Origin of the sequence: Streptomyces sp. NPDC048196, from assembly GCF_040652715.1 — a bacterium.
Taxonomy (GTDB): Bacteria; Actinomycetota; Actinomycetes; order Streptomycetales; family Streptomycetaceae; genus Streptomyces; species Streptomyces siderophoricus.
Window position 1 is genome coordinate 1 of sequence record NZ_JBEZMM010000034.1, and the last position, 56,045, is coordinate 56,045.

Below are 56,045 nucleotides of genomic sequence, written 5' to 3' on the forward strand. Positions count from 1 at the left end.
GTGGGGGTGGCGTCTGTGGGGGTGGCGTCTGTGGGGGTGGCGTCTGTGGGGGTGGGGGGCGGGGTTTCGTCGGGTCTGGTTCGGGGGCCCCTCCCCCTCCCCCTCCCCTCCCCCTCCCCCTGCGTTTCGGTCTCTTCGCTCTCCGTCCGCGTGCCGTCGGCGGAAGACACCCGTTGACCCCTCTCGTCGCCTCACCTCGACGCCCTGAGCGCGCACTCCGCGCCGACGCTAGTGGATCGGGACCGGCAGGCCGTAACGGTTTCCGGTCATCCGGATGTCGTCACGGCGTCGAACAAGATCAGTCGGGGCCGGGGGTCGGGCCCCGCGGCTCGGCCCCCGGGGCTCAGCCCGCGGCCCGGCGGTCGTCCGCGTACTCGCCGAGGACGACGACGCTGAAGGCCGCGGTGGCGAAGACCTTTATCGCGCGGAGGGCGTTGCCCAGCGGGTGTCGGTGCCCGGCCGCCGGGGCGGCGCCGGCGGCCGGGGCCGCGCCGAGGGCCGTGGCGCCCTTGGCCGGGTGGGGAGAGGCGGAGGCGAGGGAGGGGAGGGACGGGATGGATGCGGGGGGAATCGATGCGCTGCTCATGGGTCCATGATGAATTTCACGCGATTGCCGCACATCGGTCCACGGGTCGATCCTTGGCGGGCCTGACGTCAGTCTCCAGACCCACTCCAACCCCTACGGGAGACCCACGGTTGTAGGGGTCGTCAACCCGCGGTACGGCGTTGACGGCCCGGCGCGCGCCCCGTCGGACCGCGTGGACGCCCCGCCCCGGCCTCGCCTTCACCCCGGCCTCGTCCTTCGGCCCCCGCCCCGCCCTCGCCGGCCTCACCCTTCGGCCCCGCGGCCGCTCGGCCCCCGGCCCCTCGGCCCCTGGCCCCCGACCCGCCCCGCCCGCCCGCCTTTCCGCCTTTCCGCCCGTCCTCCCGCCCGCCCGCCCACCCGCCAATAATTCGTTGGCGCCCCCATCCACCCCTGACTACAATCGCGCGTCTGCCTGCCTCCCGCCGAGGAGTGCCGCCGCCCGGTCGGAAACCGGCCGGCCTTCGCTTCACGCCGCTGACCCGCGCATCGCATGACCTGCGCTACGCACCGACACCGGCCCGCCGCGCCCGCGACCATGGCGCGCCCGCCGCAGTACCGCCACCGGAGGCAACGCCGTGCCCTCGCACGCCCACGACCTGTCCGACGACGAGCCGCTCCAGCGCGAACGCGCCCATCTCGCCGCTTCCCGCGCCGCGCTCCGCGCCATGCGCGCCGACGCCGAATCGCTGAACATCGCGGACGTCACCGCGAACTGGGTCAACGCCGAGGTGCTCCAGGGCGAGATCGAGGCCCGGATCAAGGCGCTCGCCGACCTCTCCCACACCCCGCTGTTCTTCGGCCGCCTCGACTACCTCCACGCCCCCGGCCTCGACCTCACCGAGGGGGCGGACGGGGAGAACTTCTACATCGGCCGGCGGCACGTCCACGACGCCGACGGCGATCCGATGGTCATCGACTGGCGCGCGCCCGTCTCCCAGCCGTTCTACCGGGCCTCCAAGAAGGACCCGATGGACCTCAGGCTGCGCCGCCGCTTCGGTTACACCGGCGGCGAGTTGACCGCCTACGAGGACGAGCACCTCACCGACCCCGCAGAACTGGAGCGGACCAGCCGGCTCCTGCAGTCGGAGATCGAGCGGCCGCGTGTCGGCCCGATGCGGGACATCGTCGCGACGATCCAGCCCGAGCAGGACGAGATCGTGCGCGCCGGCATCACCGGTTCGGTGTGTGTGCAGGGGGCGCCGGGCACCGGAAAGACGGCGGTCGGTCTGCACCGTGTGGCGTATCTGCTGTACGCGCACCGCGAGCGGCTGGCGCGGGCGGGCACCCTCGTCATCGGGCCGAACCGCTCCTTCCTGCAGTACATCGAGCAGGTGCTGCCGGCGCTGGGCGAGCTGGAGGTCAAGCAGGCCACGGTCGACGACCTGGTGGGACATGTCGAGGTGCGCGGTACGGACGAGGCGGCCGCGGCGACGGTCAAAGGGGACGCGCGGATGGCGGAGGTCCTGCGGCGGGCCGTCCGCTCGCACATCACGCTGCCGCAGGAGCCCTGCGTGGTGGTCCGCGGCTCCCGCCGCTGGCGCGTACCGGCGTACGAACTGCAGGAGATCGTGGAGGAGTTGATGGCGCGCGACATCCGTTACGGCGCGGCCCGGGAGGCGCTGCCGCAGCGGACCGCGCATGCCGTGCTGGTGCGGATGGAGCAGGCCGGGGAGGCGCCGGACGACCGGGTGCAGAACGCTGTGGCTCGGAACGCCGCCGTGAAGGCCGTGGTCAAGGAGGTCTGGCCGCCGGTCGAGCCGGCGAAGCTGGTGCTGCGGCTGCTGGGCGACGCCGAGTTCCTCGCCGAGCAGGCTGAGGGGATCCTCTCCCCCGAGGAGCAGAAGACGATCCTGTGGACCAAACCGGCGCGCAGTGTGAAGAGCGCCAAGTGGTCCGCGGCGGACGCGGTGTTGATCGACGAGGCGACGGACCTGGTGGAGCGCACGCACTCGCTCGGCCATGTGGTGCTGGACGAGGCGCAGGACCTCTCGCCGATGCAGTACCGGGCGGTCGGCCGGCGTTGCACGACGGGTTCGGTGACGATCCTCGGGGACATCGCCCAGGGGACGACGCCGTGGGCGACCGACACCTGGGAGGAGGCGCTGGCCCACCTGGGCAAGCCGGGGGCGGCGGTCGAGGAACTCACGCAGGGTTTTCGGGTGCCGCGCGAGGTGATCGCGTACGCGTCCCGGCTGCTGCCGGCCATCGCGCCGGATCTGTCGGAGGCCACCTCGATCCGTGAGTCGGCGGGCGATTTCGCGATCCGCCGGGTCGAGGCCCCGGAGCTGACCGCGGCGACCCTGGCGGCCTGCGACGATGCGCTGACGAAGGACGGCTCGATCGGCCTGATCGCGGCGGAGGCGCGCATTCCGGAGCTGCGCGCGGCACTGGAGGCGGCCGGGGTGACCGTGCTGGCCCCGGGTGAGGAGACCTCGGCCGCATCCCGGCTGACGCTGGTGCCGGCCACGCTCGCCAAGGGTCTGGAGTACGACTACGTGGTGCTGGACGAGCCGGCCGCGATCGTCGACGGCGAACCGGACGAGCGGACCGGGCTGCGCCGCCTGTACGTCTGCCTGACCCGCCCGGTCTCCGGCCTGACGGTGGTCCATGCGGCGCCGCTGCCGGAGCAGCTGGCGGACGGGCCTGCCTAGAGCCCTCCCCCGACGGCCGGCCCGGAGGCGATCCACGGGTCGGCCGCCGCTGCGCCGACCGGCGCCAGGCCCTCGGGCCGGACCCCGGCACAGTCCGCGGGGCGAGCCGCCGCCCTCAGGCCCCCGGGCCCCGGTTCAGGCCCCGCCGCCACCCGCCCCCAACAGGTCCTCCTCCTCGACGGAGTGGAGCAGCGCGTCCAGGAGGCCGGGGAAGCGCGCGTCGAGGTCGGCGCGGCGTAGTTGCACATAGCGGTTACGGCCGACGACCCGGGTGGAGGTGATGCCGGCCTCGCGCATGGTCCGCATGTGGTGCGAAACGGTCGACTTGTGCAGATGGCCGAGGCCCAGCCGTTCCGACGAGCAGTCGTACTGCTGCCCGCTCGCGTAGATCCGCAGCAGATGCAGCCGGGCCGGGTCCCCGAGCGCGTGCAGCACCTTCACCAGCTGGATGTCCTCGGTCTCCGGCTGCGCCAGCAGCGCGCCGTCACCGTCGTCCGTACCGACGCCACTCACCACGGCCGTCCGGCCTCCTTCCGTCGCTCGTTCACGCCCCACTGTATTTCCCCATTTCTCCGGCAAGCTGTTTGACATCCATCCAACAATCAATATTGTTTGACGCACATCAAACACACGCCGCGCCCACATGACCACGTCTCCTCACGTGTGGCTGCTGCGTAGTTGCGCATCACTTCGTCCCCGTTCGTACCGGGAAGGACACCCGTGCGTCTCCGCCTGCTCCTGCTCGCCCTCGGCACCTTCGCCATGGGCACCGATTCCATGGTGATGGCCGGCATCCTCGGACTGATCGCCCATGACCTGGGCGTTTCCGTGCCGGCCGCCGGCCAGATGGTCACCGTTTTCGCGCTCTCCTACGCCGTGCTCGCCCCCGTGCTCGCCACCGCCGCCGCCCGGTGGCCGCGCCGCCGCGTCCTGCTGACCGCGCTCACCGTCTTCACGGCCGCCAACGCACTGAGCGCCCTCGCGCCCAACTACCCCCTCCTGCTGGCCACTCGGGTGCTGGCCGCGGCCGGTGCCGCCCTGTACACCCCGACCGCCAACGCCGTGGCCACCACGCTCGTACCCGCCGAACGGCGCGGCCGGGCGCTGGCGACCGTGCTCGGCGGCATGACGGTGGCCACCGCGCTCGGCGTCCCCCTCGGCACCTATATAGGGCGGACGGACTGGCGGCTGACCATGTGGCTGGTGGTCGCACTGGGCGCCGCGGCCTTCCTGGGCCTCGCCCTGCTGCTGCGCGACCTGCCGGCGCCGGCCACCGCACCCGGCCTGCGCGCCCGCCTCGCACCGCTGCGCAACGGGAAAGTGCTGGCCGCCGCGGCCACCACGCTGGTGTTCTTCCTGGCCTTCAACACGGTCTACATCTACCTCGGCACGGTGGTGCGCCCCGCCACCGGAGGCGATGCGGGCCGGCTCAGCCTGATCATGCTGGTGTCCGGCATCGCCTCGATCGCCGGCAACTGGCTGGGCGGCCGGGCGGTCGACCGGCTGGGCGTCCGGACCGTCCTGCTCACCGGCGGCTCACTGGCCGCCCTCGCCTTCCTCGCGCTGCCCTGGGTCTCGGCGACGATGCCCGGCGCGCTGGTGTACGCGGCGCTCGCACCGCTCGCCGGCTGGGCGGTCTCGGTGGCGCTGCCGCACCGTCTCGCCTCTCTGGACCCGCCCAACGCGCCGCTGCTGATCTCCCTCAACAGCAGTGCGCTCTATCTGGGCATGGCGGCCGCGGGCGGCGTCGGCAGTCTCGCCCTCACCGTGCTCGGCGACCGGTGGTTCCCGCTCGCCTCGACCGCACTGAGCCTGGTGTCGGTCGTCCTCGCTGCGGTCACGACCCGCCGGCGGACGGCCAGGGCGAGTGGGGTGGCAGGGGCGGCCGCGTCCGCCTCATCCCCCGGTTCCGCCCCCGTATCAGGGGCCGAGGCTCCGGCGGCACATCTGTAAGAAGCACGCCCGCGAGAGGCGCGTCCGGGAAGGCACGCCGCAGGGGGCTGCCCCGTAAGGCGCGCATCCGCTCCCCCGGGACCCGCCCCCTCCGGCCATCCCCGTCCCCTCCGTCACCCCAGCGGAACCGGCCGCTCCGCCTCCTGGTCCAGGGCCTCGCGCCACCGCCGTACCGCGGCCGCGTCCACCGGTGCGGACCAGCCGTCGGGGCGGGCGGCGCCGCCGATGTGAAAGGCGTCGAGGCCGGCCGCGCGCAGCGCCGGGACGTGGTCGAGGCCCAGGCCGCCGCCCACCAGGATGCGCGGCGCGTACCCGGGCTCACCCGCGGCCGTACGGGCCTGCTCGGCCATCAGGACCGCCCGCCCGGCCGCCACACCCCGGGGATCACCGGCGGTCAGATAGGTGTCGGGCCCGGCGCCCGCCAGGCCGGCCAGCTCCTTGCGGAGCGCGTCCCGGTCGGCGGCCCGGTCGATGGCCCGGTGGAAGGTCCAGGGGCAGCCGTCGATCACGTCGGCCAGCGCCGTCACCGCGGCGAGGTCCGGCCGCCCGTCCGGCGTCAGGAAGCCGAGGACGAACTCCTCGGCCCCCGCCTCCCGGAGGGCCGCCGCCCGGCCGCAGAGCGCCGGGAGATCGCCGGCCGCGAACCCGTCGGCCAACCGCAGCATCACCCGCAACGGCAGATCGACCGCCGCCCGGATCGCCGCGAAGGTGGCCGCCGGGGGCGTGAGCCCGTCGGCCGCCATGTCGGTGACGAGTTCCAGGCGGTCGGCACCGCCTTCCTGGGCGGCGACCGCGTCCTGCGGGCCGAGCGCGATCACCTCAAGGAGTGCGCGCTTGCTCATATGACCCCAATCCTTCGGCGACAAGTGGCGCGGAAGCCCTGCGTCCGCACACCACCCAACAGGTCTAGTCCAATATTCCCAGCCTACGGGGTCGCCAGCCGCAAGGCACAATGATTCGCATGACGTCCGTGTCCCGTACGGCAGGCAGCACCATCGACCCGGTACCGGAGCTGCGCACGCGCTGGGCCACCACGGTTGCCGCGGCCCGCGGCACGAGGAGGTCCGCCGCGCCCGGAGGCGCCCCGGCGCCCGACCCCACCCTCTACGCGGACAACCTGCTCTCCCGTTGGAGCGAGCCGCAGCGGCGGTACCACAACGTCGCGCACTTGGCCGCGGTCCTCGACCGGATCGACGAACTCGCCGAGCACGCCGATGACCTGCCCGTCGTCCAGTTGGCGGCGTGGTTCCACGACGCGGTCTACCGGCCGGACCGCTCGGAGAACGAGGAGCGCAGCGCGGCCCTGGCCGAGCGCGCCCTGCCCGAACTGGGCGTCGGCGCGGCCCGTACCGCCGAGGTGGCCCGGCTGGTGCGGCTCACCGTCACCCACGACCCGGCGCCCGACGACCCGGACGGCGAGGTGCTGTGTGACGCCGATCTCGCGGTGCTCGCCGGTTCACCCGACGCGTACGCCGCGTATGCCGCCTCGGTCCGCGACGAGTACGCCTTCGTTCCCGATGCGGACTTCGCGGCCGGCCGCTCCGCCGTACTGCGCCAACTCCTGGCTCTGCCACGCCTGTTCAGGACCCCACAGGGCTACGACCGGTGGGAACACCTGGCCCGCCGCAACCTGGCGACGGAGCTGGACCTGCTGGCCGGCGGCGGCTGACCGGAAGGGCGGCGTCGGCGGACTGCCGGACAATCGATCACCGGCGGCGGGAATGTAAGGCGTCCTACCGGTGTTAGTAGCTGACATGCCAGCTCCCGCACCGTCCGACCGTGCCCGACTGCCCATCGCCGTCTACATCCTCGGCCTCTCCGTCTTCGCCCTCGGTACGTCCGAGTTCATGCTGTCCGGGATCCTCCAGCCCCTGGCCCGTGATCTGAGGGTCTCCATTCCGCAGGCCGGGCTCCTGGTGTCCGCCTTCGCGATCGGCATGGTGGTGGGCGCGCCGGTGCTCGCCGCGGCCACCCTCCGCCTGCCGCGCCGTACGACGCTGATCGCGCTGCTCGCGGTCTTCGGTCTGGGCCAGGTGGCGGGCGCGCTGGCCCCGACGTACGGCGTGCTGTTCGCCTCCCGGGTGGTCAGCGCGCTCGCCTGCGCGGGCTTCTGGGCGGTCGGTGCGGCGGTGGCGGTCTCGCTGGTGCCGGTGACCGCGCGGGCCCGGGCGATGGCCGTGATGGTCGGCGGACTGAGCATCGCCAACATCGCGGGCGTCCCGGCCGGCGCTCTCCTCGGTCAGCACGCCGGGTGGCGCGCGGCCTTCTGGGCCGTGGCCGGTCTGGCCGCGGTGGGGCTGCTGGGCGTCGTCGCGCTGGTGCCGCGGACGAGCGTGCCGACGGGCGCGGACCGCCCGCAGCTGCGCCGCGAGCTGACCATCTACAAGGACAAGCAGGTGTGGCTGGCGCTGACCGCCACCGCCATGAACGGCGCCGCGGTCTTCGCGCTGTTCTCCTACCTCTCGCCGCTGCTGACCGACACCGCCGGGCTCGCCGAGAGCTGGGTGCCGACGGTGCTCGCGCTGTTCGGTGTGGGCGCGCTGATCGGCACGTTCATCGGCGGTCGGGTCGCCGATGCGCATCTCTTCGGGACGCTCTTCGCCGGCATCTCCGCGTCCACGGTGGTGCTGGCCGTACTGGCGCTGACCGCCCACAGCCCGGGGGCCGCGATCGCGCTGTCGCTGATGCTCGGGGTGACCGCGTTCGCCACCGCCCCGGCCCTGAACGCCCGGATGTTCAACGTGGCGAACGCCGCGCCCACGCTGGCCGGCGCGACCACCACCGCCGCCTTCAACATCGGCAACACCGTCGGCCCCTGGCTCGGCGGTCTGGCCATCGGCGCGGGCTGGGGCTACCCGTCCGTGGCCTGGACGGGTGCGGCACTGGCCGCGATCGCGGTCCTCACCACCGCCGTCGCCTTCCGGCTGCACCGCACGACGAACCGCTCACGGCTGGTCGCTTCGTCGGGGGCGGCGGACACGCCGGGGACCACGGGCACGACTCCCGCCACGACGGCCGTGCCGGAGACGGCGAAGCAGCTCTAGGAAAGGCGAAGCAGCTCCGGAGAACGCGAAACAGCTCCAGGGAACCCGTTCCGCAGACCGCGAGGCACCTCCGGACCTCTGCGACAGCGGTCCGGCGGCCCGGCGCACCGACAGGCGCGCCGGGCCGCTTCCGTACGGGCGCGTCCGTATGGCTCGCGCCCGTACGGCTCATGTCCGCATGTCTCTCGCGTCCCTACGGCATGCGCGATGCCTCTCGCGTCCCTACGGCATGCGCGCCGGCCGGTGCTTGGGCCGGCGCAGGCCGGCGGCCGTCAGCCGTCGGAGCAGTTCCTTGCTGCCGACCTCCACGGCCCCGGCGCGCACCGCATCGCCGTACCGCTCGGCCGGCAGGTCGTAGTGATCGCGCTCGAAGGCGCCCCGGGGCACGCCGATGCGGGCGGCGAAGGCGTGCAGCTCGGTGAAGGACACATCGCTGACCAGGTGCGACCACATCCGGCCGTGCCCCGGCCATATCGGCGGGTCTATGTAGATCGCCAACGGCCACCTCAGCCTTCCGCCGGGGTGCGGAGCCGGCCGACGGGGGCGACCGCGACCGCCGTCTTGGGGCAGACCCAGTGCGGGTCGGGCCCCAACTCCGGCTCCACATCGAGGGCGTGGGGGTCGCCCGACTCCGTACACACCGGGCACAGCGGCCAGCGGCCGTACCGCTCCAGGAGGGCGTCCTGGACGTCCTGCGCAATCAGTCCCGCGACGAACGCCGCGCCTTCAGGCCATTGCTCCACCCACCACCGGCGGTGGACCACCGCATCCTCCACGAGCGAGACGATGTCGGCGTCGGCCACCTCGTCCGCCATCAGGTCGGCGAGCACCAGCGCCCGCGCGGCGTGCAATGCCTGTTCCAGCTCCATGTCCCCCATTGTCTCCTGTGCGCCGGACGCCGCTCGGCGTTGTCCACAGGCCCGGCGGCGGAGGCCGGGCGTTGTCCACAGCCCTCACGGAGGGTATTGACGCGGTGCCGGTGATGAAATTACTTTTCAAGCGTGAGCAGCAGCCTGAAGGAAACTTTCAAGGACGTGGCCGTCGAGACCCGACCGGCCCCGGCCCCACCCGCCCCCGCGGCGCTGGCCTCCAAGGTCCGCACCCTCGCGCCGACGATGACCCGCTCCATGCAGCGGGTCGCCGAGACCGTCGCGAGCGACCCGGCCGGCTGCGCCGCACTGACCGTCACCGGCCTCGCGGAGCGCACCGGCACCAGCGAAGCCACCGTCGTACGCACGTCGAGGCTGCTCGGCTATCCGGGCTACCGCGACCTCCGACTGGCGCTCGCCGCGCTCGCCGCGCAGCAGGCGGCCGGCGGCGCGCCCGCGGTGACCGCCGACATAGCGGTCGACGACTCCCTGGTCGACGTCGTCGCCAAGCTGGCGCAGGAAGAGCAGCAGTGCCTGGCCGACACCGCGGCCGCGCTGGACGTCACCCAGCTCGAAGCGGCGGTCGCCGCGCTCGCCTCCGCCCGCCGGATCGATGTGTACGGCATCGGCGCGTCCAACCTCGTCGGCCAGGACCTCGCCCAGAAGCTGCTGCGCATCGGCCTGATCGCGCATGCGCACGCCGACCCCCACCTCGCGGTGACGAACGCCGTCCAGATGCGCACCGGTGACGTCGCCCTGGCGATCACCCACTCCGGCCGGACCACCGACGTCATAGAGCCCCTGCGGGTGGCCTTCGACCACGGCGCGACGACCATCGCCATCACCGGCCGCCCGGACGGCGAGATCGCGGCGTACGCCGACCACATCCTGACCACCTCCACCGCGCGCGAGAGCGAGCTGCGCCCGGCCGCGATGTCCTCCCGAACGAGTCAACTGCTGGTCGTGGACTGTCTGTTCATAGGCGTCGCGCAGCGGACGTACGAGACCGCCGCCCCCGCCCTCTCCGCCTCCTACGAGGCACTGGCCCACCGCCACCAGCCCTGACCCGCCGCCCGCCGCACGGGGGCGGCGCGCGCCCGACCCGGAAAGAGCCGCCGAGCCATGACCTCCACCGCCGACCACCCCCACTACGCAGAACTGCGCGCCGAGTTGGACGGCCTCACCACCGAGGCGTTCCGTCCCGACCTCGCCGAGATCGACCGCCGCTCCACCCTCGACATCGCCCGCACGATGAACGACGAGGACGCCACCGTCCCCGCCGCGGTCGCCCGCCGGCTCCCCGAGATCGCCGCCGCCATCGACGCCACCGCCGCCCGGATGGCCCGTGGCGGCCGGCTGGTCTACGCCGGTGCCGGCACCGCCGGCCGGCTCGGGGTGCTGGACGCCAGCGAATGCCCGCCGACCTTCAACACCGACCCCTCCGAGGTCCTCGGCCTGATCGCCGGTGGCCCGTCCGCGCTGGTCACGGCCGTCGAAGGCGCCGAGGACAGCAAGGAGTTCGCCGCCGAGGACCTGACCGCTATCAAGCTGACCGAGCAGGACACCGTCGTCGGCATCTCGGCCTCCGGCCGCACGCCCTACGCGATCGGCGCGGTCGAGCACGCCCGGGCCCGCGGCGCGCTGACCATCGGCCTGTCCTGCAACGCCGGTTCGGCGCTGGCCGCGGCCTCCGAGCACGGCATCGAGATCGTCGTCGGCCCCGAGCTGCTGACCGGCTCGACCCGGCTCAAGGCGGGCACCGCGCAGAAGCTGGTGCTCAACATGCTCTCGACCATCACCATGATCCGGCTGGGCAAGACCTACGGGAACCTGATGGTCGACGTCCGCGCCTCCAACGACAAGCTGCGGGCCCGCTCGCGGCGGATCGTCGCGCTCGCCACCGGCGCCACCGACACCGAGATCGAAACCGCGCTGGCCATAACGGACGGCGAAGTGAAGAACGCCATCCTCACCCTGCTCGCCGGCGTCGACGGCCCGGCCGCCGCCCGCCTCCTCGCCGCCTCCGACGGCCATCTGCGCGCGGCCCTGGAAGCAGCCCGAGCCCGCTGACCACCGCCACCACCGCCCGGCGCCCCTGTCATCCGCCCTCCGGCGGCGTCTCTCACCTGCCCGGGCAGCGGTAGCCCTCGTCACTCCGGTCACCCGTCCGTCCCTTCGCCCCGCCCGCGCCGACCCCCACCCCCGGTTCGTCCGCACAGCAAGGCACCGCACATGTCCGAAGACGCCCACCGCGCCACCGCCGCCGCGCTCCTCCCGCTGGTCGGCGGCGCCCCCAACGTCACCTCCGTCGCCCACTGCATGACCCGGCTCCGCCTCGGTGTCCGGAACCGCTCCCTGGTCCGGGACGAGGAACTCAAGGCGCTGCCCGCCGTCATGGGAGTGGTCGAGGACGGGTCCACGTACCAGATCGTGCTGGGGCCCGGCACGGTCGCCCGGGTCACCCCCGCGTTCAAAACCCTGCTGGCCCAGGCCCGCGACGCCGCGGAACCGGAAGTCGGCAGCGCCGAGTGGGAGATCGGCGCCGCGGAACCGGAAACCGCGGCAGCCACCGCCCAGCCCCCGACCCTCCAGAGCCAGACCCCGACTCCCAGCCCGGCAGGCGCACGGCCCACCAGCACCGCACAACCCGCCACCACCTCCGCCCCACCCACCGCCGCAGCGCCCACCACCGCACCGTCCACCAGCGCCGAGCACCTGGCCGCGCAGGGGGCCGCGCTCAAGGCGCGCCGGAAGGCCCGGAACGCCACCCCGGTCAAGCTGTTCCTGCGCCGGGTGGCGAACATCTTCGTCCCGCTGATCCCCGCGCTGATCGGCTGCGGCATCGTCGCCGGGATCAACGGTCTGCTCACCAACCTCGGCTGGCTGCCGTCCGTCGTCCCCGCGCTGACCGCCATCGCCTCCGGCTTCATGACGCTGATCGCGGTATTCGTGGGCTACCACACCGCCAAGGAGTTCGGCGGGACACCGGTGCTCGGCGGTGCGGTCGCCGCGGTCATCGTCTTCCCCGGCGTCGCCCACATCACCGCCTTCGGCCGGCACCTCTCCCCGGGCCAGGGCGGCGTCCTGGGCGCACTGGCCGCCGCGCTGCTCGCCGTACAGGTGGAGAAGCACTGCCGCAGAAGAATCCCCGAGGCGCTCGACGTCCTCCTCACCCCTACCCTGACGGTCCTGGTCACCGGCCTGGTCACGCTCTTCGGCCTGATGTACGTCGCCGGTGCGGCCGCCACCGCCATCGGTGCCTTCGCCACCTGGCTGCTCGCGCACGGCGGAGCGGCGGCCGGCTTCCTGCTGGGCGGGCTCTTCCTCCCCCTCGTCATGCTGGGCCTCCATCAGGCCCTCATCCCGCTGCACGCCACCCTCATCCAGCAGCAGGGCTACACCGTCCTGTTGCCGATCCTCGCCATGGCCGGCGCGGGCCAGGTCGGCGCCGCCCTCGCCGTCTACGTCCGCCTGCCCCGCAACCGCTCGGTCCGTACGACCATCAAGTCGGCCCTGCCCGCGGGCTTCCTGGGCGTCGGCGAGCCGCTGATCTACGGCGTATCGCTGCCCCTCGGGCGGCCCTTCATCACGGCCTGCCTCGGCGGCGCGTTCGGCGGCGGGTTCATCGGCCTGTTCCACCAGCTCGGCGACACCGTAGGCGCCACCGCCATCGGCCCCTCCGGCTGGGCGCTGTTCCCCCTGGTCCAGGGCAACCACGGCATCGTCACCACGCTCGTGGTCTACGCGACGGGGCTGGCCGTCGGCTATCTGACCGGCTTCCTGGCGACGTACCTCTTCGGCTTCAGCAAGCAGATGCGCACCGACCTCAACGCCCCACCGGCCACGCCGGAAACACCGGAAGCGCCAGAGTCACCGGAAGCGCCGAAAACGCCAGAACCGGCGCAGGCAGCGGAAGTAGCGCAAGCCGCGGAAACAGCGGAGGCACCGCAGACAGCGGAAACGGCGACAGTCGCCCCCGCCGCGCCGTCCGCCACCACCCGGCACCCGCCGGAACGTAAGGACCGGAACGTAAGGAGGGGACAGCCTCCTTAGGCCCCGGAGCCCTCGTGTGTGCGGGTGGCCACCGCCTCGACATGGCCGCAGAACGCGCAGACCCAGACGGGGCCTTCGACGTCCCGCTGCTGCCACATCGTGCGGCGGCAGCGGGGACAGCCCGTCGTGCCGATCCCGTCCGCGCCCATCAGCGGCGGCTCGGGGGTCGCGTCGGCATAGGCGATGATCTGCTTGCGCAGCCGGTCGTCCGTGGTGTTGGCCATTCGGAGCAGGCGCACCACCCGGGAACGGACTTCTTCGACAAACTCGGTCATCGTCGGAGCAGCGTACGCGTCCGGCGGGCGGCCCTCGATCGGTTCGGTCAAATACCAGGACCTCCGGACACCCGCCACCCTCGAAGGAGTGAGACACCCACCTACGGTTGACGACCGGCGCCATCCGCCATCCGCCGCCCACCGCCCGGCCAGCCGGGTCGCTCAGCCCGCCGTCACGCTGCCGAACTGCAGCTGCGGCGCCCCTGCCGTAGAAACGCCTGCCGACGACGGCGAAATGAAGCGGGAGCCGGTGGTGGTGAGGCGGCTGCCGTCGGAGGGGAGGGCGATGACCGCCCCGGCGCCGCGCGACGGCTGGCCGGTGGCGCCTCCCCGCCACCTCGCGACGGCAGACGGTGACCCCCGACGCCATGCGACGACCGGCCTACGACCGCCCCCGCCGCCGAATGACGGCCGTACGGCGATACCCCACCGCCACGTGACAACCGGCCTGCACCGCCCCCGCCCCCGCGTGACGACCGCTCCCCGACCTTCCCCGAGTCGCGTAACGACCGCTCAGCAGCCTTCCCCGAGTCGCGCAACGACCCCTCAGGAAGTAGGCGCAGCCGTCGGGATCTCCGCAGGAGGGGCCGCGGACGTCCGGGCCGTCGCGGCCGAGCGGAGCGATTCGGCGGCCAGTAGCGCGAACCACACGCCCACCAGCACGAGATGGATGCGCTGCGGGACGCCGTGCCAGCCGGGCCGGCCGAACAGCGGGCCCACGGTGCACACGGCGGCCGGCAGGGCCAGCGCCAGCACCCGCGGCCCCCACCGGCGGATCAGCTGCCGGTGCGGGCGCTCGGTCACGGCGGCGCGGCTGAGCAGCGCCATCGACGCGAAGAGGAAGAAGTGGGCCAGGGCGCTGGTGGCCGTGTGCCAGGGGTGCACGGCCTCGCACCCGGGCTCCAGTGAGGGCGCGCAGCGCATCGGCAGCGCCACATCGGCCAGCGACGACAGTCCGAGACCGGCCAGCGCCGCCCACCCGGCACGGGACCAGCGGCCCGCCGCCGGGCCGTACGCCAGCAGCGCCCCCAGGACGACGAGGGCGGCGCAGACGCATTCGATGCCGCCGAAGAGACCGCGCAGCGGCTGGTCGGCGGCGTACAGCTCACTGACGTACGAGTGCCGGGGGTCGAGGCCGGTCGGCAGGACGAACTCCAGCAGCCAGCCGTTGTAGAGCACCGCGGCCACGGCGAGCAGCCGGGCCGCCCAGGCGTCCCGCCGGCCCGGATTGCCGGACAGTCGGCCCGCGTGCCGCTGCGCTCCCCCCGCCCGTCGCGCTCCCCCCGCCCGTCGCGGACGCACCGCCCGCCGCGGCCGCACCGCCTGGTCATCGCCTCGCGCCCGTCCCCCCTGCCGGTTCGCGTTCCGCTCCTGCCCGGACATGATCAGTCGCCGCCCGCATCGGACCTGATCAGACCTCTACGCACCCTGGCTCGCACGAACACTCCTTCGTTTGCGATCACAGGGGGCGCGGCCACCCCGAGACCCTTGGCCGTGACTGTCCATAGCCGATCAAGTGCACAGCGTAACCGCCCGGCCGTCTCCGCCCCGAGAGGCCAGGGCACGGCGGCGGGCCGGGGCACAAACGCCGCCGGGGCGGCACCCCCTGGGAGGAGGGTGCCGCCCCGACGTTCAGGACGGGTGATCCGGGAGGATCAGCGTTCTGGTCCAGCGGGCCGGAGGTCCGGCGCGGTGGATCAGAAGTCCATGTCACCGCCCGGCATGCCGCCCGGAGCGGCCGCGGCGGCCTTCTCCGGCTTGTCGGCGATGACGGCCTCGGTGGTGAGGAAGAGCGCCGCGATGGAGGCGGCGTTCTGCAGCGCGGAGCGGGTGACCTTGGCCGGGTCGATGATGCCCTCGGCGACCATGTCGACGTACTCGCCGGTGGCGGCGTTCAGACCGTGGCCGACGGCCAGGTTGCGCACCTTCTCCACCACGACGCCGCCCTCAAGGCCGGCGTTGACCGAGATCTGCTTCAGCGGGGCCTCCAGGGCCAGCTTCACAGCCGCGGCACCGGTGGCCTCGTCACCGTCGAGCTCGATCTTCTCGAAGACCGAGGAGGCCTGCAGCAGGGCCACGCCACCGCCGGCGACGATGCCCTCCTCGACGGCCGCCTTCGCGTTGCGAACGGCGTCCTCGATGCGGTGCTTGCGCTCCTTGAGCTCGACCTCGGTGGCGGCACCGGCCTTGATGACGGCCACGCCGCCGGCCAGCTTCGCCAGACGCTCCTGGAGCTTCTCGCGGTCGTAGTCCGAGTCGCTGTTCTCGATCTCGGCGCGGATCTGGTTGACCCGGCCCTGGACCTGCTCGCTGTCACCGGCACCGTCGACGATGGTGGTCTCGTCCTTGGTGATGACGACCTTGCGGGCGCGGCCGAGCAGGTCGAGACCGGCGTTCTCGAGCTTGAGGCCGACCTCCTCGGAGATGACGGTGCCACCGGTGAGGATGGCGATGTCGCCGAGCATGGCCTTGCGGCGGTCACCGAAGCCCGGGGCCTTGACGGCGACGGACTTGAAGGTGCCACGGATCTTGTTGACGACCAGGGTCGACAGGGCCTCGCCCTCGACGTCCTCGGCGATGATCAGCAGCGGCTTGCCGGACTGCATGACCTTCTCCAGGAGCGGCAGCAGGTCCTTCACGTTGCCGATCTTGGAGTTGACGATGAGGATGTACGGGTCGTCGAGCGACGCCTCCATACGCTCCATGTCGGTGGCGAAGTACGCCGAGATGTAGCCCTTGTCGAAGCGCATACCCTCGGTGAGCTCCAGCTCCAGACCGAAGGTCTGGGACTCCTCGACGGTGATGACGCCTTCCTTGCCGACCTTGTCCATGGCCTCGGCGATGAGCTCGCCGATCTGGGTGTCGGCGGCGGAGATGGAGGCGGTGGAGGCGATCTGCTCCTTGGTCTCCACGTCCTTCGCCTGCTCCAGCAGGGCGGCGGAGACGGCCTCGACGGCCTTCTCGATGCCGCGCTTCAGGGCCATCGGGTTGGCGCCGGCGGCGACGTTGCGCAGGCCCTCGCGGACCAGGGCCTGGGCCAGGACGGTCGCGGTCGTCGTGCCGTCACCGGCGACGTCGTCCGTCTTCTTCGCGACCTCCTTGACCAGCTCGGCGCCGATCTTCTCGTACGGGTCCTCGAGCTCGATCTCCTTGGCGATGGACACACCATCGTTGGTGATCGTGGGGGCGCCCCACTTCTTCTCGAGGACGACGTTGCGGCCCTTGGGGCCGAGGGTGACCTTGACGGCGTCGGCGAGCTGGTTCATCCCGCGCTCGAGACCGCGCCGTGCCTCCTCGTCGAACGCGATGATCTTGGCCATGTGAAGTGGTCCTCCCGGACTGGGGTGGATTGCTCCGGACCGCGCTGGCGCCCGCGACGGACGACCTGCAGACCTGCTGTGGTTCCTTGCCCCACCCGGCCTGCGGGCCTCACCGACCCGGTCCTTCATTGTCACTCTCACTCGGAGAGTGCTAACGCCAATGATTAGCACTCGGGGCAGTCGAGTGCAAGCCGCCCGATAGGGCGTCGTTGGGGGGTGGTGGTCGGGCGACGGGTGGGCGCAAGCCGTTCAGAGCGTGGCCACCCATCGAGGGGGGCGGCCGGGAGGCCCGTCCGTCGTTCGAGGTGCAAGCAGAAGGCCCGTACCCCTTCAGGGGTACGGGCCTTCACAACGCAGCAGTCGGTCGGCGCCTCAGCCGGCCACCCGGACCATGTCCGCCTGCGGCCCCTTCTGGCCCTGCGAGATCTCGAACTCGACCCGCTGGCCCTCCTCAAGGGTGCGGTAGCCGTCCATCTGGATCGCGCTGTAGTGGACGAATACATCCGCACCACCGTCGACCGCGATGAAGCCGTACCCCTTCTCCGCGTTGAACCACTTGACGGTGCCCTGAGCCATGCCTAACTCCCCTATTACTGGCCCTTGCGCAGGACCGCACTCCGCGGACCCGGGTCAGACCTCACCCCGCGAAAGGCCCGTGGGGTGTGCGCCGGAACGCGTCGACCGCCGCTGAATGTATCTGGACCGATGCCCAGCGCAACAGGTCAATCGGACGAGAATTCTGGCGCCGGAGAATCGGCTATATGCGGCGAAATCGCGATTCTCCCGGGCGAGTCGGGCCGGGCATAGACGTGCCTAACCGACAAATGCCGCACACACTTTGAGCACAACTCAGCACGGTTTCTTATGCGCTCGGCATACCCCGGGACATATACAGCGAGGAGATCGCCACAATGCTATCCCCTTTCACGAAACGGAATTGCCCCGTCCGATTTCGATGGACGGGGCAATTCCGGTCAAGCGGGGGAAGAGATGGCGCAAATCCGCGCCCGTTCGATCAACGTCCGGATGACGCCGCGCGTCAGGGGGACGCGCGACGTAAGACCGAACGGAAGGTCAGCAGCCGCCCACCCGTCGCCCGACCACCGCCCCGGCAGGACGGGGCTACGCCCCGGCACCCCCTGCCACCGCGGGAATGATCGAGACGCCCGCGCCCTCCGGCGTCGGCGTCTCAAGGCCCTGCTCGAAGCGGACGTCGTCATCGTTGACGTAGACGTTCACGAAGCGCCGCAGCTTGCCGGCGTCGTCGAGCACCCGGGCCGCGATGCCCTGGTGGTTCTTCTCCAGGTCGGCGATCACCTCGGAGAGGGTCGTACCCTCGGCGGTGACCTCGGCCTCGCCGCCGGTGTACGTGCGGAGGATGGTGGGGATGCGGACCTTGACGCTCATGGTTCTGCCTTCCGGACAGGGATTACGGAGTACGGGTGCGAAGGGCGGCGCGGGCTCAGCCGGCCAGGCCGGCCGCGCGGAACGCATCCAGGTTCGGACGGATCGTGGCCGTGGGCCCGGTGGTCGGCGCGACCGCGTCCAGTGTCTTCAGACCGTCACCCGTGTTGAGGACAACGGTGGTCAGCGCCGGGTCGAGCAGACCCTCCTCGATGAGCTTCTTGGTCACGCCGACGGTCACGCCGCCCGCGGTCTCCGCGAAGATGCCCTCCGTACGCGCCAGCAGCTTGATCGCGTCCACGACCTGCTCGTCGTTGACGTCCTCCACCGCACCGCCCGTCCGGCGCGCGATGTCCAGCACGTACGGGCCGTCCGCCGGGTTGCCGATCGCCAGCGACTTGGCGATGGTGTTCGGCTTCTGCGGGCGCACGACGTCGTGCCCGGCCTTGAAGGCCGTCGACACCGGCGAGCAGCCCTCCGCCTGGGCGCCGAAGATCTTGTACGGCCTGTCCTCGACCAGTCCGAGGGCGATCAGCTCCTTGAGACCCTTGTCGATCTTCGTCAGCTGGGAGCCGGACGCGATCGGGATGACGATCTGGTCCGGCAGCCGCCAGCCGAGCTGCTCGCAGATCTCGTACGCCAGCGTCTTGGAGCCCTCGCCGTAGTACGGCCGCAGGTTGACGTTGACGAAGCCCCAGCCCTCGCCGAGCGGGTCGCCGATGAGCTCCGAGCAGAAGCGGTTGACGTCGTCGTAATTGCCCTCGATGCCGACCAGGTCACCGCCGTAGACCGCGGCCATGACGACCTTGCCGGCCTCCAGGTCGTGCGGGATGAAGACGCAGGACTTGAAGCCCGCGCGGCGCGCCGCGGCGCCGACCGCACCGGCGAGGTTGCCGGTCGAGGAGCAGGACAGGGTCGTGAAGCCGAAGGCGCGGGCGGCCTCGACGGCGATCGCGACGACCCGGTCCTTGAAGGAGTGGGTCGGGTTGCCGGAGTCGTCCTTGACGTACAGGCCGCCGGTGACGCCGAGCTCGGCGGCGAGCCGGTCGGCCTTGACGAGCTTGGTGAAGCCGGGGTTGAGGTTCGGCTTCTCGGCCACGTCGACGGGGACCGGGAGCAGCGGGGCGTAGCGCCAGATGTTGTCCGGGCCGGCCTCGATCTGCTTCCTCAGGGCCTCAGGGTCGCCGCTCGGCAGGTCGTAGGCGACTTCGAGCGGCCCGAAACAGCTGGCACAGGCGAAGATCGGACCGAGCTCGAAGCGCTCACCGCACTCCCGGCAGGACAGCGCGACGGCGGGGCCCAGAGCGACGGGGGTGGCGTTCGTGGCGGTTTCGGTGGTTTGCACAGCCATGGAGGCGAGGCCCTTTCTCCTCATCTTCCTCGCGGCGCATCTCGCCACGAGACGGATTTGGCACCTTCCCTAGCCGGGAGCCTCGCGCGCTGCACGCGGAGACCGACTGGAGGGTTGCCGGGGCTTCAACGGGCCGTATCCCTCTGCCCCTCTGGATGAGCGGTATGGCGCTGGGCCGAAACCCAGGCGTTTGTCGCGTGGCGACCCCGACATGCGAGGGTCATCCGCGTTGTTCAAGACTGTAACCGAAGGCACTGACAGTTGAGATAGTCGTCCGAACCGCGAGATGGATCACACGATGGATCACATACCGACCGCTGCACCGGCGGCCACCGAGGAGTCGTAGACGTGCTGGAAGAGGTGGAGCGCTGGCTGCGCAGCCGCTCCTGGTCGGCTGCCGATCGCCCATTGGAGCAGCTGCTGGCGGCCAAGCGCCAGACGGGCCGGACGGTCAGTGTCGTGCTGCCCGCGCTGGACGAGGAGGCCACGGTCGGCGCGATCGTGGCGACGATCCGTGCCGAGCTGATGACCGGCGCCGTCCCGCTGGTCGACGAGCTGGTGGTGCTGGATTCCGGTTCCACCGACCGGACGGCCGAGGTCGCGGCGGCGGCCGGCGCCAAGGTCGTCCACCGTGACGCGGTGCTGCCGCGGATCCCCGCCGTCCCCGGCAAGGGCGAGGTGCTGTGGCGCTCGCTCCTCGCGACCACCGGCGACATCATCTGCTTCGTCGACGCCGACCTGCGCGAGTTCTCCGCGACCTTCGTCTCCGGCATCGTCGGCCCGCTGCTGACCGATCCGGACCTGCAGTTCGTCAAGGCGATGTACGACCGCCCGCTGGAGACCGGGGGCGAGGGCGCGGGGCCGGGCCAGGGCGGCCGGGTCACCGAACTCGTCGCCCGTCCGCTGCTCAACCTCCACTGGCCGCAGCTGGCCGGTTTCGTCCAGCCGCTGGGCGGCGAGTACGCGGCCCGCCGGGCCCTGCTGGAGCGGCTGCCCTTCCCGGTCGGCTACGGCGTCGAGCTGGGTCTGCTCGTCGACGCGCTGCACACCGTCGGCCTAGACGCCCTCGCCCAGGTGGACGTCGGCGTACGCAGGCACCGCCATCAGGACGGCCAGGCCCTCGGCCGGATGGCCGCCGCGATCTACCGCACCGCCCAACTCCGGCTGGCCCGCGGCCACTTGGTGCGGCCCCGGCTCACCCAGTTCGACCGCGGCGAGGCGGGTTTCGTGCCCCGCACCACGGACGTGGACACCGAGGAACGGCCGCCCATGGCCGACATCCCGGAATACGCGGCCAGGCGGGCGGCCTGACCCGCGTCGCACGTTTGCACGGATCTGTCACTGGTTAATCTCGCGACATGGTCTCCGAGCGCAGTGTGGTGAACGCAGGTGCCGAGGTTCTCGTCGCGTCCAATCGCGGACCGGTCTCGTACGCCCTGGGCGAGGACGGGGCGCTGACCGCGAAGCGGGGCGGGGGCGGGCTGGTGTCGGGGCTGTCGGCGATCGGTCCCGAGACTGACGCGGTGTGGGTGTGTGCCGCGCTCGGCGACGGCGACCGGGAGGCCGCGCGGCGGACCGGGGGCGGGCTGGACCCGGCCGACACCGGTGGACAGCGCGTCCGCATGCTGGACATCCCGGCCCATGTGCACGCCGACGCCTACAACGGCATCGCCAATTCGGTGCTGTGGTTCGTCCACCACATGCTCTACCAGACGCCGCTGGAGCCGGTCTTCGACGCGGAGTTCCGGCGGCAGTGGGGGGCGTACGAGGCGTACAACCACGCCTTCGCGCAGGCACTCGCCGACGAGGCGGGCCGGGACGCGGCGGTACTGGTGCAGGACTACCACCTGGCGCTGGTGCCGGGGATGCTGCGGGCGCTGCGGCCGGACCTGAAGATCGCGCACTTCTCGCACACCCCCTGGGCGCCGCCGGAGTACTTCCGGATGCTGCCGGACGGGATCGCCGAGCAGCTGCTGCGCGGGATGACGGGCGCCGACCAGCTGGGGTTCCTGACGCACCGCTGGGCGGACGCGTTCAGTGCGTGCTGCGCCGAGGTGCTGGGCGGCACCGGCGGCACCCGGCTCGGGGTGTACGGGCTGGGGGCGGACGCCGGGTTCCTGCGGGAGCGGTCGCGGCGGGCGGACGTGGACGAGCGGCTGGCGGCGCTGCGCGAGCAGATCGGCACCGGCCCGGACGGGGCGGCGCGCCGGAGCATCGTGCGGGTGGACCGCACGGAGCTGTCGAAGAACATCGTGCGCGGGCTGCTGGCGTACCGGGAGCTGCTGGTGGACCGGCCGGAGTGGCGGGAGCGGGTGGTGCACGTGGCCTTCGCGTACCCGTCGCGGCAGGACCTGGCGGTGTACCGGGAGTACACCGCGGAGGTGGGGCGGCTGGCCGAGGAGATCAACGCCGAGTTCGGCACGGCGGACTGGCGGCCGGTGGTGCTGCACGTGAAGGACGACTTCGCGCGGTCGCTGGCGGCGTACCGGCTGGCGGACGTGGCGCTGGTCAATCCGATCCGGGACGGGATGAACCTGGTCGCGAAGGAGATCCCGGTGGTGTCCGAGGAGGGCTGCGCGCTGGTGCTGTCGCGGGAGGCCGGCGCCCACGAGGAGTTGGGGGCCGCGGCGCTGACGGTCAATCCGTACGACGTGGGCGGTACGGCGCGGGCGCTGCACGAGGCGCTGTCGATGAAGGCCGGGGAGCGGGCGGAGCGCACCGAGCGGCTGGCCGCGGCGGCCACCGCGCTGCCGCCGGCCCGGTGGTTCCTGGACCAGTTGCAGTCGTTGCGGGAGGGGTGATCCGGGCGGCGCTGGGCGCGGCGGGGAGCGGGATCGGGCGCAGCGGGAGGCGGGGCCGGGCGCAGTGGGGAAGCGGGGCCGGGCGCAGTGGAGAAGCGAGCCGGGCGCAGTGGGGAAGCGGGGCCGGGCGCAGCGGGAAGGTGGGGCAGGGAAGCCGGGGCGCGGGCTGTTCCGGGCCGCGGTGGGGTAGTTCTTTCTCCATGCCGAACTCCGCGCGTGCCCTGCCGTCTTCCGTCCGTACGTCCACGATGGCGGCCGTCGCCGTGCTGGCCCTCGCGGCCGGCGGGTGTTCGTCCGCCCGGACCCATCCCGACGCCAAGGAGGGTTCGGGCAGTTCGGGGGCGTCGTCCCCCGCCTCGCCCTCGGGGGCGATAGCCGTGGGGCCGGGCCCCCAGGGTGCGTACACCGTGCAGCGGCAGCCCGCCCCCGGTACCTGCCACGTCCGCCACACCGCCGGCAAGCAGCCGCTGCCGGACCCGAGGTGCACGCCGGGCGCGACGAACCCCAAGGTGACCGCGGCGACCCTCAGTTCGACAATCTGCCGGAGCGGCTACACCAAGGACATCCGGCCCCCGGTGAACATCACCGGCCGGGAGAAGCAGGCCAACGCCGCGTCGTACGGCTACACCGGCCCGTTGCACGACGCCGAGTACGACCACCTCATCAGCCTCCAGCTGGGCGGCGATCCCAACGATCCGCGCAACCTCTGGGTCGAGCCGCCGTCACCCGGGCACCGGCCGGGCGCCGGCCCCAACAACCCCAAGGACGTGGTGGAGAACCGCCTCAAGGCCGCGATCTGCGCGGGCAAGGCCGACCTGACGAAGGCCCAGCAGGCCATCGCCCGGGACTGGACGACGGCGGAGGCGGTGCTGGGGCTGGGGAAGTAGGGGGTGGGGGGTGGGGCCGGGAAGTTAGGCGGGGGCCTACCCAGGGGCCCTAGGGGACGGTCGAACAGATCCCTTAGGGGACGCGAGGCCCCCTGCGGGGCCACAACGAAGCGGTGGGGCGGGGTATTCCCGACGGAGCGGGACACGGCGAGCCGCACCCCGCCGCTTCCGGTGGTCGGTCGGTGGCCAGTCGGTGGCGAACCGGCCGGTGGCCAGTCGGTGGTGAGCGGGCCACTGGTCGGTCGGTGGCCAGTCGGTGGTGAACCGGCCGGTGGCCAGTCGGTGGTGAGCGGGCCGGTGGTCAGGCGGTGGTGAACCGGCCGGTGGTCAGGCGGTGGTGAGCCGGCCGGTGGTGAGTCGGTGATCAGTCGGTGGTGAGGCGGTTCGCCAGCGCGCCCAGCAAGTCCACGACGCCGGTCGGGCCGGCGACGACCAGGTCGGCGCGGTCGGCGAGTTCGGTGACCTCGTTGCTGCCGCTGCAGACCAGGAGGCCGGTCAGGCCCTCGGAACGGAGTTTTTCGACGGCGGCGAAGGCGGCCAGGTCGCCGAGGTCGTCGCCGGCGTAGAGGACCGTCGAGGCGCCGGTTTCGCGGATCCAGTCGGCGAGCGCGACGCCCTTGTCCATCCCGGGCGGACGGAGTTCGAGGACCAGACGTCCCGGTTCGACGATCAGGCCGTGGCGTTCGGCCAGCGCGGTGAGCGGTGCGCGCAGCCGCTCGAAGGCGCCCTGGGGGTCTTCGGCGCGGCGGGTGTGGATGGCGATGGCCCGGCCGCCCTTGCGCTCGATGGCGGTCTCGACCCAGGTGCCGTGCCAGACGCCGGAGGTGTCCAGGACGCCGGGGAGTTCGGCCTGTATGGCGGCGATGCCGGGGTGCGGCGGCGGGGCGTGCACGGTGCCGGTGGACGCCTCCCAGCGCTCGGCGCCGTAGTGGCCGAGGACGGTGAGGTGGTCCAGTCCGGGGACGGCGGCGAAGCCGCCGAGGCGGACCGCGACGGTGGCCGGGCGGCCGGTGATCACCGCGACGGCGCGCAGCCGCGGTACGAGGCGCCCGAGGGCGGCGACCGCGCCGTCGTGGGCGCGGGCCTTTTCCGGGTCGGGGACGATGTCGGCGAGGGTGCCGTCGAAGTCGAGGGCGACGACGGCGCGTTCCGGGTGGGCCAGCAGCGCGGCGAGGCCGTCGCGGCCGGCGGGGGTGACGGGAGTCGGCACGTTCGGGGGGCTGCCCATGCCGCCGACCCTACCGGCGGTGGGCGGGCGCACGGCCGGTGCACGGGCGCATCGGGCCGACGGGTCGCGGACCGTCCCCGCCGCGCCGAGCTCATGGCTGCCGCGGCAGGCACGTGCGTGCCGCGCCAAGCCCGTCCCCGCCGCGCCGAACTCATGCCTGCCGCGCCAACTGCGTGCGTGCGCGGCAGGCACGTGCGTGCCGCGCCAAGCCCGTCCCCGCCGCGCCGAACTCATGCCCGCCGCACCAACCGCGCGCGCCGCGCCAGGCTCGTCCCTGCCGGCCGAGCTCATGTCTGCCGCACCAACCGCGTGCGTGCGCGGCAGGCACGTGCGTGCCGCGCCAAGCACGCCCCCACCGCGCCGAGCTCATGCCGGCCGCGGCAGGCACGTGCCTGCCGCGCCAGGCCCGTCCGGTCAGCGGCGGGCGCGGCGCGCCTCGCGTATCCGGCGCAGGCGGTTGATGGTGACGGGGTCGTGGGCGAGCGCGCGGGGGTCGTCCAGCAGGGCGTTGAGGAGCTGGTAGTAGCGGGTCGGGGAGAGGCCGAGGCGTTCGCGGATGGCCCGTTCCTTGGGGCCGGGGCCGGGCCAGGAGCGGCGCTCGACGGCGAGCACCGCCTCGTCCCGGGCGGACAGCCCGGAGCCGCCCGCGCCGCCGGTGGCCTGCGGGTCGTCCGTACTGCCGGTGCCGCTCGTCATCACGTTCCCACGATAAGCGCACGGTCGGACGGGGCGGGGGCCGGGCGGGTGGCCCGGTCCCCCGCGCGCGGGCTCACTCGCCGCTGTTGTCCTCGGTGTCCGCGGTGTTCTGGATGTCGGTGAGCACACCGGCCGGGTTGCCGTTCGGGCCGACCGCGGCGCCCATCCTGGCCTTGATGGTCTTGGAGACCAGCGGCCAGGACGTCTTGTCCGCCGGGTAGAACTGGGCGCCGGCCAGCTGCTTGAGGAAGCTGTGCAGCTTGGCGTAGTGGTCGTCGGCCATCATCGCCTCGGAGGCGGAGGTGGTGACGGGCAGCAGGCCGTACTCGCCGGAGAACTTCTCGACGTTCTTGTCGCTGTAGACGAAGTCGAGGAACTTGCCGGCCTCGGCGCGGTGGCCGTTCTGCTTGAACGCCATCATCCAGTCGGCGACGCCCATGGTGGTCTTGGCCGGGCCCTTGACGCCGGGCAGGTCGACGGTGCCGTAGTCGATGCCCTTGGCCTCGGCCTGCTTCATGAGGGTGGGGTGGCCGTTGAGCATGCCGACGTCGCCGGCGGCGAAGCCGGCGAAGGCGTCCTCGCGGTTGAGCTTGGCGGGGTCGCTGCCGGTCAGGTCCTTGCCGACGAGGTCGTTCTTGAGCCAGTTGAAGGTCTTGATGTTCTCGGGCGAATTGATCTGGTACTTGCCGATGCTGTCGGTGTAGCCGCCGCCGCCGCTGAGCATCCACATCAGCGTTTCGGCCTGGGTCTCCTCGGGGCCGAGCGGCAGTGCGTAGGGCATCTTGACGCCGTGTGCCTTCAGCAGGGCGGCGTCGTGGGCGATGTCGTCCCAGGTCTGCGGCGGGCTGGTGATGCCGGCCTGGCTGAACAGCTTCTTGTTGTAGAAGAGCCGCCGGGTGCTGGCGCCGAAGGGCAGGCCGTACTGGACGCGGTGGTATTCGCCGGTCTCCGCGAGGGCGGGGGTGAAATCGGCCTGCACCGGTATGGAGAGCAGCTGGTCGGCGCTGTAGAGCTTGCCCTTGGCCGCGTAGTCGGCGTACGCGCCTATCTGTGCGAGGTCGGGGGCCTTGCCCGCCTTGACCAGGTCCTCGACGTGCTTGTCGACGTTCGTCCAGCTGTCGACCTCGACGTCGATCTTGATGCCGGGATTCTTCTTCTCGAAGGCGCGGGCGAGCTGGTCCCAGTAGTGCTGGGAGCTGTTGGCCTCGCTGTCACCGTAGTCCGCGGCGATCAGCTTGAGGGTGACGTCGCCGTCCCCCGATCCGCCGCCGCAGCCGGTGAGTGTCAGTGTCATGGTGGTGGCCGTTGCTGCCGCCGCCAGGCTCAAGTACCGCCGCTGCACCCGCTGTTACCGCCCTTTTCCTGTCCCGAAATTCCGTGCTTGCCGGGTTCCTCGACACCGTCTCGGGGATCGCCCTCGCCCGGCGTGAACAGCGAGTTTCCACCCGCGTCCGATACAAGGTCTACACCACAGGTGGTTGCTCTTCGGTATCGGGCTCCCCACACTTCCTTCACCCGGACCGCACCGGTGAGTGGACTAGACCTTTCGGGGCGCATCGCGCGAAACTGTTCCCGTGAGACATGTCATCGCCCTGGATGTGGGCGGCACCGGGATGAAGGCCGCCCTCGTAGGGGCGGATCCCGAACCGTCCGGGAAGACACCGCCCGCCCTGCTCTACGAGGCGCGGCGGCCCACCGGCCGCGAACGCGGCCCCGACGCGGTGGTCGAGACGATCCTCGGCTTCGCCGCCGAGCTCCGCGACCTCGGCATCGCCCGCTTCGGCACTCCCGCCGAGGCCGCCGGCGTCGCGGTCCCCGGCATCGTCGACGAGACCTCGGGCACCGCCGTCTACGCCGCGAACCTCGGCTGGCGGGACGTCCCGCTGCGGGCGCTGCTCTCCGAGCGGCTCGGCGGGATCCCGGTCGCGCTCGGCCACGACGTGCGCACCGGCGGCCTGGCCGAGGGCCGGATCGGCGCCGGCCGGGACGCCGGCCGCTTCCTGTTCGTCCCGCTGGGCACCGGCATCGCCGGTGCCATCGGCATCGCCGGCCGCATCGAGGCCGGGGCGCACGGCAGCGCCGGCGAGATCGGCCACATCGTCGTACGGCCCGGGGGTCGGGCCTGCGGCTGCGGGCAGCGGGGCTGTCTGGAGACGCTGGCCTCGGCCGCCGCGGTGGGCCGGGACTGGGCGGCGGCCTGCGGCGACCCCGGGGCCGGCGCGGCGGACGCGGCCAAGGCCGTGGCGTCCGGCGACGAACGGGCCCGGGCGGTGTGGCGGGACGCGGTGGACGCGCTGGCCGACGGCCTGGTCACCGGGCTGACCCTGCTCGACCCGGAGATGCTGATCATCGGCGGCGGACTGGCCGAGGCGGGCGACACGCTGTTCACGCCTCTGCGGGAAGCGGTCCGGCGGCGCGTTACGTTCCAGCGGCTCCCCTCGATCGTTCCGGCGGCCCTCGGGGACGCCGCCGGGTGCCTGGGCGCGGGACTCCTCGCCCGGGATCTTCTCTCCACGGAGGTAACCGCCTGATGGCACAGCAACTGTCCGTGCAGCCCGCCGCGGGTCCCCGGCGCACCGTCCTGACCGGCGCCCGGATCGCCCGCCCGTCCGGCGTCGTCGAGCGCGGCCGGATCATCGTCGAGGGCGGCCGGATCACCGCGGTCCACAGCCGCGACGCCGACCTGACCGAGGACCGCGGCGCCGACGCCGTGGACCTGACCGGCCACCTGGTCGTGCCCGGCTTCGTCGACATGCACGTGCACGGCGGGGGCGGCGGCTCGTTCTCGTCCGCCGACCCCGGCGAGTGCATGACGGTCGTCGAGACCCACCGCCGGCACGGCACCACCTCGATGGTCGCCTCCACGGTCACCGGCGAGCTGTCCGAACTCGCCCGGCAGGCCGCGGTGCTGGCCGAACTGGTCCAGCAGGGCGAGCTGGCCGGGATCCACTTCGAGGGTCCGTTCATCTCCCCGCAGCGCTGCGGCGCCCACCAGCCGGGACTGCTGCGCGACCCGGACCCGTCCGACGTCCGCAAGCTCCTCGACGCGGCCCACGGCACCGCCGCGATGATGACCGTCGCCCCCGAACTGCCCGGCGGCCTGGCCTCCGTGCGGCTGCTCTCCGACGCCGGGGTGATCGCCGCCGTCGGCCACACCGACTCGTCCTACGAGGCGGCCCGGCAGGCCATCGACGCGGGCGCCACCGTCGCCACCCACCTCTTCAACGCGATGCCGCCGCTCGGCCACCGGGCGCCGGGGCCGGTCGCCGCGCTCCTGGAGGACGAGCGGATCACCGTCGAGCTGATCAACGACGGCACCCATCTGCATCCCGCGATGCTCCAGTTGGCCGTGCGTGAGGCGGGCGGCGGCCGGGTCGCGTTCATCACGGACGCCATGGGCGCGGCCGGCATGGACGACGGGAGGTATCCGCTCGGGCCCATGCAGGTCGAGGTCAGGGACGGGGTGGCCCGGATCGCCGACGGCCCCACGGCCGGCTCCATCGCGGGCTCCACACTCACCCTGGACCGGGCGTTCCAACGCGCGGTACTGGTCGACGGCCTGACGGTGGACCAGGCCGTCCAGGCGCTGTCGGCCACCCCTGCCCGCCTGCTGGGCCTCGCCGACCGCACCGGCTCCCTGGCGGCCGGCAAGGACGCCGACCTGGTGGTACTGGACGCGGCGTTCGCCCTGGTCGGGGTGATGCGCCGGGGCGAGTGGGTGGTGCGGCCGCAGAGCGCGTGAGGTGAGCTGCGGGTCTGGGCCAACCGCCACCGACGATGGCATGATCGCTCGCGCACTTGTCCGCATGCCACCGCCGTGCGCGGTTGCCCGACCCCGGCCGCCGCCCGGCCATGACTGCCCGGAGGGGCGACCATGATCCTCACGGTCACGCTGAACGCCGCCCTGGACATCACCTACCGCGTGCCCCGGCTCCGCCCGCACCGCACGCACCGGATCACCGAGGTGTCCGAACGCCCCGGCGGCAAGGGCGTGAACGTCGCCCGGGTGCTGGCCGCGCTCGGCCACCGCACGGTCGCCACCGGCTTCGCGGGCGGCGGCACCGGGGACGCGCTGCGCGCCCTGCTCGCCGAGACGGCGGTCACCGACGCCCTGGTCCCGGTCGGCGGCGCCACCCGCCGCACGGTCGCCGTCGTCGACGCGACCACCGGGGACACCACCCAGCTCAACGAGCCGGGCCCGACCGTCTCCCCCGCCGAATGGGACACCTTCCTCGGCACCTACCGCGAACTGCTGGGCGAGGCCCGGGCGGTGGCCCTGTGCGGCAGCCTGCCACCGGGCGTCCCGGTCGATGTCTACGCCCGCCTCACCCGCACCGCGCGCACCGCCGGCGTCCCCGTCCTCCTCGACACCAGCGGCGAACCGCTGCGCCGGGGTCTCGCCGCCCGTCCCGACCTCGCCAAGCCCAACGCCGACGAGCTGGCCGCCCTGACCGGCAGCACCGAGCCGCTGCGCGCCGCCCGCGACACCCGCCGCCGCGGCGCGCACGCGGTGGCCGCCTCACTGGGGCCGGACGGGATGCTGGCGGTCACCGCCGACGGCGCCTGGCAGGCCGCCCCGCCCCGGCGGTTCGCCGGCAATCCGACCGGCGCCGGCGACTCCGCGGTCGCCGGCCTGCTGTCCGGACTGGTGGAGGACCTCCCCTGGCCCGCACGCCTGGCCCGCGCGGTGGCCCTGTCCGCCGCGACGGTCCGGGCCCCGGCGGCCGGCGAGTTCGACCGGACGACGTACGAGGAGCTGCTGGAGCGCGTGGTGGTGACGGATCATCCGACGGCGGCCTGAACCGGCCCCGGCGGGTCTCAGGGCCGGGCCAGCCAGACCTGGTCGAGGTTCACGTCGCACTGGTTGCCGCTCTCGCAGGACAGCTTGACGGTGTTGGTGCCCTTGTTCAGCTGGACGTACGACCAGGTCTTGGTCCAGCCCTTGTCCCAGGCGCCCTCGGGGCCGTGGGCGAAGTTCCCCATGTTGACCGGGCGGGGGATCGCCGTGCCGTTCACGTTCAGCGTGAGGTTGGCGTCCTTGCCGGGCACGCCGTAACCGACCCAGAGCTTGTACTTGCCGGCGGTGTCCACGTCGACCGTCCATGTGGCGGAGGCGCCGGGGGTGTTCATCCCGCCGATGTACGTCCCGCCGGCCGAGCGGGCCCCGGGCACGTCCTTCGCCGTCGTCGCGCCGCCGTCCAGCCGCAGGCTGCCGGCGTCCTCCTTGGGGAGTTCGCCGGGCTTGGGCTTGGTGTGGGGCTGTTCGCTCGGCTTGACGGTGTCACCGGCCGTCGGGCCGGACTTGCCGGCGTTGGCGTTCTTGGTGTCGTCGCCGTTGTTGGTGAGCATCGCGACGCCGATGCCTATGCAGACCACCGCGACCACGGCGACCGCGCCGATCAGCAGGCCGTTGCGGCGGCGCGGCTCCGGCTCGCCGCCGTGGCCGGGCGCCGGCACGCCACGGGTGCGGTCGCCGCCGGGCAGCGTCTCCGGCGCGGCGTAGGTCGCGTTCTGCTGGCCGTAGGTGACCGGCTGCTGGGCCTGCTGGCCGTACTGGCGCTGGCCGACCGCCCGCACCTGGTTGTACGACGTGCGCGGCACCCCCGGCTGGCGGGCCGCCCCGCCGGCGCCCGGCGAGCCCGGTGCCCCGCCCTCGCCGCCTTCCGCGCGGTAGAGGTAGGCGAAGGGGTCGTCGTTCTCCGGCGTGTCCGCGCCGTTGTTGCCGGCCGTCATTCCGTGTCACTCCCAAGCGATGTGTGCGCGTGATGAACGCGTCGGTCGGTACGCGTGCGCAGACGTCTTCTGCGCGAATCTCTGGTCCGGGCCCCCGGCGGCGCCGCGCCGCATCGGCGCAGCCTACCCCCTCGCGTCCGGACCACACCGGGCCCGGCGGGCCACAAGATCGCTACGGATCGGTGAACTGCTGGTGCGGGGGCCGGCGGGCCGCGGATGTGAGATGCGCCGCGCGGCGCCCGCGTTTCCCCGCAGAGCCCGCCCGGCCCACCGCACAGCCGCGCCCGGTCCGCCGTCCGGGGTCAGCCCGCCGCCCGCCGGTTCGCCTTCGACCGGGAGCGCTTCTCGACGTACATCCGCTGGTCCGCCGACTCCAGGACCTCCTCGGCGGTCATCCCGCAGCTCGCCCAGCCGATGCCGAAGCTGGCGCCCACCCGGACCGCCCGTCCCTCCACCCGGATCGGCGGGATGATCGCGTTGCGCAGCCGCACCGCGAGGTCCTGGGCGTCGGCCGTGCCCAGACCGTCGGCGAGCACCACGAACTCGTCGCCGCCGAGCCGGGCGACCGTATCGCCGTCCCGTACGCCGCTGGTCAGCCGGCGGGCGACCTCGATCAGCACCGCGTCGCCGGTGTTGTGCCCGAAGCGGTCGTTGATCGACTTGAAGCCGTCGAGGTCGCAGAAGAGGACCGCGAGCCCCTTGGAGCCGTCGTCGGCCGGCCCGTCCGCGGGGGCGACGAGGTGGACGTGGTGGTCGAACGGGACCGGGGCCTTGCCCTCGAAGCCGTCGACGCCGTCGAAGGGCTCGTTGCCGTCCGGCCGGAAGCCGTGCGGGTCCCGCGGGTCCGCGCCGCCCGAGGAGGCGTAGGCGTCCGCCAGCGAACCGGCCGGCCGGGAGCACAGCCGGGCGCCGAGCCGGGCCCGCAGTTCGGCGCTGTTCGGCAGGCCGGTCAGCGAGTCGTGGCTGGCCCGGTGCGCGAGCTGGAGCTCGTGCCGCTTGCGCTCCTCGATGTCCTCGACGTGGGTGAGCAGGTACCGGGGGCCGTCGGCGGTGTCGGCGACGACGGAGTTGCGCAGCGAGACCCACACGTACGTGCCGTCGCGGCGGGCCAGCCGCAGCTCGGCGCGGCCGCCCTCGGCGGAGGTGCGCAGCAGGGTGCCGATGTCCTCGGGGTGGACGAGGTCGGAGAAGGAGTAGCGGCGCAGCCCGGAAGCCGTACGGCCGAGCAGCCGGCACAGCGCGTCGTTGGTCCGTAGCAGCCGCCCGTGCTGGTCCCCGCCCATTTCGGCCACGGCCATCCCGCTCGGCGCGTACTCGAAGGCCTGTCGGAAGCTTTCCTCGCTGGCGCGCAGGGCCTGCTGCTCGCGCTCCAGCCGGACCAGGGCGCGCTGCATGTTCGCCCGCAGCCGGGCGTTGCTGATCGCGATCGCGGACTGGAAGGCGTACATCTGCAGCGCTTCCTGGCCCCAGGCGCCGGGGCGGCGGCCGTTGCGCGGGCGGTCGACGGAGATCACGCCGAGCAGTTCGCCGCCGCCGTTGCCCGCGGTGTACATGGGCGCGAAGAGGCGGTCCATCGGGTGCCACTCGTCGGGGAAGCGCGGCGCCGGCCCGGCCGTGTGCCACTGCGGCACGTCGTCGTCGTCCAGCACCCAGCCCTCGGTATACGGGATGAAGCACAGGTCGCCCCACCGCTCCCCCATGGACAGCCGGCGGTCCCAGGAGGAGCGCGAGCCGACCCGGCCGGCCATCAGGGCCTCGGCGCCCGCGCTGCCGGCGACCGCGGCCACCACCAGGTCGCCGTCGGGCCGCACGAGGTTGACCGCGGACAGTTCGTAGCCGAGGCCGTTGACGGCGCCGTCGGCGACGGTCTGCAAGGTGTCCGCAAGGCTGCGTGCGGTGTTCAGTTCGGCGACCACTTGGTGCAGCTGCCGCAGGGTCGCAAGACGGACGTATGGCTCCGACTCGGTCTCCATCGCTCGCTCCCCTGAGACCTCGACAGCAGACTCCACGATTCTTGTCGTCCGATTCCACGCTCACTGAATCACAGTGAGCTCTTCACTCGGTACACAGGGTCAACAATTAGAGGCCGCTGTGACTCAAGTCACAGACGGTGAGCGAGCGTTGACCGTGTCCCACCACCCCGTCCCAGCGAACCCGCCTTCACTCTTTCTACACTTTCTGAACGCAAATTCCGAGCGTTCTGCCACCTGTATACGACCTCCGTCGCTGGACCTAGGACGCGGGTGGTCCCGGGGTCCGATGCGCGCGCGGACGGCGGGAAGTTAGCGTTCATGGCGTGTTCACGGAAACCCCTGTCGATGCGGCGGCCGCCCGGCCCGCCGCCACCGCCGCCCCCACCGTCGCGCCGGCCTCCACGCCGGGTGGCGCGCCGATCCCGCATGCTGTGGGGGTGAGTGACGACGAGTTCCGCGCCGCCCTGTCCCGGCTCGCCGCCGGCGTCGTACTGATCACCGCCCACGACCCGGACGCCGGGCCGCGCGGCGAGGACGCCGGCATGACCGCCACCGCCTTCCTTTCCGTGTCGCTCGACCCGCCGCTGGTGATGGTGAGCGTTCGCAACGGCTCCCGGATGGACGACCTGCTGGCGGAGCAGCCACTGTGGGCCGTCTCCGTCCTCTCGGGACACCAACGGCAGATCGCCGGGCGATTCGCCATGAAGGGCCGCATCAGCGACCGGCTTCTCTTCGAGGACATCGCGCACGTACGGGGCGAAGCATCCGGCGCCCCGCTCATCGGCGGTGCGCTGGCGACCCTGGAGTGCCGCACCGAGCAGCGCGTCACGGCCGGCGACCACACCCTCGTCATCGGACGGGTCCTTGCCACCGGCATCCCGAACGAGGACGACGGACCGCTGACGTACTTCCGGGGGCGGTACCGGCAGTTGGGGTGAGGGGCCGGGGGGCGGGGCGGCGGGCTACGGGCCGGGAGAGTGGGCCGGCGGGCTGTGGGCCGGGAGAGCGGGGTGGCGGGCTGCGGGGCCGGTAGAGATGGCCGGTGGGCTGCGGGGCCGGGAGAGCGGGGAGCGGGCTGCGGGCCGGGAGAGTGGGTCGGTGGGCTGCGGCCGGGAGAGTGGGGTGGCGGACTACGGGCCAGGCGAGCGGGTCGGTGGGCTGCGGGGCCGGGAGAGCGGGTCGGTGGGCTGCGGGGCCGGGAGAGTGGGCCGGCGGGCTGTGGGCCGGGCGAGCGGGGGCGACCTGCGGGGCCGGGAGAGCGGGGTGGCGGGCTGCGGGGCCGGGAGAGCCGGGTCGCGAGCTACCGGGCCGGTGGCCTGCGGGCGGTGGGCTTCGGCAGGCGGCCGGCTGCTGCGCCGCTCAGGTCCAGTCGCGGCCCGAGCGGCCGCGCTTGGTGTCACCGCGCTGCTTCTTCTCGCGCAGCCGCCGCTCGTTGATGCCCCGTGGGATCCGCGACTTCCGGCGCGCCTTGGGCGGCGGCGCGCTGGCCTCGGCGAGCAGCGCGGCCATCCGGACGGCCGCGGTCTCGCGGTTGCGCCACTGGGAACGGTGGTCGGAGGCGCGTACCGACAGCACGCCGTCGACCAGCCGGCCGGCCAGCCGCTCCAGCGCACGCTCCTTCCACACCGGCGGCAGCGCCTGCGTGCTGCCGAGGTCGAAGCGCAGCTCGACCTGGCTGTCGCTGGTGTTGACGTGCTGGCCGCCCGGACCCGAGGACCGCGAGAAACGCCAGACGAGCTCGGCCTCGGGAAGGACGACCGAACCGCGGATGACATGGGGCCCGGACATGCCCCTATGATCCCGCGAATCCGACCGCACCGTCACCCGCTTTTCACGCCCCTTGACCTGGCCGCACATCAGATTCCGCCCATGAGCGGGCAAGTAGCGCGGCGCACCGCACGGACACCGGCACCTGCAGGCCGTACTGACACCGGCACCTGCAGGCCGCACGGACACCGGTACCTGCAGGCCGTACGGACTCCGGTAGGCCGCACGGACATCGGCATGCCCCCTGGGACCGGCATCAGGATTGGGCAAAGAAAGTAAAGAGACCTGGAACCTCACGGTCCCCCGACGACGTTCTGGTGGGTGACGGTAGCTTCGTGCCAGCACGGAGCCCGACGACTCGACGCGTTGACTAGGAAAGGGACATCCCCATGGCTGTAAGCCTGTCCAAGGGCGGCAACGTCTCGCTCACCAAGGAGGCACCGGGCCTGACCGCCGTCACGGTGGGCCTCGGCTGGGACGTCCGCACCACCACCGGCACGGACTTCGACCTCGACGCGAGCGCGATCGCGGTGAACACGACCGGCAAGGTCTACTCCGACCAGCACTTCGTCTTCTTCAACAACAAGAGCACGCCGGACCAGTCGATCGTCCACACCGGTGACAACGTCACGGGCCAGGGCGAGGGCGACGACGAGCAGATCAACGTCAACCTGGCGGCACTGCCGGCCGACATCGACAAGATCGTCTTCCCGGTGTCCATCTACGACGCCGACAACCGCAGCCAGAACTTCGGCCAGGTGCGCAACGCCTTCATCCGCATCGTCAACCAGGCCGGTGGCGCGGAGATCGCGCGCTACGACCTGAGCGAGGACGCGGCCACCGAGACCGCCATGGTCTTCGGCGAGCTGTACCGCAACGGCGCGGAGTGGAAGTTCCGCGCGGTGGGCCAGGGTTACGCGTCGGGCCTGGTCGGCATCGCGAAGGACTTCGGCGTCAACGTCTGAGTCGTCCACGGCCACGCGGGCTGCGTCTGAGCGGTCCTTGTCCACGCAGTCCGGGTCCGCGCAGGCCGGGTCCGCGCGGCCTGGGTCCGCGCGGCCTGCGGCTGAGTGATCTGCCGCTGAGTGGTCTGTGGCTAAGTGGTCTGTGGCTGAGTGGTCTGTGGCTGAGTGGTCTGTGGCCGAGCGGCCTGTGTCCGCGTGATCTGCGGCCGAGCGGTCAGCGGCTGAGTGGTCCGCGCCCGAGGCGCGGAGGCACCACCGGCGCCCACACCCGGGCTTGCTTCAGGGCCGGTCCCCTTCGGGGGGCCGGCCCTGCGCGCGTTTTCAGGCGGCCGCGCCGTTCCCCTCCCGCTCACCCTCCCCCTCCGCCGGTTCGGGCGGCGTGGCCAGCACCGCCACCTCGTCCAGCGACAGGCCGAGCGTGCCGGCCAGCGCCGCGACCGTGAAGAACGCCGGGGTGGGCGCCCGGCCGGTCTCGATCTTCCGCAGCGTCTCGGCGGACAGCCCCGCCGCCGCCGCGACCTCGACCATGCTCCGCCCGCCACGCGCCACCCGCAGCAGCGCGCCGAGCCGTTCACCGCGTTCCCGCTCCCAAGGAGTCAGTGGAGTTCGCACCATGCCCGTGATACTAATACCGGTAAACAATTACCGGTAAAGAAATACCGGCTCAGCTCCCTGACCTGCGGAGGTCATCCATGGTGGAAATCAAGACGGAGCCCGCGGTGGACGCCATGCGGCTGACCGGCCGGGTCGTCGCCGACGCACTGGCCGCGGTTCGCGCGGCCGCCGCGCCGGGCGTGCGGCTGCTGGACCTCGACGAGGTCGCCCGGGCGGTGCTGCGCGAGGCCGGCGCCACCTCGCCCTTCCTCGGCTACCGCCCGTCGTTCGCGCCCACCCCGTTCCCGGCCGTCATCTGCGCGTCCGTCAATGACGCGATCGTGCACGGCATCCCGGACGGATACCGGCTGCGCGACGGCGACCTGGTGAGCATCGACTGCGGTGCGGTGGTGGACGGCTGGGCCGGCGACGCCGCCATCAGCTTCACGGTCGGCACCGCGCGCCCCGAGGACGAGCGACTCATGGACACCACCCAACGAGCGCTGGCGGCCGGTATCGCGGCCGCCGTACCGGGTGCCCGGATCGGCGACGTCTCCCATGCGATCGGCGGCATCGGACGCGCCGCCGGCTACGGCATCTCCCGCGACTTCGGCGGCCACGGCATCGGCCGGCAGATGCACGAGGACCCGCCCGTCCCCAACGACGGCCGACCGGGCCGCGGCTTCCTGCTGCGCCCCGGCCTGGTGATCGCCATCGAGCCGATGTTCCTCGCCGGCGGCACGGACGCGTACGTCACGGACGGCGACGGCTGGACCCTGCGCACCGCCGACGGCAGCCGGGCCGCCCACTTCGAGCACACGATCGCGGTGACGGAGGACGGGCCACGGGTGCTGACGATGCAGTAGGCGGGCCGGGGGGCTGATGCGGCGCGGGTGCGGCGCGGGTGCGGTGCGGGTGCGGCGCGGGTGCAGTGCGGGTGCAGTGCGGGTGCAGTGCGGATGCCGGTGCGGGTCTTGCTGCTGGCGCTGTTGTAGCCGGGTCGCGGGGGGGTTGGTGCTGTCGTAGCCGGGCTGCGGGGGCTGGCGCTGACGTAGCCGGGCGGCGGGGGCTGGCGCTGGTGGTGGCGATGTTGGAGCCGACCGCGGGGGCCGGCACTTGTACCGCGGGGGCCGGCACTCGTACCGCGGGGGCCGGCACTTGTGCTCTCGTAGCCGGGGCGCGGGGGCCGGCGCTGACGTAGCCGGGCCGCGGGGGCCGGCGCTGACGTAGCCGGGCGGCAGGGGCTGGCGCTGGTGGTGGCGATGTTGGAGCCGATCGCGGGGCCGGCACTTGGACTGTCGTGGCCAGGCCGCGGGGGCTGACTGGCCGCGCGGCTCGTTCAGCCCTGCGGCCGGCTGGGTCCTGCGGCCCTTGCACCCCTGCGGTCCGTTCCGGTCCCTGCGGCCGGTTGAGCCCTGCGGTCCGTTCCAGCCCCTGCGGCCCGTCCGCCGCTCGGGCTCGTTCCCCCCCGCCACTCCAATCCTCTGCCACTCCACCCCGTTGGGCCGGCTAGCCGTCGAGGGCGTGCGCTCCGGCCTCGGCGAACTGCTCGTCGAGGGTCCCGCTCGGCGCCCCCGCCACCCCGATCCCGGCGATCGGCGCGTCCCCGTCCCGGACCGGCGCACCGCCCGCCAGGAAGAGGGTGCCGGGAATGTCCTTGAGCGTGGGCGCCTGGTCGAGGCGCTTGACCAGTTCGGAGGTGGGGGCGTTCCAGGAGACCGCCGTGAACGCCTTACGGGTCGCGGACTCGTACGCCTGCGGCCCGGCGCCGTCGCCCCGCAGCGCGACCAGCGTGCTGCCGTTGCGGTCCACAACGGTCACGGAAACCCGCTGCCCGGCCTTCTCGGCCGCCTTCAACGCGGCCTGGGCGGCCTTGGTGGCCGCGTCGAGGGTGAGGTGGGTGGTGGTACGCGTGAGGCCCTTGCCCACGTTCGCGGGCGAGGCCGCAGCGGAAGCGGTGGACGCGGCGGCGGAGTGCGTGGAGGAGGGCGCGGCGGTCGCGGAGGCGCCGCCGAGGACACCCGCGCCCACCAGGGCGGTCGCGACGGCGCCCGCCGCAGCGACGGCACCGACCACGGAGACCTTACGAGAGATCTTGCGGGAGCCCTTGCGAGGGACGTCGTGAAAGACCTCGTGAGAGACCTGGCGGGAAGCCTCATTCGAGACCTCGGGGGAGACCTCGTGGGAGGCCGCCTTGTGGAAGGAGTTGCGGGAGGCCTTGCGGGAGGCCTTGTGGGAGACCTTGTGGGAGCGGAACGGAGTTCTCGGATTCATGTCCTCATCGTCGGAGGAAGACCGGTCCGCCCGGATCGGCGGTCCGGCCGGGATCGCCGTGCATGATGGGGGATACCGGTGTCGACCGATCGGTTGATGCGGGCGCCGCTCCGCCCGGGTTACGACTACCCGGGTTACGACTACGAGGTCGGCGCCCGGCCAGGGCCCGTCTGACGGACGTCGGCCTACGAGGAGACCACGGTGCACATCACTCAGCAGCCACCGCCGGACAGCGGCGCGAACGGGGACGGGGAAGCGGGCAGCCCCGTGGACCGGGGCCCAGGCAGGGGAGCGGGCAGCACCGTGGGCCAGGGACCGGGCGGGGAAGCGGACAGCACCGTAGACCAGGAACCGGGCGCGGAAGCGGACAGCACCGTGAACCAGGAACCGGGCGCGGAAGCGGACAGCACCGTAGACCAGGAACCGGGCGCGGAAGCGGACAGCACCGTAAACCAGGACCCGGGCGCGGAAGCGGACAGCACCGTAAACCAGGAACCGGGCAGGGAAGCGGGCAGCGCCGTGGACCAGTGCCCGGGCGCGGAAGCGGGCAGCACCGTGGACCGGGACTCAGGCAGGGGCGCGAACAGGGACGGGATCAACGTCCCCGAACCGGGGCCGACCGCCATCCCGGGCACGGGCTCGACCATCGCCCCCGGGCCGGGCTCGACCGCAGCACTGATGGGAAGCGCCCCCGACCCGGGCCGCGACCCCGACGCCCGCTGGTTCGGCCCGGTGCTGCACCTGACGTTCTTCCTGCTGCTCGCCGCCTCGCTCACCCGCTTCCTGCTCCGGCACCCGGGAGAGCCCCGCACCCCGTGGATCATCGCCCTCAGCATCACCCTGGCCCTGCTCCACATCCTCGGCCCAACCCTCGCCCGCCACCCCCGCACGCCCCCCACACCTCGCACACCTCACACACCCCATAGGCCCCGTAGTCCCCGCAGGCCCTATAGGTCCCGTACGCGGGACGCCGGGCAGACCGACACCCGCCGACTGCTCTGGCTGGCCGCGGTCGTGACGGTCTGGGTCGTCGTGGTCCTGCTCGCGCCGAGTTTCGCCTGGTGCGCCGTGCCGCTCTTCTACACGGGCCTGCGGACGCTGCCGGCCGGCGCCGCATCGGTGCTGGTCGGCCTGCTCACCGCGTTCGTCGTGGCCGCCCAACTCCGGCTGTCGACCGACTTCGACCCGATCCTGGTGCTGGCCCCGCCGGCCGTCGCCGCGCTCGCCACCGCCGTCTTCGTCCACATGGAGCGGCAGGCGTCCCGCCAGCGCGCCCTGATCGACGATCTGCTGCGGACCCGCCGCGAACTGGCCGCCACCGAGCGGCGCGAGGGCACGCTCGCCGAGCGGCAGCGCCTCTCGATGGAGATCCACGACACCCTCGCCCAGGGCCTGTCCAGCCAGCAGATGCTGCTCCAGGCCGCCGACCGGACCTGGGACAGCGCCCCGGCGACCGCCCGCGGTCATCTACGTACGGCCACCGAGATCACCGCCCGCAACCTCGCCGAGGCCCGCCGCTTCGTCCACGACCTCGCCCCGGCCGACCTGGCCGGCGGCACCCCCCTCCCGGAGGCCCTCCGCCGACTGGCCACCCGTACAACCGGCCCCACGACGGGCACCACGACCGGCCCCACAACGGGCACCACGACCGGTCACGCGACGAGTCCAACAACCGGCCACGCGACGGGTCCGGCGTCCGGTCACGCGACGGGGGCCACGACCGATCACGCGACGAGTCCAACGCCCGGCCATGCGACGAGCCCCACGACCGGCCACGCGTCCGTACACGCGACGGGCCCCACGACGGATCATGCGACGGCACCGACGACCGGCCCCACGCCGGGTCCCACGACCGGGCCCCCTACAGGTCCCACGACCGGGACCGGCGCCACTACGGGCGGGCCGGGCGGCGGCGGGCCTGGCGGGCCCGGCGAGCGGCTGAGCGTGCGCTTCCACCAGGACGGCACCCCCGTACCGCTCCCGGACCGGGTCCAGTCCGCGCTGCTACGCATCGCCCAGGGCGCCCTCGCGAACGTCCGTGAGCACGCCGCCGCGCGCACCGTCACTCTCACCCTCAGCTACCTGGACGACCAGGTCGTCCTCGACATCGCCGACGACGGCCGGGGTTTCACCACCGCCGCCGCGCAAGGGCGCGGCCACGGTCTGCCCGCCATGCACGCCCGGATGCGGCAGCTCGGCGGGACGCTCACCATTGAATCCGCACCGGGCGAGGGCACCGTCCTGTCCGCCGCCGTCCCCCTGGAGCGCACCCCATGACCTCCTCCGCGACCGCCTCCACAGGCGAAGCGCCGCGCACCCCCGTACGCGTCCTGCTCTGCGACGACCACGCGGTCGTCCGCGCCGGGCTGCTCGCCCTGCTCAGCAGCGCGCCCGGCATCGAGGTCATCGCCGAGGCCGGCGACGGCGAGGAGGCCGTGGCGCTGGCCGCCGCACTCCGCCCCGACGTCGTCCTGATGGACCTCCAACTCGGTTCGGGCATCGACGGCATCGAAGCCACCCGCCGCATCACCGCCCGCGCCCGGGAGGACGCCAAGGACGGCAACACCGTAGAGGCACCGCGCGCCCGCGAAGCCGCAGCAGAAGCCGCAGCAGCCGAGAACCCCGCGGGTACTGCGTCAGCCGCTCCCACTCCCCCGACCGCCCGCCCCACCAAACCCGCACCCGCCGGCCCCAGCCCCACCACCCCGACCACCTCGACCGGCCCCACGGACTCGACCAGCTCGCCCAGCCTCACCAGCTCGCCCAGCCCAACCCGCCCGACCAGCGCGACCAGCGCGACGAGCCCGACCGGCCCGATCCCCCCGGCCGGCCCGATCCCCCCGGCCGGCCCGATCCCCCACGTCCTCGTCCTGACCACCTACGACACCGACGCCGACATCACCCGCGCCATCGACGCCGGTGCCACCGGCTATCTCCTCAAGGCCGAACGTCCGGAGGAACTGTTCGCCGCCATCCGGGCCGCGGCCGCGGGGCGCAGCACCCTCTCCGGGCCGGTCGCCCACCGGGTACTGGCCCAGATGCGCAGCCCGCGCCCCACCCTCACCGACCGCGAGCTCGACATCCTCGGCCAGCTCGCCCGCGGGCTGAGCAACCGGGAGATCGCCCGCGCCCTGTTCATCAGCGAAGCCACGGTCAAAACCCACCTCGGCCGCATCTACGACAAGCTCTCCGTGGACACCCGGGCCGGCGCGGTCTCCGTAGCCAAGGAACAACGCCTGCTGCCCTGACGGCGCCCCCCTTTCCCACGAGGCAAGCCAGGCCCCACGAGACAAGGCAGGGCCCACCCCACAGGCGATGTCCGCGCCCAGACGGTCCCGCCGTCATGGCCCGCCGTCATGGCTGGACGTAACGGACCCCATGCCCCTCGTTACGGCCCCAGTCATGGCCCGACGCCATGGCCCGCTGGCACGGCCCGCTGCCGTCTGCCGCTCGTGCCCTCCTGGTTCGCCGCTCGCGCCCTCCGGGCCGCGAGCGGTCCTGGTCGGCGACAGTCCCGGTCCGTGCCGACCCCCGATCCGTGCCGGTCGGTGCCAGTCCCGGTCGGTGCAAGCCCGTGCCGGGTCCCGGTCGGTGCCAGTCTCGGTCCGTGCCGGGCCCCGGTCCGTGCCGGTCGGTGCCGATCCCGGTGGGTCCCGGTGGGTTCCGGTCGGGGCCGGTCGATGCCAATCCCGGCCCGTGCCGGTCGGTGCCCATCCCCGCGGGTCCCGGTGGGTCCCGGTCGGTGCCGGCCCCCGTCCGTGCCCGTCGATGCCAGTCCCGGTCAGTGCCGGTCGGTGCCGATCCCGGTGGATCCCGGCCCGTCCCGGTCGGTGCCGGTCGGTGCCGGTCGTGGTCAGCGCAAGTCGGTGCCGGTCGTGGTCAGCGCAAGTCGGTGCCGTTCGTGGTCAGCGCAAGTGGTGCCGGGCCCCGGCCCGTGCCGGTGCGGACGTCCGCCCGCCAACGCCCGCCAACCGGCGTGACACCATCAAGGCGTGATCGACCTCGGCTACTCCCTCTCCCGCCGCTTTCCGGACCCACCGCAAACGGACTACCGGACCGCGGGGGTACACGCGCTCCGCCACGACCTCTTCTGCGGCGACGTCTACCTCGCCGACACCACGGCGGACCGCGAACTCTCCACCGCCTGGGGCTGGGTGCCGGTCCTCGACTTCGCCTGGGCGCTCTGCGACATCGTCGAGCAGCTCGACACCGACCCCCGCGGCAGCCGCTCGGCCCGTCCCGTCCACGCCGAGCTCGACTTCACCGAATCCGCCGACCGGATGCTCTTCGAGCGGCGCTTCGGCTGGGTGGACGTCGACGCCGACTGGATGCCGGCCGACGAGCCCCCGCTCACCTTCAACCACGCCGCGCTCCGCCGCGAGGCCCGCGACTTCCTGCACGACCTGATCGCCGACCTCACCGACATGCACGACGGCCTCGGCGACAACCCCGTCATCTGGGACCTCCAGTCCCGCTTCCCCCGCGTCTGACTCCCACCGGACCGCCCGCACACCGGCCGCCCGAAAAGAAACATTCAACGCAGCTCCACCAACACAGCCCACCCGCCAGCGCCCCCTCTCCCCCTCCCCCTGTTCAGCTCCACCCCTCCCCCTATTCCGCTCCTCTCTGCCTCCCCGCGTCCCTTACTCCCCTCCCCTCCTCCCCTACTCCACCCGCACCCCCACCTGTGCCGCGAACGCCGGTGCCAGATCCAGCAGTTGGGCCGTACCGATCACCGCCCCCGACAGCCGGTCGATCCCTCGCGCGATGTCCACCGCCGCCGCGCCGCGCAGATCGACGTCCTTCATCCGCGCCTCGGAGAAATCGATCCGCGCCAAGGTGCAGTCGTCGAACGTGACCCGCTCCAGCTCTGCACCCGCGAAGTCCGCCTCGATCAGCACGCACCCCTCGAAGGCGACATCCCGCAGCTTCGCGCTCCGCAGATTCGGGAAGTCGATCTTCCCGCCGCGCACCACCACCCGCTCCAGGACCGCCCCGTGCAACTGCGTCCCGCCGAGCCTGGCGTCCGAGACCTCGACATCGCGCAGGCTCGCCCCGGACAGGTCCGTCCCGACCCCACGCACCCCACTCAGCACACTGTCGATGATCCGGGCCCGGGCCAGCACCGTCTCGTCGAGCCCGCAACGACGCAGCGCACAGTCCATGAACCGCGCGCCACGCGCCGACTGCCGCGCCCAGTCGGCGTCCACGAACTCCAGCCCGTCGTAATCCCCGTCCTCCTCCAACTCCCCGCCGTCGTACGCCACCAGCTCCGGCAGCCGCACCTCCGGACGCCGCACCGCCCGCACCGTCTCCTTACCGCGCCCGGCCACGCGATCACCCCTTTCACCCTCGACCACCTACGCGTCGCCCGTCCCGCACCCGCGCAACGCAACCCGTCACACTCCGCCCGAGATCCACCCGTCGGAACCCGTCACACTCCGCGGGCATTCGTCCGTCGGAACCCGTCGCAACCCATCGTGAACCACCCCACTGACAACGCCCCCTGACCAGCGCAAAGACCCCTCAACCGCCAGCCTCGCCCCTCACCATCACCCGCACCCGCACCCGCACCCGCACCCGCACCCGCACCCAACGCCCTCAACCGCCGACCCCAACCACCGCCCCCAACCGAACTCGAGATCGCAGACCGACCGAGCCCGGGCCCGGCCCGCCCCCAGGCCGCCGGGCCCCAGCCCCAGTCACACCCCCCCTCCCCCCGCCACATCCCCTACCGCACCACCGCCATCTCCCTAGCCGTCTCGTTCAGCCGCCGGCCGCCCGACTCCGTGCACGTCACGATGTCCTCGATCCGCACCCCGAACCGCCCCGGCAGATAGATCCCCGGCTCGATCGAGAAGCACATCCCCGGTACGAGCGGCAGATGTTCGCCCTCCACCAGGTACGGCGGCTCATGCGTGGTGACCCCGATGCCGTGCCCGGTCCGGTGGATGAAGTACTCGCCGTAACCCGCCGCCTTGATCACCCTCCTGGCCACCCGGTCGACGTCCTGGCAGGCGATGCCCGGCCGCACCGCCTCGAAGGCCGCCTGCTGCGCCTCCCGCACGATGTCGTGCACCTTGCGCTCCTCGGCGGACGGCTCACCCACGTGAACGGTGCGCGACGTGTCCGACCCGTACCCGTCCTTCAGCCCGCCGAAGTCAAGGACGACCATGTCGCCGTCCTCGATGACCCGCTCCCCCGCCTCGTGGTGCGGATTGGCGCCGTTGGGGCCCGACCCGACGACCGTGAAGTCCACCTGGCTGTGCCCGTGCTCGATCAGCAGCCGGGTCAGGTCCGCGGCCACCTCCGACTCCCGCCGCCCCTCGAAGCGAACGCCCAGGACCTTCTCGTACGTCGCGTCCGCGGCCGCCCCGGCGGCTGCCAGCAGCGCCACCTCGTGGGCGTCCTTGACGGCGCGCAGCATCGGCAGCACCTCCGTCAGCGCCGCGTACGCCGCCCCCGGCAGCGACCGCTGGAGGCCCAGCAGATGCAGCGCCCAGGTCGCGTCGGACACCCCGTAACGCCCCTCCGGACGCATCCACTCGGCGAGCTCCGCATACGGGTCCGCGCCATCGCTCCACCCGGACACGTCCAGCGCGGCCGCCCCGACGGCGTGCTCAGCATCCGGCTGCTCCAATACGGGCACCAGCAGCCGCGAGCGCCGGCCCGGCTCGATCAGCAGTGCCGTCAGCCGCTCGGTGACCGCGGGCGGCCGGTAACCGCACAGCCACACCAGATCCGGCCCCGGCGTCACCAGCAGCCCGGCCAGCCCGGCAACGGCCGCCGCCCGCCCCGCCCGCTCCAACCGCCGCTCGTAGTCCTCATGCGTCATCGAAGTCACCATGCCGGCGAACTTACGCCGCGCACCCCACCACACCACCCAAAACCCGCCGCAACGGGCGACTCCTCGCCGCCCCCACGCCCCTCCCGGCCGACTCCGGAAGCGCCCCCAACCCCCGGCGAAACACACAAAGCCCCAGGCCACCACCGGCCCGGGGCTTCGTCCCGTTCATCCCTTTACGTTCACATTCAGAGCCCCCTGTCGGATTCGAACCGACGACCTTCGCTTTACAAGAGCGGTGCTCTGACCAGCTGAGCTAAGGAGGCGTGCCGGAAGAAGTGTACCCAGGCGGGCCGGGTGCCCGGCTCCTTAATTTGTGAGAACGGACTACTGACACCGAGGGCCGTCGCGGGTAGCGTCACGGGGAAGTCCGCATCAGTGGACTAAACCACTCCTTTTACTCGGATCGTCCGGCACGTTCCTGCCGGTGAAGGGACTCATCACCATGGCTACGGTCACCTATGACCAGGCATCCCGGATCTACCCGGGTTCCGACAAGCCCGCCGTCGACAAGCTGGACATCGACATCGAGGACGGCGAATTCCTCGTCCTGGTCGGCCCCTCCGGATGCGGCAAGTCCACCTCCCTGCGGATGCTCGCGGGACTGGAGGACGTCGACGGGGGCGCCATCCGCATCGGGGACCGCGACGTCACCCACCTTCCGCCCAAGGACCGGGACATCGCCATGGTGTTCCAGAACTACGCGCTCTACCCGCACATGACCGTCGCCGACAACATGGGCTTCGCGCTCAAGATCGCCGGCGTGCCGAAGGCCGAGATCCGGCAGAAGGTCGAGGACGCGGCGAAGATCCTGGACCTCACCGAGTACCTGGGGCGCAAGCCCAAGGCGCTGTCCGGTGGTCAGCGGCAGCGGGTCGCGATGGGCCGGGCGATCGTGCGGGAGCCGCAGGTCTTCCTGATGGACGAGCCGCTGTCCAACCTGGACGCGAAGCTGCGCGTGCAGACCCGTACGCAGATCGCCGGGCTGCAGCGCCGGCTCGGGATCACGACGGTCTACGTCACTCACGACCAGGTCGAGGCCATGACCATGGGCGACCGGGTTGCGGTCCTCAAGGACGGGCTGCTCCAGCAGGTCGACTCGCCGCGGAACATGTACGACCGGCCGGCGAACCTCTTCGTGGCCGGCTTCATCGGCTCGCCGGCCATGAACCTCGTCGAGGTGCCGATCACCGACGGCGGGGTCAAGTTCGGCAACAGCGTCGTACCGGTGAGCCGGGAGGCGCTGACCGCGGCCGCCGACAAGGGTGACCGCACGGTGACCGTGGGCGTCCGCCCCGAGCACTTCGACATCGTCGAGCAGAACGGCGCCGCGGCGCAGTCGCTGTCCAAGGAGAGCGCGGACGCCCCGGCCGGCCTCGCGGTCACCGTCAACGTCGTCGAGGAACTGGGCGCCGACGGCTATGTGTACGGCACGGCGGAGGTCGGCGGCGAGGTGAAGGACCTGGTCGTCCGCGTCAACGGCCGCCAGGTGCCGGAGAAGGGCACCCAGCTGCACGTCGTGCCGCGGCCGGGCGAGACGCATGTGTTCTCGACGTCGTCCGGGGAGCGCCTGTCCGACTGAGCGGGAGCGCGCTGGGCGCGTCGCACCGGGCCGTGAACCCGGAGCGGGTGGGCCGCGTGTGAGGGGTGGCGGTGGCGGGTAGGACCCGGCACCGCCACCGCTGCGTTCAGGGCCGTGCGGCGCCCGTGCCACCGGGACAGAACGGGCTTTTCGTACCAGTGCGTCAACATCACTACTGGACCGACGAGGCATTACGTCGCTCGATAAGGTGACCAAATGTCGCCAAATCATCACTCCTCGCTACCATCACGACCGTGAACTCCGCAGCCCGCCGCATCGGCAGAACCCTCGCCCTCGTCCTCCCCGTCGTCCTCGTACTCTCCGGGACCCTCGCGGTCACCCGGGTCCCGTGGGCGACGACGGTCACCGACTCCCAGATGCTGACCGCGTCCTCCGGAACGGCCTCCACCAAGGCCAACCCGGCCGCCCCGCAGGAGGCCCTGCGCAAGCGCCTCCTGGTCGAGCTCCAGGAGAAGGACCCGGGCGTCGCCCTCACCGATCTCCAGAAGGCGACCACCAAGCACCCCTCGCTCGCCAGGCACTGCGCCTCGATCGCACGTGACCTCGGCCGCGCCGCGGTCGCCAAGTACGGTGCCGCGCACCGCGCCCAGGCCTACTCCCGCCCGGTCTGCGACACGTCCTTCGCCACCGGCGTCGCCGGCGCCCAGTGACCGTTCCGACCCCGCCCAGCCACTGACCGCTCCCCGTCCCGCTCAGCCCCCGACCGTTCCTCGCACCCCATAAGGTGCGAAGCATGACAGGCGTCCAGCATTCGTACCCCACGCAGGCCGTGGTCCTGGCCGGCGGCCAGGGCTCACGTCTCCGCCCGTACACCGATGACCGCCCCAAGCCGATGGTCGAGATTCCCGGCACCGGAACCCCGATCATCGGCCATCAGCTGAACTGGCTGGCCGAAGAGGGCGTGACGGACGTCGTCATCTCCTGCGGCCACCTCGCCGAAGTGCTCCAGGAGTGGCTGGACCACGCGCAACTCCCCTTGCGCGTCACGACGGTTGTCGAGAGCGAGCCGCTGGGCCGCGGCGGTGGCCTCAAGTACGCGGCCGGCTCGCTGCCCCGCCCGGACGAACCCTGGTACGCCACCAACGGCGACATCTGGACCCGCTTCCCGCTGCGCGAGATGGCGGCCTTCCACCACGAACGCGACGCCGAGGCCACGCTGGCGCTGGCCCGCCCCCGCATTCCCTGGGGAATCGTGGAGACCGACGCGTTCGGGCACGTACTGGACTTCATCGAGGCGCCGCCCTCCCCGTACCTCATCAACGCCGGCGTCTACGTCTTCTCCGCCGCCTTCAGGGGCCTGCTGCCGGTACGCGGCGACCACGAGCACATGACCTTCCCGCGCCTCGCCCGCGAACGCCGACTGGCCGGCTACCCGCTTCCGCACGGCGCGTACTGGCGCGCCATCGACACGGCCAAGGACCTCACCGAGGCCGCCAAGGAGCTGGGCGCGCAGGGGCGTTGAGGGTCCTACGGGTGCCCCGGTATGCCGCGGCTGCCCCACGCGGCGCCCCTACGCCGCCTGAACGCCCTGAGCGGCCGCTGCGAGCCCTCAACGCCCGCCGGTCGACTCCGGGCTCCCCCCTCACTGCGTACGGGCCCCTGGCGGCCGCACGCGTCGCCTCGCGGGCCCTACGCAGCCGCTCGGGGCAGCCGGGGCGGCCGCTGCTCCTCAGCTGTTCGCTTCGGACCAGGCGTTGAACGCGACAGCCCAGGCCATGACGTTCTGCGCCTTCTTCGCGGAGACCTTCACCGTTGCACTGTCCCCGTCCGCCGCACAGACCACGACGGACAGTGCGCCGGTCTTCTTCTTCAAGGCGAAGGCGAACACGCCGGTCACGAACAGCCGGGTCACGGTGACCCGCTTGCCCGTGCCGTCGATGGTCTGGACGGTGGCCCCCCGCGCGGGAGCCCGCCACTGGTTGACCCGCAGGGTTCCGTCGCCGTCGAGGGATATCGGTGCACCGCGCGGCGGCTGAGGTGGCTTGGGAGCGGGCTTCTGAGACGACATGCCGGGCCCCATTCGCTGGTCGGTCAGCACATGATGCCCGCACCGCAAAAGCCCTGCGCCGATATTGCCGAGCCGTGACCCCGGCCCCACATACCGTCGCCCACCCCCGAAGAGGGTGGGCGACGGTGAAACCTGAGGGGTGGGGAGGCGAAGAGCCCCCTGGCCAGAAGTTCAGCCCAGCAACCCGCCCAGGGTGCTTCCGCGGCCGCCGGAGTCGCCGGAGCCGGCCGAGCCCGTGGAGCCGGTGCCGGTCGTGCCGCCGCCGGTGCCGCCCGCGGAGGGGGCGTGGGAGGGGACGGAGGGACGGGTCGGGACGGTCTGCTGTGGGGCGCTGGTGGTCGCGCCGGGCTGCTGCGAGAGGCCGGTCGTGGCGCCCGTCGAGCGGCCGACGCCCGGCGTCGACGCGGACGGGCGGGGCTTGTGGGCCTTGTGCGAGGCGTCCGCGGACGGCGTGCCGGCACGGGAGGCGCCGCTGCCGGGGTGGTGCCGGCCCGGCCGGGCGGTGTTCTTGCCGGGGCGGGGCAGGGGCGAGCCGGGCAGGTTGTTGATCGCGGGCTCACCGGGCCTCGGCACGGGCGTGACCGTCGCGGACCGTACGGCGCCGCCGAGCAGCGAGCCGATGAGCAGGGTCAGCCCGGCCACCATCGTGGTCATCATCGCGCCGCGGCGCAGTACCCGGCGGCGCAGGTCGGCGACCTCCACGCGGGGCCCGAGCCGCCGCCACGCCTCGCCGGCCAACCGGCCGTCCATGGAGTAGACGGGGGCGCCCGCGATGATCAGCGGGCTCCAGGCGGCGAGGTAGATGATGTCGGGCGCGTCGTAGGCGGGGACCGTGCGCCAGCTGACGGTCATCAGCAGTGCGGCGGAGAGCAGCGCACCGATCGACGCGGCGAGCCGCTGCCACAGTCCGCAGATGGTCAGGACGCCGACGACGACCTGGAGGAAGGCGACGGTCAGGCCGGCGCCCACGGGGTGGGCGACGGCGAAGTCGCGCAGCGGTACGGCCAGCGCCCACGGGTCGAGCGACTGCAGCCACTTGACCATCGAGCCGCGCTCCCCGCCGTCGAAGTAGACGGGGTCGCAGAGCTTGCCCATGCCGGCGTAGACGGAGATCAGGCCGAGGAAGATCCGCAGCGGGAGGAGGACGACGCCGAGGTTCATCCGGCGGCCCGGATAGTAGGCGTGCCGGACGGAGTCGGCGCCACGACGGCGGGACCCGGTGTCGTAGGGGTCCCGGGCCTCGAAGTGGTCGTCGTCGTAGACATCCTCGGCGAGGCCGCGGCCACTGTAGGGGTTGCGGTAGGGGGGCCCGCCGATGTTGTCGGCGTAGGCGCTGCCCACGGGGCGTACGCCGCGCAGCAGGGTGCGGTCCGATTCGGCGGGGCCGCGCTGGCCGATCACGGTCGTCTGGGCGGGGGCGGACTCGTCGAGCCGGACCCGCGGCAGGACCTGGGTCGTGCCGACGTCGTCGCCCGGGCCGCCGTCGAGGCCGATGCCCGCGTTGCGCACCGCGTGCAGCAGTTGGGTGGTGGCGCCGGCCGTGCCGCCCGGTGTGGTGCGGCCGCTCCACACCACGGGTGCCCGGCGTCTGGCACCGGAGGACGGTGCGCGGACGGCGGGGATGCGCGCGGTGTCGGCCAGGGCGTCACCCGCCGCGGGCGCGGCGAGCTGTACCCGGAAGCTGGCGTGGTTGACGATGACCTGCGCGGGATCGCACGGCACCTTGACCGAGCTCAGGCCCGGCTCGTCATCGAAGCCCGGCGAGCGTCCCCCCGTAGGCGTGCGGGGTGTTCTGGTGTCCACGCTCATCTAACCGAGTGACCCGCGGTTAAGACACTGCCTTGACCGGGTCGATCTGTCCGAGACCCGTCAAAAGATCACGGGATGCGGGATGAGCGTCCAAAAGGCCCACGGAGGGTCAGGTTGTGCCCCAGGGTGGCCAGGATCGGGGCGCGGCGGCGTGGGCCCTGGGGGCGGGTACGCGGACGTACGCGCCCCCCCGGGCCACGGGCCCGGTCAGGCGCGCCGGCGGGCCGCCTCCCACAGGACGACACCGGCCGCGACACCGGCGTTCAGCGATTCCGCGCCGCCCGGCATCGGGATCCGCACGCGCAGGTCACAGGTCTCGCCGACCAGCCGCGACAGGCCCTTGCCCTCGCTGCCGACGACGATGACGACCGGGCCGTCCAGCGCCTCGACGTCCTGCAGCTCCAGCTCGCCGTCCGCGGCCAGGCCGACGACGGTCAGACCGGCCTTCTGGTACGACTCCAGGGCGCGGGTGAGGTTGGTGGCCCGGGCGACCGGGGTGCGGGCGGCGGTGCCCGCGGAGGTCTTCCAGGCGCCGGCCGTCATGCCGGCGGCCCGGCGCTCCGGCACGACCACACCGTGGCCGCCGAAGGCGGAGACGGAGCGGACGACCGCGCCGAGGTTGCGCGGGTCGGTGACCCCGTCCAGCGCGACGATCAGCGGGTCCTCGCCGGCGTCGAAGGCGGCCGCCGCGAGGTCCTCGGGGTGCGCGTAGTCGTACGGCGGGATCTGGGCGACCAGGCCCTGGTGGTTGAGGCCGTTGGTCATCCGGTCCAGCTCGGGGCGCGGCGCCTCCAGGAGGTTGAGGCCGCGCTCGGTGGCGAGCTGCAGCGCCTCGCGGACCCGCTCGTCGCTGTCGATGAACTGCTGGACGTACAGCGTCGTGGCGGGCACGCCCTCGCGCAGCGCCTCGACGACCGGGTTACGGCCCACGACCAGCTCGGCGGTGCCCTTGGCGCCGCCACGGCGGGGGGCCGGACGGCGGGCCGCGGCCTGCTTGGCCTTGGCGTTGGCCACCCGGTTCTTGACGTGTCCCTTGCGCGCGGAGGCGGGCGGGGTCGGGCCCTTGCCCTCCAGGCCCCGGCGCCGCTTACCGCCGCTGCCGACCTGGGCGCCCTTCTTGTTGGACGTGCGGCGGTTCCTGCGCTGGCTGTTGCCGGCCATGGGTCACCTGTTTCTTCACTGCTCTCGACGTCTCGCGACGTGGAGTGGGTACGTACGTATGGAATGAGTGTCGCCCGTGTCCGCCGGGAAGGGCGAATCCGATGGGCCGCCCACGGGCGAGACGGGGGTCAGGACAGCGACCAGCGCGGGCCGGAGGGGGTGTCCTCGATGGCCAGGCCGGACTGCTGGAGCTGGTCGCGAATGGCGTCGGCGGTGGCGTAGTCCTTGCGCGCGCGGGCCGACTGCCGCTGGTCGAGGACGAGGCGGACGAGGGAGTCGACGACGCCGTGCAGGTCCTCTCCGCGGTCGGTGCCGCCGCCGGACCAGCGCTCGTCGAGCGGGTCCAGGCCGAGCACGCCGAGCATCGCGCGCAGCTCTGCGAGCCGGGCCACCGTCGATTCCTTGTCGTCGGCGGTCAGCGCGGAGTTGCCCTGGCGGACGGTGGTGTGCACGATCGCGAGCGCCTGCGGGACGCCCAGGTCGTCGTCCATCGCCTCGGCGAAGGCCGGCGGGAGCTCGGCCGCGGGCTCGACGACGCCGGCCTTCTCGACGGCCCGCTGGACGAACCCCTCGATCCGGGCGAACGCCGACTCGGCCTCGCGCAGCGCGTCCTCGCTGTACTCGATCATCGAGCGGTAGTGCGGGGTGCCGAGGTAGTAGCGCAGCACGATGGGGCGCCAGCGCTTGACCATCTCCGAGACCAGCAGGGAGTTGCCCAGCGACTTGGACATCTTCTCGCCGCCCATGGTCACCCAGGCGTTGTGGGTCCAGTACCGGGCGAAGTCGTCGCCGAAGGCCTTGGCCTGCGCGATCTCGTTCTCGTGGTGCGGGAAGACGAGGTCGACGCCGCCGCCGTGGATGTCGAAGGCGGAGCCCAGGTACTTGTGGGCCATCGCCGAGCACTCCAGGTGCCAGCCGGGCCGGCCGCGGCCCCAGGGCGTCTCCCAGCTGGGCTCGCCCTCCTTGGCGGCCTTCCACATGGCGAAGTCGCGGGAGTCGCGCTTGCCGGTCTCGCCCTCGCCGGACGGCTGGCGGAGTTTGTCCAACTCCTGGTTGGAGAGCTGGAGATACTCCGGGAAGGATGCGACGTCGAAGTAGACGTTGCCGTCCGCGGCGTAGGCGTGGCCGCGCTCGATCAGGCCGCGCATCATCTCGATCATCTCGGGGATGTGGCCGGTGGCGCGCGGTTCGTAGGTGGGGCGCAGGCAGCCGAGGGCGTCGTACGCCTCGTTGAAGGCGACCTCGTTCTCGTAGCCGATCGACCACCAGGGGCGGCCCTGCTCGGCCGACTTCGCGATGATCTTGTCGTCGATGTCCGTGACGTTCCGGACGAACGTCACGTCATAGCCGCGGTGGGCGAACCAGCGGCGCATGATGTCGAAGTTCAGTCCCGACCTGATGTGCCCGATGTGCGGGGCGGCCTGCACGGTCGCACCACACAGGTAGATCGAGACGCAGCCCGGCGTGAGCGGGGAGAAGTCGCGAATCTGCCGGGCGCTGGTGTCGTACAGGCGAATCGTCACGGAACCAGGGTAGTCGGAACCCGGGAGTGCCCCGCGACGCATCGGCCACGGGGACACAGAACCGTCATATCCGCCCGATTTGCCGGAAGTAAGGCCTGAAGTCGAGGCCGCCGCGGGCGCTTCCGTCCGCCACGGGCGGCCTCAGATACGGCCGACCACCTTGCGCGGCGTGATCCGGACCACCACCCGCTGGGCGTCCTTGCCCGCCTCCGGATTGAACTCGGCATAGCGCTTGCCGGTGTACTTCAGCGACAGCTCGTCGATCAGCTCCGGCCCGCCCTCGGTCGTCAGCGAGGCCGTACCGCGGATCTCGGCGTAGGTGTACGGAGCGTCGAAGGGCTGGACGACCACCGAGACGCGCGGGTCCCGGCGGACGTTGGCCTCCTTGCGGCGGCCGACGGTCGTCGAGATCAGCAGGTCGTCACCGTCCCGCTTCACCCACACCGGCGAGACCTGGGGGCTGCCGTCGGGCTGGATCGTCGCCACGGTCACGAAGACCGGGGTGTCGAGGAGCTTCTTGAGGTCGTCGGACAGGGTGGCAGTCACGAGGGGTCCTTCCTGCGGGCCGTTCCGAGGGACACGAACACTCCGATCCTCCCTCAACACCCCTGCGCCGCCCGGCATTCCCGCCGGTCGCCGCCGGTCCGACCGACCGCTGTTGGGCCGATCGGACCCGCGCCTTCCGGATCACACCATGGCCGGATTACGCCGTCGTACGGAAGACGATGGCCGTGGCAACCGCCGCCAGGCCCTCGGCCCGGCCGGTCAGCCCCAGCCCGTCCGAGGTGGTCCCGGAGACCGAGACCGGCGCGCCGACGGCCGCCGAGAGCGCCTTCTGGGCCTCGTCGCGCCGCTTGCCGACCTTCGGGCGGACGCCGATCACCTGCACCGCCACGTTGCCGATGGTGAAGCCCTCGGCGCGGACGATGCGGGCGGCCTCGGCCAGCAGGGCCACCCCGGAGGCGCCGGACCACTCGGGACGGCTCGTCCCGAAGTGCGCCCCCAGGTCGCCGACGCCGGCCGCCGAGAACAGCGCGTCGCAGGCGGCGTGCGCGGCCACGTCGCCGTCGCTGTGGCCGGCCAGCCCGTAGCCGTCGCTCTCCGCGGCGTCCCACAGGAGCCCGGCGCACCACAGCTCACGGCCCTGCTCGAAGGCGTGCACGTCGGTGCCGATACCCACGAGCGGGACGAGCGGGCCGGCGGGGATCTGCTCAGACGTAGCCATCGGTGGCCCTCCTCCGGGCGAGTACGGCCTCGGCCAGGACCAGGTCCAGCGGCCGGGTCACCTTGAACGCCTCTTCGTGACCGGGGACGACCACGACGGGTACGCCGAGCCGCTCCGCCAGTCCGGCGTCATCGGTGGCGCCCTCGCCCTCCACCACGGTGTCGTGCGCCTTGCGCAGGGTTTCCCGGTCGAAGCCCTGCGGGGTCTGCACGGCGCGCAGCAGGGACCGCTCGGGGGTGCCGACGACCGGCTCGGGGGTGCCCTGGGGCTGCGGCTCGACCTGCTTGACGGTGTCGGCGAGCGGCAGGGCGGGGACGACGGCGGGCGCTCCGGCGCGGACCGCCGCGATCACCGCGTCGACCGTGTCGACCGGGACCAGCGGGCGGGCCGCGTCGTGCACCAGCACCACGTCGATCGCCTCGGGCAGGGCGGCCAGGCCGAGGCGTACGGATTCCTGGCGGGTCCGGCCGCCGGGGACCACGACGAGCTCGGTGCGGTCGGCGAGCGGGTACTCGTGCAGCAGGCGGTCGACCTCGGGGGCGCCGTCGGAGGGGGCGACCACGACGATGTGGGAGACGGCCCGGGAGGCGGCCATCGCGCGGACGGCGTGCACCAGCATGGGGGTGCCGCCCAGCGTGCGCAGCGCCTTGGGGGTGCCGGGACCGAGCCGGACACCCCGGCCGGCGGCCGGGATCACCACGGCGGTGCGGATCGGGCGGGTGGGATCTGACATCGATGGCTCCGGAGTCCGGGGCGAGCCCGGAATTGGGGCAGACAGGTTTGTTTCCTCGGACGGGGTGGGTATGGCCTGGGAGAACCCCGGCCCGTAAGAGCTGGGGGAGTGCCGGGTGCGACGCCTTGACCGGACCCTTCCGTGACATCGGTCGGGGCAGCTGCCCGGGCCCGGCACACCTGGGTGGGCCCGGCGTCCCGTCGGCCCCGCCTTTCACGGTCCGGCCCCGTTTCACCGCCGGTCCGTCACAGCGCGATATTCACAGCCGGATCACAGCCAGCCGTATTCACAGCCAGATATGCCGCAGCGCCCGGCAACAGACCCTCCACAGGGGACGGTCGTCACTCGGGCACCGCGGCATTGCACTACGTCGCTCGTCGCTGCGTCGGCGGGGCGCCGGACAGCGTCGTCAGGACGCGAGGACCTCGTCGAGCAGGGCCTCGGCCTTGTCTTCGTTGGTGTTCTCGGCGAGGGCGAGCTCGCTCACCAGGATCTGGCGGGCCTTGGCGAGCATTCGCTTCTCACCTGCGGAGAGTCCACGCTCCCGCTCGCGCCGCCACAGGTCACGCACGACCTCGGCGACCTTGATCACGTCGCCGGAAGCGAGCTTCTCAAGATTTGCCTTGTAGCGACGGGACCAGTTCGTGGGCTCTTCGGCATACGGTGCGCGCAGCACCTCGAAGACCCGGTCCAGCCCGTCCTGACCAACCACGTC

At 72.7% G+C, this 56,045-nt stretch carries 49 protein-coding genes, 1 tRNA gene, 4 pseudogenes and 1 riboswitch (1 of these 55 running past the window's edge); of the genes and pseudogenes, 24 read left to right on the plus strand and 30 right to left on the minus strand.

Annotated features, from left to right (window positions below; genetic code table 11):
* Window positions 1-343: 343 nt before the first annotated feature.
* Window positions 344-586 carry a hypothetical protein gene (locus tag AB0E02_RS27320; RefSeq protein WP_362143545.1) on the minus strand — a complete coding sequence of 81 codons (243 nt, stop codon included), beginning with the start codon at window positions 584-586 and terminating at the stop codon, window positions 344-346.
* A gap of 575 nt (window positions 587-1,161) precedes the next feature.
* Here AB0E02_RS27320 and AB0E02_RS27325 point away from each other — a divergent pair.
* On the plus strand, window positions 1,162-3,237 hold the full coding sequence (locus AB0E02_RS27325) for an AAA family ATPase (protein ID WP_362143548.1): 2,076 nt from the start codon (window positions 1,162-1,164) through the stop codon (window positions 3,235-3,237).
* 135 nt (window positions 3,238-3,372) lie between these two features.
* On the opposite strand, the gene AB0E02_RS27330 is transcribed toward AB0E02_RS27325, so the two are convergent.
* Window positions 3,373-3,753 (minus strand): transcriptional regulator, encoded by a 381-nt coding sequence (locus tag AB0E02_RS27330; protein WP_362143551.1) that lies wholly within the window; start codon window positions 3,751-3,753, stop codon window positions 3,373-3,375.
* Between the two features lie 204 nt (window positions 3,754-3,957).
* Between AB0E02_RS27330 and AB0E02_RS27335 the strand changes: the two genes are divergently transcribed.
* Entirely contained in the window at window positions 3,958-5,190 is a 1,233-nt protein-coding gene (locus AB0E02_RS27335) for an MFS transporter (RefSeq protein ID WP_362143552.1), read from the plus strand.
* A gap of 113 nt (window positions 5,191-5,303) precedes the next feature.
* On the opposite strand, the gene AB0E02_RS27340 is transcribed toward AB0E02_RS27335, so the two are convergent.
* On the minus strand, window positions 5,304-6,032 hold the full coding sequence (locus AB0E02_RS27340; RefSeq protein WP_362143555.1) for a copper homeostasis protein CutC: 729 nt from the start codon (window positions 6,030-6,032) through the stop codon (window positions 5,304-5,306).
* A gap of 119 nt (window positions 6,033-6,151) precedes the next feature.
* Here AB0E02_RS27340 and AB0E02_RS27345 point away from each other — a divergent pair, with 119 nt between their 5' ends.
* Together AB0E02_RS27345 and AB0E02_RS27350 are read left to right on the plus strand one after the other, a co-directional pair.
* Entirely contained in the window at window positions 6,152-6,859 is a 708-nt protein-coding gene (locus tag AB0E02_RS27345) for a hypothetical protein (RefSeq protein ID WP_362143558.1), read from the plus strand.
* 85 nt (window positions 6,860-6,944) lie between these two features.
* The gene (locus AB0E02_RS27350) at window positions 6,945-8,234 is read left to right on the plus strand and encodes a Cmx/CmrA family chloramphenicol efflux MFS transporter (protein ID WP_362143565.1); all 1,290 of its coding nucleotides are present in this window, start codon (window positions 6,945-6,947) and stop codon (window positions 8,232-8,234) included.
* A 222-nt stretch (window positions 8,235-8,456) separates the two neighbouring features.
* On the opposite strand, the gene AB0E02_RS27355 is transcribed toward AB0E02_RS27350, so the two are convergent.
* Together AB0E02_RS27355 and AB0E02_RS27360 are read right to left on the minus strand one after the other, a co-directional pair.
* A complete protein-coding gene (locus AB0E02_RS27355; RefSeq protein ID WP_362143568.1) occupies window positions 8,457-8,732 on the minus strand; it encodes a DUF4031 domain-containing protein in 276 nt (91 codons plus the stop codon).
* 8 nt (window positions 8,733-8,740) lie between these two features.
* Complete coding sequence (locus AB0E02_RS27360; RefSeq protein WP_351532098.1) at window positions 8,741-9,103, minus strand: hypothetical protein; 363 nt, start codon at window positions 9,101-9,103, stop codon at window positions 8,741-8,743.
* A 132-nt stretch (window positions 9,104-9,235) separates the two neighbouring features.
* Between AB0E02_RS27360 and AB0E02_RS27365 the strand changes: the two genes are divergently transcribed.
* The 3 genes from AB0E02_RS27365 (at window position 9,236) to AB0E02_RS27375 (ending at window position 13,156) form a co-directional block, all read left to right on the plus strand.
* Entirely contained in the window at window positions 9,236-10,168 is a 933-nt protein-coding gene (locus tag AB0E02_RS27365) for a MurR/RpiR family transcriptional regulator (protein WP_362143572.1), read from the plus strand.
* Window positions 10,169-10,225: 57 nt separating this feature from the next.
* Window positions 10,226-11,173, plus strand: coding sequence for an N-acetylmuramic acid 6-phosphate etherase (murQ, locus tag AB0E02_RS27370; protein ID WP_362143575.1), 948 nt, complete (start codon window positions 10,226-10,228; stop codon window positions 11,171-11,173).
* 162 nt (window positions 11,174-11,335) lie between these two features.
* Window positions 11,336-13,156, plus strand: coding sequence for a PTS transporter subunit EIIC (locus AB0E02_RS27375; RefSeq protein ID WP_362143578.1), 1,821 nt, complete (start codon window positions 11,336-11,338; stop codon window positions 13,154-13,156).
* Here the strand turns inward: AB0E02_RS27375 and AB0E02_RS27380 are convergent.
* The 6 genes from AB0E02_RS27380 to thrC all read right to left on the minus strand — a co-directional run bounded on the left by AB0E02_RS27380 (window position 13,153) and on the right by thrC (window position 19,506).
* The gene (locus AB0E02_RS27380; protein WP_362143581.1) at window positions 13,153-13,431 is read right to left on the minus strand and encodes a hypothetical protein; all 279 of its coding nucleotides are present in this window, start codon (window positions 13,429-13,431) and stop codon (window positions 13,153-13,155) included. The two genes, AB0E02_RS27375 and AB0E02_RS27380, sit on opposite strands and share 4 nt — an antisense overlap.
* Before the next feature lie 546 nt (window positions 13,432-13,977).
* A complete protein-coding gene (locus tag AB0E02_RS27385; RefSeq protein WP_362143584.1) occupies window positions 13,978-14,733 on the minus strand; it encodes a DUF998 domain-containing protein in 756 nt (251 codons plus the stop codon).
* A 395-nt stretch (window positions 14,734-15,128) separates the two neighbouring features.
* On the minus strand, window positions 15,129-16,751 hold the full coding sequence (groL, locus tag AB0E02_RS27390) for a chaperonin GroEL (RefSeq protein ID WP_030414913.1): 1,623 nt from the start codon (window positions 16,749-16,751) through the stop codon (window positions 15,129-15,131).
* A gap of 372 nt (window positions 16,752-17,123) precedes the next feature.
* On the minus strand, window positions 17,124-17,327 hold the full coding sequence (locus AB0E02_RS27395) for a cold-shock protein (RefSeq protein ID WP_003986833.1): 204 nt from the start codon (window positions 17,325-17,327) through the stop codon (window positions 17,124-17,126).
* Window positions 17,328-17,873: 546 nt separating this feature from the next.
* Window positions 17,874-18,158 (minus strand): MoaD/ThiS family protein, encoded by a 285-nt coding sequence (locus AB0E02_RS27400; RefSeq protein WP_362143590.1) that lies wholly within the window; start codon window positions 18,156-18,158, stop codon window positions 17,874-17,876.
* A 55-nt stretch (window positions 18,159-18,213) separates the two neighbouring features.
* The gene (thrC, locus tag AB0E02_RS27405; RefSeq protein WP_362143593.1) at window positions 18,214-19,506 is read right to left on the minus strand and encodes a threonine synthase; all 1,293 of its coding nucleotides are present in this window, start codon (window positions 19,504-19,506) and stop codon (window positions 18,214-18,216) included.
* Between the two features lie 17 nt (window positions 19,507-19,523).
* Window positions 19,524-19,668: riboswitch (SAM riboswitch) on the minus strand.
* Window positions 19,669-19,854: 186 nt separating this feature from the next.
* Between thrC and AB0E02_RS27410 the strand changes: the two genes are divergently transcribed.
* The 3 genes from AB0E02_RS27410 to AB0E02_RS27420 all read left to right on the plus strand — a co-directional run bounded on the left by AB0E02_RS27410 (window position 19,855) and on the right by AB0E02_RS27420 (window position 23,194).
* Window positions 19,855-20,817, plus strand: a complete 963-nt coding sequence (locus tag AB0E02_RS27410; protein WP_362143596.1) for a glucosyl-3-phosphoglycerate synthase — start codon at window positions 19,855-19,857, stop codon at window positions 20,815-20,817.
* A 47-nt stretch (window positions 20,818-20,864) separates the two neighbouring features.
* Window positions 20,865-22,307 carry a trehalose-6-phosphate synthase gene (locus AB0E02_RS27415; RefSeq protein ID WP_362143599.1) on the plus strand — a complete coding sequence of 481 codons (1,443 nt, stop codon included), beginning with the start codon at window positions 20,865-20,867 and terminating at the stop codon, window positions 22,305-22,307.
* A gap of 200 nt (window positions 22,308-22,507) precedes the next feature.
* Entirely contained in the window at window positions 22,508-23,194 is a 687-nt protein-coding gene (locus AB0E02_RS27420; protein ID WP_362143602.1) for a hypothetical protein, read from the plus strand.
* A gap of 364 nt (window positions 23,195-23,558) precedes the next feature.
* On the opposite strand, the gene otsB is transcribed toward AB0E02_RS27420, so the two are convergent.
* From otsB to AB0E02_RS27435, 3 genes are all read right to left on the minus strand, one after another.
* A complete protein-coding gene (gene otsB / locus AB0E02_RS27425; RefSeq protein WP_362143605.1) occupies window positions 23,559-24,422 on the minus strand; it encodes a trehalose-phosphatase in 864 nt (287 codons plus the stop codon).
* A 414-nt stretch (window positions 24,423-24,836) separates the two neighbouring features.
* A complete protein-coding gene (locus AB0E02_RS27430; RefSeq protein ID WP_030810538.1) occupies window positions 24,837-25,118 on the minus strand; it encodes a DUF3263 domain-containing protein in 282 nt (93 codons plus the stop codon).
* A gap of 73 nt (window positions 25,119-25,191) precedes the next feature.
* Window positions 25,192-26,412 (minus strand): extracellular solute-binding protein, encoded by a 1,221-nt coding sequence (locus tag AB0E02_RS27435; RefSeq protein WP_362143610.1) that lies wholly within the window; start codon window positions 26,410-26,412, stop codon window positions 25,192-25,194.
* A gap of 280 nt (window positions 26,413-26,692) precedes the next feature.
* On the opposite strand from AB0E02_RS27435, the gene AB0E02_RS27440 reads away from it, so the two are divergent.
* The 3 genes from AB0E02_RS27440 to AB0E02_RS27450 all read left to right on the plus strand — a co-directional run bounded on the left by AB0E02_RS27440 (window position 26,693) and on the right by AB0E02_RS27450 (window position 29,919).
* Window positions 26,693-27,649: an ROK family protein gene (locus AB0E02_RS27440; protein WP_362143613.1), complete on the plus strand. Its 957-nt coding sequence runs from the start codon at window positions 26,693-26,695 to the stop codon at window positions 27,647-27,649.
* Complete coding sequence (gene nagA, locus AB0E02_RS27445; protein ID WP_362143616.1) at window positions 27,649-28,860, plus strand: N-acetylglucosamine-6-phosphate deacetylase; 1,212 nt, start codon at window positions 27,649-27,651, stop codon at window positions 28,858-28,860. Before AB0E02_RS27440 ends, nagA begins: the two co-directional genes overlap by 1 nt.
* Before the next feature lie 132 nt (window positions 28,861-28,992).
* Window positions 28,993-29,919: a 1-phosphofructokinase family hexose kinase gene (locus tag AB0E02_RS27450; RefSeq protein ID WP_362143619.1), complete on the plus strand. Its 927-nt coding sequence runs from the start codon at window positions 28,993-28,995 to the stop codon at window positions 29,917-29,919.
* A 17-nt stretch (window positions 29,920-29,936) separates the two neighbouring features.
* Here the strand turns inward: AB0E02_RS27450 and AB0E02_RS27455 are convergent, their stop codons facing one another.
* Both AB0E02_RS27455 and cdgB read right to left on the minus strand, forming a co-directional pair.
* Window positions 29,937-30,851, minus strand: coding sequence for a CBM35 domain-containing protein (locus AB0E02_RS27455; RefSeq protein WP_362143621.1), 915 nt, complete (start codon window positions 30,849-30,851; stop codon window positions 29,937-29,939).
* 302 nt (window positions 30,852-31,153) lie between these two features.
* On the minus strand, window positions 31,154-32,824 hold the full coding sequence (gene cdgB / locus AB0E02_RS27460; RefSeq protein ID WP_362143624.1) for a diguanylate cyclase CdgB: 1,671 nt from the start codon (window positions 32,822-32,824) through the stop codon (window positions 31,154-31,156).
* A 323-nt stretch (window positions 32,825-33,147) separates the two neighbouring features.
* Here cdgB and AB0E02_RS27465 point away from each other — a divergent pair, with 323 nt between their 5' ends.
* Window positions 33,148-33,762 (plus strand): flavin reductase family protein, encoded by a 615-nt coding sequence (locus AB0E02_RS27465; RefSeq protein ID WP_362143627.1) that lies wholly within the window; start codon window positions 33,148-33,150, stop codon window positions 33,760-33,762.
* Between the two features lie 421 nt (window positions 33,763-34,183).
* Here the strand turns inward: AB0E02_RS27465 and arfB are convergent, their stop codons facing one another.
* Complete coding sequence (gene arfB, locus AB0E02_RS27470) at window positions 34,184-34,612, minus strand: alternative ribosome rescue aminoacyl-tRNA hydrolase ArfB (RefSeq protein ID WP_362143630.1); 429 nt, start codon at window positions 34,610-34,612, stop codon at window positions 34,184-34,186.
* 368 nt (window positions 34,613-34,980) lie between these two features.
* On the opposite strand from arfB, the gene AB0E02_RS27475 reads away from it, so the two are divergent.
* Complete coding sequence (locus tag AB0E02_RS27475) at window positions 34,981-35,556, plus strand: TerD family protein (RefSeq protein WP_261956221.1); 576 nt, start codon at window positions 34,981-34,983, stop codon at window positions 35,554-35,556.
* A 321-nt stretch (window positions 35,557-35,877) separates the two neighbouring features.
* Here the strand turns inward: AB0E02_RS27475 and AB0E02_RS27480 are convergent, their stop codons facing one another.
* The gene (locus AB0E02_RS27480) at window positions 35,878-36,171 is read right to left on the minus strand and encodes a helix-turn-helix transcriptional regulator (RefSeq protein ID WP_362143635.1); all 294 of its coding nucleotides are present in this window, start codon (window positions 36,169-36,171) and stop codon (window positions 35,878-35,880) included.
* Window positions 36,172-36,248: 77 nt separating this feature from the next.
* Here AB0E02_RS27480 and map point away from each other — a divergent pair, with 77 nt between their 5' ends.
* Window positions 36,249-37,016, plus strand: coding sequence for a type I methionyl aminopeptidase (map, locus tag AB0E02_RS27485; protein ID WP_362143638.1), 768 nt, complete (start codon window positions 36,249-36,251; stop codon window positions 37,014-37,016).
* A gap of 643 nt (window positions 37,017-37,659) precedes the next feature.
* Here map and AB0E02_RS27490 read toward each other — a convergent pair.
* Window positions 37,660-38,184 (minus strand): heme-binding protein, encoded by a 525-nt coding sequence (locus tag AB0E02_RS27490; RefSeq protein WP_362143732.1) that lies wholly within the window; start codon window positions 38,182-38,184, stop codon window positions 37,660-37,662.
* 918 nt (window positions 38,185-39,102) lie between these two features.
* On the opposite strand from AB0E02_RS27490, the pseudogene AB0E02_RS27495 reads away from it, so the two are divergent.
* The 5 genes and pseudogenes from AB0E02_RS27495 to AB0E02_RS27515 all read left to right on the plus strand — a co-directional run.
* Window positions 39,103-40,020 (plus strand): annotated as a pseudogene (locus AB0E02_RS27495) (histidine kinase); the annotation flags it as partial.
* Between the two features lie 342 nt (window positions 40,021-40,362).
* Window positions 40,363-40,701 (plus strand): annotated as a pseudogene (locus AB0E02_RS27500) (ATP-binding protein); the annotation flags it as partial.
* Window positions 40,698-40,958, plus strand: a pseudogene (locus tag AB0E02_RS27505) (response regulator transcription factor); the annotation flags it as partial. The pseudogenes AB0E02_RS27500 and AB0E02_RS27505, both read left to right, overlap by 4 nt.
* Before the next feature lie 324 nt (window positions 40,959-41,282).
* Window positions 41,283-41,672, plus strand: a pseudogene (locus AB0E02_RS27510) (response regulator transcription factor); the annotation flags it as partial.
* 744 nt (window positions 41,673-42,416) lie between these two features.
* Window positions 42,417-42,914: a hypothetical protein gene (locus tag AB0E02_RS27515; protein WP_362143641.1), complete on the plus strand. Its 498-nt coding sequence runs from the start codon at window positions 42,417-42,419 to the stop codon at window positions 42,912-42,914.
* Between the two features lie 174 nt (window positions 42,915-43,088).
* Here the strand turns inward: AB0E02_RS27515 and AB0E02_RS27520 are convergent, their stop codons facing one another.
* The 3 genes from AB0E02_RS27520 to AB0E02_RS27530 all read right to left on the minus strand — a co-directional run bounded on the left by AB0E02_RS27520 (window position 43,089) and on the right by AB0E02_RS27530 (window position 45,534).
* Complete coding sequence (locus AB0E02_RS27520) at window positions 43,089-43,733, minus strand: pentapeptide repeat-containing protein (protein ID WP_362143735.1); 645 nt, start codon at window positions 43,731-43,733, stop codon at window positions 43,089-43,091.
* Between the two features lie 422 nt (window positions 43,734-44,155).
* Window positions 44,156-45,259, minus strand: a complete 1,104-nt coding sequence (locus AB0E02_RS27525; protein WP_362143644.1) for an aminopeptidase P family protein — start codon at window positions 45,257-45,259, stop codon at window positions 44,156-44,158.
* Window positions 45,260-45,460: 201 nt separating this feature from the next.
* Window positions 45,461-45,534: transfer RNA gene (locus AB0E02_RS27530), tRNA-Thr, on the minus strand.
* 179 nt (window positions 45,535-45,713) lie between these two features.
* On the opposite strand from AB0E02_RS27530, the gene ugpC reads away from it, so the two are divergent.
* The 3 genes from ugpC to AB0E02_RS27545 all read left to right on the plus strand — a co-directional run bounded on the left by ugpC (window position 45,714) and on the right by AB0E02_RS27545 (window position 48,333).
* Window positions 45,714-46,850 (plus strand): sn-glycerol-3-phosphate ABC transporter ATP-binding protein UgpC, encoded by a 1,137-nt coding sequence (gene ugpC / locus AB0E02_RS27535; RefSeq protein ID WP_362143648.1) that lies wholly within the window; start codon window positions 45,714-45,716, stop codon window positions 46,848-46,850.
* Between the two features lie 254 nt (window positions 46,851-47,104).
* Window positions 47,105-47,521, plus strand: coding sequence for a hypothetical protein (locus AB0E02_RS27540; RefSeq protein WP_362143652.1), 417 nt, complete (start codon window positions 47,105-47,107; stop codon window positions 47,519-47,521).
* Between the two features lie 83 nt (window positions 47,522-47,604).
* On the plus strand, window positions 47,605-48,333 hold the full coding sequence (locus AB0E02_RS27545; protein ID WP_362143656.1) for a nucleotidyltransferase family protein: 729 nt from the start codon (window positions 47,605-47,607) through the stop codon (window positions 48,331-48,333).
* A gap of 207 nt (window positions 48,334-48,540) precedes the next feature.
* Here AB0E02_RS27545 and AB0E02_RS27550 read toward each other — a convergent pair whose 3' ends face one another.
* The 8 genes from AB0E02_RS27550 to AB0E02_RS27585 form a co-directional block, all read right to left on the minus strand.
* Window positions 48,541-48,879: a hypothetical protein gene (locus tag AB0E02_RS27550; RefSeq protein ID WP_362143659.1), complete on the minus strand. Its 339-nt coding sequence runs from the start codon at window positions 48,877-48,879 to the stop codon at window positions 48,541-48,543.
* A gap of 171 nt (window positions 48,880-49,050) precedes the next feature.
* Entirely contained in the window at window positions 49,051-50,682 is a 1,632-nt protein-coding gene (locus tag AB0E02_RS27555; protein WP_362143738.1) for a DoxX family membrane protein, read from the minus strand.
* Window positions 50,683-50,895: 213 nt separating this feature from the next.
* Window positions 50,896-51,849, minus strand: a complete 954-nt coding sequence (rlmB, locus tag AB0E02_RS27560; RefSeq protein WP_030414369.1) for a 23S rRNA (guanosine(2251)-2'-O)-methyltransferase RlmB — start codon at window positions 51,847-51,849, stop codon at window positions 50,896-50,898.
* Window positions 51,850-51,977: 128 nt separating this feature from the next.
* Entirely contained in the window at window positions 51,978-53,372 is a 1,395-nt protein-coding gene (cysS, locus tag AB0E02_RS27565) for a cysteine--tRNA ligase (protein WP_362143664.1), read from the minus strand.
* A gap of 141 nt (window positions 53,373-53,513) precedes the next feature.
* Window positions 53,514-53,918, minus strand: a complete 405-nt coding sequence (locus tag AB0E02_RS27570) for a PPOX class F420-dependent oxidoreductase (RefSeq protein ID WP_362143666.1) — start codon at window positions 53,916-53,918, stop codon at window positions 53,514-53,516.
* 157 nt (window positions 53,919-54,075) lie between these two features.
* Complete coding sequence (gene ispF / locus AB0E02_RS27575) at window positions 54,076-54,597, minus strand: 2-C-methyl-D-erythritol 2,4-cyclodiphosphate synthase (RefSeq protein WP_362143668.1); 522 nt, start codon at window positions 54,595-54,597, stop codon at window positions 54,076-54,078.
* Window positions 54,584-55,330 carry a 2-C-methyl-D-erythritol 4-phosphate cytidylyltransferase gene (ispD, locus tag AB0E02_RS27580; protein WP_362143670.1) on the minus strand — a complete coding sequence of 249 codons (747 nt, stop codon included), beginning with the start codon at window positions 55,328-55,330 and terminating at the stop codon, window positions 54,584-54,586. Before ispD ends, ispF begins: the two co-directional genes overlap by 14 nt.
* A 409-nt stretch (window positions 55,331-55,739) precedes the next feature.
* Window positions 55,740-56,045 carry the 3' portion of a CarD family transcriptional regulator gene (locus AB0E02_RS27585; protein ID WP_003953493.1) on the minus strand. It continues 177 nt past the right edge of the window, so only the last 306 of its 483 coding nucleotides appear in the window; its start codon lies beyond the right edge, outside the window; its stop codon occupies window positions 55,740-55,742.

What these genes read in the sequence shown, in the direction of transcription:
- AB0E02_RS27350 (WP_362143565.1), top strand. Translation starts at nt 6,945, where the DNA reads ATGCCAGCTCCCGCACCGTCCGACCGTGCCCGACTGCCCATCGCCGTC.
- ugpC (WP_362143648.1), top strand. Translation starts at nt 45,714, where the DNA reads ATGGCTACGGTCACCTATGACCAGGCATCCCGGATCTACCCGGGTTCC.
- thrC (WP_362143593.1), bottom strand. Translation starts at nt 19,506, where the DNA reads ATGGCTGTGCAAACCACCGAAACCGCCACGAACGCCACCCCCGTCGCT.
- AB0E02_RS27375 (WP_362143578.1), top strand. Translation starts at nt 11,336, where the DNA reads ATGTCCGAAGACGCCCACCGCGCCACCGCCGCCGCGCTCCTCCCGCTG.
- AB0E02_RS27480 (WP_362143635.1), bottom strand. Translation starts at nt 36,171, where the DNA reads ATGGTGCGAACTCCACTGACTCCTTGGGAGCGGGAACGCGGTGAACGG.
- map (WP_362143638.1), top strand. Translation starts at nt 36,249, where the DNA reads ATGGTGGAAATCAAGACGGAGCCCGCGGTGGACGCCATGCGGCTGACC.
- AB0E02_RS27395 (WP_003986833.1), bottom strand. Translation starts at nt 17,327, where the DNA reads ATGGCTCAGGGCACCGTCAAGTGGTTCAACGCGGAGAAGGGGTACGGC.
- rlmB (WP_030414369.1), bottom strand. Translation starts at nt 51,849, where the DNA reads ATGGCCGGCAACAGCCAGCGCAGGAACCGCCGCACGTCCAACAAGAAG.
- AB0E02_RS27550 (WP_362143659.1), bottom strand. Translation starts at nt 48,879, where the DNA reads ATGTCGTCTCAGAAGCCCGCTCCCAAGCCACCTCAGCCGCCGCGCGGT.
- AB0E02_RS27345 (WP_362143558.1), top strand. Translation starts at nt 6,152, where the DNA reads ATGACGTCCGTGTCCCGTACGGCAGGCAGCACCATCGACCCGGTACCG.
- AB0E02_RS27545 (WP_362143656.1), top strand. Translation starts at nt 47,605, where the DNA reads ATGACAGGCGTCCAGCATTCGTACCCCACGCAGGCCGTGGTCCTGGCC.
- AB0E02_RS27360 (WP_351532098.1), bottom strand. Translation starts at nt 9,103, where the DNA reads ATGGAGCTGGAACAGGCATTGCACGCCGCGCGGGCGCTGGTGCTCGCC.
- murQ (WP_362143575.1), top strand. Translation starts at nt 10,226, where the DNA reads ATGACCTCCACCGCCGACCACCCCCACTACGCAGAACTGCGCGCCGAG.
- AB0E02_RS27320 (WP_362143545.1), bottom strand. Translation starts at nt 586, where the DNA reads ATGAGCAGCGCATCGATTCCCCCCGCATCCATCCCGTCCCTCCCCTCC.
- otsB (WP_362143605.1), bottom strand. Translation starts at nt 24,422, where the DNA reads ATGGGCAGCCCCCCGAACGTGCCGACTCCCGTCACCCCCGCCGGCCGC.
- AB0E02_RS27340 (WP_362143555.1), bottom strand. Translation starts at nt 6,032, where the DNA reads ATGAGCAAGCGCGCACTCCTTGAGGTGATCGCGCTCGGCCCGCAGGAC.
- nagA (WP_362143616.1), top strand. Translation starts at nt 27,649, where the DNA reads ATGGCACAGCAACTGTCCGTGCAGCCCGCCGCGGGTCCCCGGCGCACC.
- AB0E02_RS27430 (WP_030810538.1), bottom strand. Translation starts at nt 25,118, where the DNA reads ATGACGAGCGGCACCGGCAGTACGGACGACCCGCAGGCCACCGGCGGC.
- AB0E02_RS27475 (WP_261956221.1), top strand. Translation starts at nt 34,981, where the DNA reads ATGGCTGTAAGCCTGTCCAAGGGCGGCAACGTCTCGCTCACCAAGGAG.
- groL (WP_030414913.1), bottom strand. Translation starts at nt 16,751, where the DNA reads ATGGCCAAGATCATCGCGTTCGACGAGGAGGCACGGCGCGGTCTCGAG.
- AB0E02_RS27455 (WP_362143621.1), bottom strand. Translation starts at nt 30,851, where the DNA reads ATGACGGCCGGCAACAACGGCGCGGACACGCCGGAGAACGACGACCCC.
- AB0E02_RS27420 (WP_362143602.1), top strand. Translation starts at nt 22,508, where the DNA reads ATGCCGAACTCCGCGCGTGCCCTGCCGTCTTCCGTCCGTACGTCCACG.
- arfB (WP_362143630.1), bottom strand. Translation starts at nt 34,612, where the DNA reads ATGTCCGGGCCCCATGTCATCCGCGGTTCGGTCGTCCTTCCCGAGGCC.
- AB0E02_RS27450 (WP_362143619.1), top strand. Translation starts at nt 28,993, where the DNA reads ATGATCCTCACGGTCACGCTGAACGCCGCCCTGGACATCACCTACCGC.
- AB0E02_RS27525 (WP_362143644.1), bottom strand. Translation starts at nt 45,259, where the DNA reads ATGACGCATGAGGACTACGAGCGGCGGTTGGAGCGGGCGGGGCGGGCG.
- ispF (WP_362143668.1), bottom strand. Translation starts at nt 54,597, where the DNA reads ATGGCTACGTCTGAGCAGATCCCCGCCGGCCCGCTCGTCCCGCTCGTG.
- AB0E02_RS27415 (WP_362143599.1), top strand. Translation starts at nt 20,865, where the DNA reads ATGGTCTCCGAGCGCAGTGTGGTGAACGCAGGTGCCGAGGTTCTCGTC.
- ispD (WP_362143670.1), bottom strand. Translation starts at nt 55,330, where the DNA reads ATGTCAGATCCCACCCGCCCGATCCGCACCGCCGTGGTGATCCCGGCC.
- cdgB (WP_362143624.1), bottom strand. Translation starts at nt 32,824, where the DNA reads ATGGAGACCGAGTCGGAGCCATACGTCCGTCTTGCGACCCTGCGGCAG.
- AB0E02_RS27435 (WP_362143610.1), bottom strand. Translation starts at nt 26,412, where the DNA reads ATGACACTGACACTCACCGGCTGCGGCGGCGGATCGGGGGACGGCGAC.
- AB0E02_RS27400 (WP_362143590.1), bottom strand. Translation starts at nt 18,158, where the DNA reads ATGAGCGTCAAGGTCCGCATCCCCACCATCCTCCGCACGTACACCGGC.
- AB0E02_RS27380 (WP_362143581.1), bottom strand. Translation starts at nt 13,431, where the DNA reads ATGACCGAGTTTGTCGAAGAAGTCCGTTCCCGGGTGGTGCGCCTGCTC.